This is a genomic window from Actinomadura sp. GTD37 (assembly GCF_041951365.1).
In the GTDB taxonomy this organism is placed as follows: Bacteria; Actinomycetota; Actinomycetes; order Streptosporangiales; family Streptosporangiaceae; genus Spirillospora.
In genome coordinates this window covers 1,677,889-1,735,559 of the sequence record NZ_JBGNUS010000001.1, presented here as the reverse complement: position 1 = coordinate 1,735,559, position 57,671 = coordinate 1,677,889, and the positions used below count along the sequence as shown (strand labels likewise).

The window sequence follows — 57,671 nt, the reverse complement described above, 5'->3', positions numbered from 1 at the left end:
CCTCGTCGGGGTCGGTGAACGTGTCGAGGGACCGTCCGGACGCGACGTCCCAGAGCCCGATGTCGCCGTCCCCGTCGTCGGCGGCGAGGGTCGTGCCGTCCGGGCTGAACTCCACCCTGAACTTGGACACGCCGTCGCGCTCCGCGAGCCGCGCGGTCCACTTGCCGGTGGCCACGTCCCACAACTCCAGGCCGCCGGCCTCCCCGACCGTGGCCAGGGTCTTGCCGTTCGGGCTGAAGGCCATCCCCCAGACGCCGCCGGGGACGTCGACGCCGGGCGGAAGGGGCTTCGGCGACGCGCTCGCGGTGCGGCCGTCCGGTGCGGACGGCCGCAGCGCCCAGACGCCCGCGGCGAGGCCCCCGACGACGAGCGATGCCGCCGCCGCCAGCGCGGCCGCCCGGACGCCGCGGGCCTGACGGACGTCACGGACCGGACGCCCCCACGGCGTCGTCACCGCTTCGGACGTCGGCGAGGCGATGGCCGCGAGCATGCCGCGCACGGCCCCGGCGGGCAGCCGCGCGTCCGGGTCCTTCCGGAGGAGCCCGCTCAGGACGCCCGTGAGCGGACCGGCGTGCACCGGCGGAGGGTGCTCCTCGGTCGCGACGGCGAGGTAGACGGCTCCGTGGTTGGGCCCGGCGAACGGCGCCCGGCCCTCGACGGCGGCGTACAGCGTGGCCCCCAGCGACCACAGGTCGGACCGGGGCGTCGCGGGCGTCCCCCGCACCTGCTCGGGCGCCATGTACGCCGGGGTGCCCAGGATCGCGCCCGTTCCGGTCAGGGTCGCGTCCCCCTCCAGCGCGGCGATCCCGAAGTCGGTCAGCACCGCGCGTTCGCCCTCCAGCAGGACGTTGGCGGGTTTCACGTCGCGGTGCACGATCCCCTGCCCGTGCGCGGCGGTCAGCGCGTCCAGCATCTGCAGCCCGATCGCGGCGACCTGCGGCACCGGCAGCCGTCCCCGCTCCCGCACGAGATCGGCGAGCGACCCGCCCCGGACGAGTTCCATCACGATCCACGGCCGGCCGTCCGCCCCGGCGACCTGCGCGTGGACCCGCACGACCCCCGGATGCGACAGCCGCGCCGCCGCCCGCGCCTCGCGCTCCATCCGCGCGTGCAGGACGCGGCGCTCGTCCTCGCCGATCTGGTCGGGCAGCCGCAGCTCCTTGACCGCGACCTCGCGCTGCCCCTGGACGTCCAGGGCCCGCCAGACGGACCCCATCCCGCCGCGTCCGAGCAGCCCCAGGATCCGATACCGCCCCGCAAGCAGCTGCCCGACGTCCTCGCCCACGCTCCAGAAGATAGCGCCGTAGATCATCGAGCCGTCTGCCGGAGACGAACCTGGAGGCTCTCGTTTATTTGACTCATTCCAGAAAAGATGCTTAGCTCCAGGTCATGCCGACCATCGACGCCGCCGCCCTCCTGCGGGAGGCCGACCTGCGGGTGACCCGCCAGCGGGTCGCCGTGCTGGCGGCGGTCGCGGCCGGCCCGCACTCCGACGCCGACACCGTCACGGCCGCCGCCCGGCGGGAGCTGGGCTCGGTCTCGACCCAGGCGGTCTACGACGTGCTGCGAGCGCTCACCGAGGCGGGCCTCGTCCGCCGCATCGAGCCGGCCGGCTCACCGGCCCGGTACGAGACCCGGGTGGGCGACGACCACCACCACCTGGTGTGCCGCGCCTGCGGCGCCATCGCCGACGTGCGGGGCGCGGCGGGCGAGGCCGCGTGCCTCGACGTCCAGGACCCGCGAGGGTTCGCGGTCGACGCGGCGGAAGTGACGTTCTGGGGCACCTGCCCCGACTGCCGCGCCCGCCGCGCATGACCGCCGAAGCAAGAACCGAAGAGGAGCGAACCGTGCCAGAGAACAACCAGAAGCCGCTGACCACCGTCGCGGGCGCGCCGGTGCCCGACAACCAGAACTCGCTGACCGCCGGGCCCCGCGGCCCGATGCTCTTGCAGGACGTCTGGTTCCTGGAGAAGCTGGCGCACTTCGACCGCGAGGTCATCCCGGAGCGCCGGATGCACGCGAAGGGGTCGGGCGCGTTCGGCACCTTCACGGTGACCAACGACATCACCCGGTACACCAGCGCCGGCATCTTCTCCGAGGTCGGCAAGAAGACCGAGATGTTCGCGCGCTTCTCCACCGTCGCCGGTGAGCGCGGCGCGGCGGACGCCGAGCGCGACATCCGCGGCTTCGCGCTGAAGTTCTACACCGACGAGGGCAACTGGGACCTCGTGGGCAACAACACGCCCGTGTTCTTCTTCCGCGACCCGCTGAAGTTCCCCGACCTCAACCACGCCGTGAAGCGCGACCCGCGCACCAACATGCGCGACCCCGAGAACAACTGGGACTTCTGGACGCACCTCCCCGAGGCCCTGCACCAGGTCACGATCGTGATGTCGGACCGCGGCATCCCCGCGTCGCTCCGCCACATGCACGGCTTCGGCTCGCACACCTACAGCTTCGTCAACGCCGAGGGCGAGCGGTTCTGGGTGAAGTTCCACCACCGCACCCAGCAGGGCATCAAGAACCTCACCGACGCCGAGGCCGAGGCGCTGATCGGCAAGGACCGCGAGTCCCACCAGCGCGACCTCTTCGACTCGATCGAGAACGGCGACTTCCCGAAGTGGAAGCTGTGCGTCCAGATCATGCCGGAGGCCGACGCCGCGACCTACCGGTACCACCCCTTCGACCTCACCAAGGTCTGGTCGAAGAAGGACTACCCGCTGATCGAGGTCGGCGAGTGGGAGCTGAACCGCAACCCCGAGAACTACTTCGCCGACGTGGAGCAGGCCGCGTTCACCCCGGCGAACGTCGTCCCCGGCATCGGCTTCTCGCCCGACAAGATGCTCCAGGGCCGGCTGTTCTCCTACGGTGACGCCCAGCGGTACCGCCTGGGAGTGAACCACCACCAGATCCCGGTGAACGCGCCGAGGAACCCGGTCAACTCCTACCACCGCGACGGCGCCATGCGCGTCGACGGCAACCAGGGCGCCACCCCGGGCATCGAGCCGAACTCCTACGGCCGCTGGCAGGAGCAGCCCGGTTACCGCGAGCCGGCCCAGGCCGTGGGCGCGGTCGCCGACCGGTTCGACTACCGCGAGGACGACGACAACTACTTCGAGCAGCCCGGCATCCTGTTCCGGAACATGTCCCCCGAGCAGCAGCAGGTGCTCTTCGAGAACACCGCGCGGGCGATCGACGGCGCGTCCCGGGCGACCGTCGAGCGGCACATCGCCAACTGCACCCAGGCCGACCCCGCCTACGGCGAGGGCGTCCGTAAGGCGATCGAGGCCCTGGCCGCCGGCCGCTGAGCACACCGGCCCGGCCCGGCGTGGCGCCCGCCACGCCGGGCCCGGACCGGACGGGAGGACACCCATGAGCAACGGCGCACTGACCGGGGAGCAGACCGAACGCGTCCTGGCGATCGCCGCTGACCTGGCGCGGGAGGGCGACACCGCCCAGCTCGCGGAGTTCGTCGACCACGGCCTGCCGGCCGACGCGGCGGACGCGTCCGGGAACACCCTGCTCATGCTCGCGGCCTACCACGGCCACGCCGGAACGGTGCGCGCGCTCCTGGCCCGCGGCGCCGACCCGGACCTGCGCAACGCCCGCGACCAGACCCCCATCGCCGGCGCCCTCTTCAAGGGCGAGGACGAGGTGGTGGCCGTCCTCCGCGACGCGGGCGCCGACCTGGACGCGGGCACCCCGACCGCCCGCGCCGCGGCGACCCTGTTCGGCCGCGAGCACCTTCTGGCCGGCTGATCGAAGGGGGCGGCGGCAGCACCCTCCTCGGGGTGCCGCGCCGCCCGAGCGAGGGTGACGCCGGGTCGAAGGTGACGTCGGGCTCATCGGCGCCGGACCTCTTGCATGGGACAGAGCGTCCCAGTAAATTCCGGAACCGGGGCGAGGCCGGCGCGGCGGCGGCCGCCCCGCAGGCGAGACGGGATCCGCCGCGACGAGGAGGGCTCGATGACGCTGTCCACTTCCACCGGAGCCGACCCGTTCGACCAGGCGTACCGGGACCTGCTGCGGACGCTGTCCGAGGGGTCGGTGCGCCGGCGCTTCGACCCCTTCCTCGACATCGACTGGGACGCGCCGGAGTTCGCCCTCGACCCGGACGACCCGCGCTGGGTGCTGTCGCCGGAGATCGACCCGCTGGGCGCGACCCGGTGGTACCGGGAACTGCCGCTGGAGCGGCGGATCGCGATCGGGAGATGGCGCATGGCCAACTCGATCAGGGTCGGGGCCGCGTTCGAGAGCATCCTGATCCGCGGAATGATGCAGTTCATCATGAAGCTGCCCAACGGGTCGGCCGAGTTCCGCTACTGCCTCCACGAGATGACCGAGGAGTGCAACCACATCCAGATGTTCCAGGAGCTCGTCAACCGGATCGGCGTCGACGTCCCCGGCATGCGGACGTGGTTCCGGAGGCTGTCGCCGCTGATCGGCGTGGCCGGCGGCTACGCGCACGTGGTCCTGTTCATCGGGATCCTCGCGGGCGAGGAGCCCATCGACCACTACCAGAAGGCGCTCATCCGCTCGGGCGAGGCCGTCCCGCCCGCGATGCTGCGCACGATGGAGATCCACATCGCCGAGGAGGCGCGGCACATCTCGTTCGCGGGCGACTTCCTCCGCGTGCGCGTCGCGCGGATGAACCCGGTGAGCCGGGCGGCGTGCGCGCTCGTGTTCCCCCTCGCGATGCGCTGGCTGGCCGGGGAGATCATGACGCCGCCGCGCTCGTTCGCCAAGGAGTTCGGCATCCCGCGCAAGGTCTTCAAAGAGGCGTTCTGGCGCAGCCCGCACTCCCGCGCGATCCTCGCCGGCTACTTCGGCGACATGCGCGGGCTCGCCGACGACCTCGGGTTGATGACGCCGCCCGCCAAGCGCCTGTGGAAGCTGCTGCACATCGATGGGAGGCCCTCGCGGTACCGGGGCGAGCCGCACCGCGAAGCGCGCGGGCTCGCCTGATGCCGCACGTCGTCACCCAGTCGTGCTGCGGCGACGCGTCCTGCGTCTACACGTGCCCGGTCAACTGCATCCATCCGACGCCGGACGAGCCGGACTTCGCGTCCGCGGAGATGCTCTACATCGACCCGGCCGCGTGCGTCGACTGCGGCGCGTGCGTCGCGGCGTGCCCGGTGGACGCGATCAAACCGCACACGAGGCTGGCCGAGGACGAACACGACTTCCTGTCGATCAACTCCGCGTTCTACGACGTCCCGCGGCCCCGGCCGCTGCTCGCGCCGGTGGTGCCGCCGCTGGAGGTCCGCGAACGGCCGCGCCCGCTGCGGGTCGCCGTCGTCGGCTCCGGCCCGGCCGCGATGTACGCGGCCGACGAGGTGCTCACCGTTCCGGGCGCGCGGGTCACCATGGTCGAACGGCTCCCGATGCCCTACGGGCTGGCGCGGACGGGCGTGGCGCCCGACCACCGGCGGACGCGGGGGGTGGCCGCGCAGTTCGACCGCATCCGCGAGCAGGACGGCCTCGACCTGTTCCTCAACGTCGAGGTCGGCAAGGACGTCACGCACGACGATCTCCTCGCCCACCACCACGCGGTCGTCTACGCGGTCGGCGCCTCGGCGGACCGCCCGCTCGACGTCCCGGGGGCCGGGCTGCCCGGCACGGCGTCCGCCACCGAGTTCGTCGCCTGGTACAACGGCCACCCCGACTTCGCCGACCGGACGTTCGACCTGTCGCACCCCCGCGCCGTGGTGATCGGCAACGGCAACGTCGCGCTCGACGTCGCCCGGATCCTCACCGTCGGCCCGGCCGCCCTCGCCGGCACCGACATCGCCCCCGCCGCGCTGGACGCGCTGCGCCGCAGCCGCGTCGAGGAGGTCGTGGTGGCCGGGCGGCGCGGGCCCGCGCAGTCGGCGTTCACGCTGCCCGAACTGGTCGGCCTCCGCTCGACGCCCGGCGTCAGCGTCACCGTCCCGCCGGACGACCTCGGCCCCGGCCCTGCCGACCCCAAGCTGGACGTGCTGCGCGGCCTCGCCCCCGGCACGGACGCGCCGCGCCGGATCCGGCTGCGCTACCTGCTGTCGCCGCTGCGGATCCTCGGGCGGGACCGCGCCGAGGGCGTCGAGTTCGGGCGCAACGCGCTCGCCGGGGACGGCGCCCGCGCCGAGCCGACCGGCCGGACGGAGACCGTGGACGCCGGGCTCGTGCTGTCGGCGATCGGCTACCGCGGGCTGCCCGTCCCGGGGCTGCCGTTCGACGACGCGACCGGCACCGTGCCGAACGAGCACGGCCGCGTCGTCGACCCGCGCACCGGCCGGGCCGTGCCGGGCGCGTTCGTCGCCGGCTGGATCAAGCGCGGCCCGACCGGTTTCATCGGCACGAACAAGTCGTGCGCGCTGGAGACCGTGCGGGCCCTGGTGGACGACTACAACGCGGGCGTCCTCGCCGAGCCCGGCACCGGCCGGGGCGAGCTCGCGGCACTGCTGGAGCGGCGGCCCGCGCTCACACCGTGACGCCGCGGGTCATCCGCTCGACGACCGTCCGGAGCTCGGTCGCGGGGTCGATGACGAGGCCCAGCGACCGCGCGGCGCCGTCCAGCATGAACCACGCGTAGGCGGTGAGGTCGGCCACGATCTCCGGACGGGTCCTGCCGGGCGCCGGGTCGCGCACCCACTGCGTCAGCATGCCCTCCACCATCGTCACGATGGCCAGCGGGAGCGACTCCAGGCCGCCGTCGTCGAGGTCGAACGACGCCAGGAAGGCGCCGATGACCTCGCGTGCCCGGAGCGCGATCCGCCCCCTGAGGCTGCTGACCGCGTCGACGCCCGCGTCGTCGTAGTGGGTCGGCCCCTGCCGCATGAAGTCGTGCAGGCGGGGGTGCTCCGACATCCACCCGGCGACCGTGTCGATGGACCTGCCGAGGATCTCCTCGACCGAACCGTGCGAGATGTCGAGCTTCGCCGACAGCACGCTCGCGAAGTCGTCGACGAGGTAGGACCTGATGCGGCGGTCCAGGTCGTCGCGGTCGCCGAACCGGCGGTACACGACGGACTTCGCGAGCCCGGCCCGCTCCGCGATCCGCTGCACCGGGATGCGCGTGCCGGGCGGGGTCTCTTCGAGGAGTTCCACGGCGGCGCGCAGGATCATCAGCTGGCGCGCGGAGTTGTGCTCCTCCCAGCGCGCCCGGTACCCGCTCCCCGAACCCGGCATCCGGCTCCCTCTCGCACTGGTCGACGCGCCCGACTCTACCGACCCGTACCGGCGCGCGGGTCAGAGCGCTCGCGGCGGACGAAGACAACCAGGCGATGTGATCTACGAAACTCTGTAGTGGCCGAGGTAGATTTTCGAGCGAACGGCGGGTAGTGTTCCTGACATCAACAAGAGACGAGTCAACGGGAAGCGGCAGAGGACGAACTGCCGTGAGGTACGGACGACATCGGCCGGGTTAGCCGGGGCCAGCGCAGTGGAAGGGGCTCCGGCGGCCGGCCGACCCGGTGGCCTGCGGGCCGCCGGGAGCGGCAGTACAGAGCACGAAGTAGTACGCACGGAAACACGCATTATCGGAAGTGATGTCGCAGAAAGGAGGGTTCGACGCCATCAGGATCGCCCGTCGCAGGCACGATTCACGCCGCGCGGGTACCGCAGCCCCACAGATAGGACGGTGGTCTCCGGTCACGCATCCGCGATCCCCGCGTACTCGCCCCGTTCTGGGCGGACGCGGAAGACCAGCCGGTCACGGCTGGTAGATGGTGTTGCAACTCTGGGCCCCGGCGCCGCAGTCTGGCGCCGGGGCCCCTGTCGTCGTCACTGCCGGCCCGAGGCAGTACGGAAGGTTTATGAAGGCGTCCCACCAAGACCAGCAGCACGCGCAGTCCACCGGCCAGGACGAGTCCGGCCGTCTGGAAGACAAGTTCGACGATGACGACTACCCGGCCTACAGCATGGGCCGCGCGGCGGAGATGCTGGGCGTCACCCCGGCGTTCCTGCGCAGCCTCGACACCGCCCGGCTGATCGTCCCGCAGCGCTCGGCCGGCGGGCACCGCCGCTACTCCCGCTACCAGCTGCGCCTCGCGCAGCGCGCCCGCGACCTGGTCGACGAGGGCACTCCGCTGGAGGCGGCCTGCCGCATCATCATCCTGGAAGACCAGCTCGCCGAAGCCCAGCGCATCAACGCCCGGCTGCGGCACGACCGCGCCGCGCCCCAGGACCCGTCATAAAGCCACCGCCCCAGTGGCGTGTCCGCGGCCGGAGGAATTCCGGCGCCGAAGAACGGGCCGCGCCGGCCCAGCGTGATCGGCCGTTCGAGCCCCGATCGAAAATCTTCCCACGATCTACGCATTAGCCCACATGGCCACTTGAATCCCGGAAACAGGGCCCAAGGCACCTCATCGCGAATGAGGCGAAAGGGGATGCGGCCGAGCGCGGCGCAAATGTACCTCAGGTTCCCTGAGGAGGGCCCATGGCAGTCAGGATTCTCGCTCCGCCACCGGAAGGCAGCGGCCTCGAACCGGTGCGCGGGCGGCCCGGTCTTCCGTTCATCGGGAACACCGTGCAGTTCATACGGCGGCCATTCGCGGTCACCCACGACCAGTACCGGGAGTTCGGCCCGGTCACGTGGGCCTGGCTGTTCGGCAGGCGGGCCGTGGTCGTCCACGGGCCGGAGGCCGCCGAGGCGGTCCTGGTCGACCGCGACGGGGCCTTCGCCCACGGGCCCGCCTGGCAGGAGTTCCTGGGCCCGTTCTTCCCCCGCGGCCTGCTGGCCCTGGACTCCGACGAGCATCTCCACCACCGGCGGATCATGCAGCGGGCGTTCACCCGCGACCGGCTGCGCTCGTACACCAGCGCGCTGGCGGCACTCACCACGAGCGACGTCGAGGCGTGGGAGCACGGCCGCGCCTTCCACATGTACGACCACATCAAGGTGCTCACGCTCGCCTCCGTCGTCGACGTCTTCATGGGCGTCCCGATAGAGCGGCCCGAAGCCGTCCAGGTCACCAGGGCCCTCAACGACGCCATGGGCGCCGGCGGGGCCGTCGTGCGGTTTCCGGTGCCGGGGCTGCGCTGGCACAGGGGCCTCCAGGCTCGCCGGATGCTGGAGGAGTACGTGCGCCGGCACCTGCCCGCCAAGCGGCGCGGCGGAGGCGACGACCTGTTCGCCATGCTCTGCCGGGCCGAGACCGACGACGGGCGCGCGTTCACCGACGAGGACGTCGTCGACCACATGGTCTTCATGCTGCAGGCGGCGCACGACGCCACCGCCACCACGCTCGCCACGGCGGCCTATCACCTCGGCGCGTCCCCGGAATGGCAGGACCGGCTGCGGGACGAGTCGCGGGCACTCGGCAAACCCGCGCTGGAGTTCGGCGACATGGACTCTCTCCCCTCGGCCGGCCTGGTGATGAAGGAGGCGCTCCGGCTGGTGACGTCGCCGTCCATGCTGCCCCGCCGGGCCGTCAAGGACACCCAGATCCTCGGCCGCCACATTCCGTCCGGATCACTGGTGCTGGTGCCGCTGCTCACCAATCACCACATGCCCGAGTACTGGACCGACCCGGAACGGTTCGATCCCGAGCGCTTCTCCGCGCCGCGTTGCGAGGACAAGGCGCACAAGTACGCCTGCGCGCCATTCGGCGGCGGCGCCCACAGGTGCATCGGCGCGCACTTCGCGGACGTGCACTTCAAAAGCATCCTGCACCAGATGCTGCTCAACCACCGCTGGAGCATCCCCGAGGGCCGCCAATGGCGGATACGCATGACCTCGCTGGTGCCGAAGAACGGGCTGCCCGTCCGACTCTCGGCCGTTTGACGGTTCCTGGGATCGAACTCCCGTCAGCCGTCCCGCCGGGATCCGCCGTAGATCATGTCCCCGAAGAACGGGTCGCGACGCCCCAGCACCGTCAGCCCCTGGGCCTCCAGTTCGTCGACGAACTCAGGGCCGGTGAAGCGGTTCTCGGTGGGATGGGCGCGATTGTGCCGCAGGTGCGGCCGTTGGAGCCCCTGCTTGGTGAGCTCCTCGAAGTAGAACGTGCCGCCCGGTTTCAGGACGCGGGCCACTTCCCGCACGGCCGCCTGCCAGTCGAGGACGTGGTGCAGGATGCCGAAGTTGACGACCGCGTCGTACTCCCCGTCCGCGGGCACCAGTGCGCCGAGGTCGGTGACGTCGGCGACTCCGACCCGCACGCGGCCGCTGTGCGGCACCAGCCGCCGCCGGGCCCGCCGCACCATCGCCGGATCCAGATCGACGGCGTCCACGTGCCCGGCTCCCCACTCTTCGAGCAGGAGCCGGGAGCCGTACCCGGACCCGCAGCCGATCTCCAGCACCCGGCTCCCCCCGGGGAGCGGGCCGCCGCAGCGCCCCATCAGCGGCAGCGCGAGCCGGCGTTGCATCGCCCGCCGCACGGGGCTGTTCATGAACACGGTTTCCACCTTGTCCATCGACTGTGCTCCTCTCTTGGACAGACCCTGCCGGGATCATGGACGCGCGTCGCCGGAGTTCGGGAAGGCGCCGGGGCGGAAGAGCAGGAACGTCACGGCGAGGCCGACGGCGAAGAGGCCCGCGGCCCACCAGTAGACGGTGCTGTACGCCTTCATCGCCGCGTGGACGCGGACGGCGGGGTCGGCGGGATCGCGGCCGGCGACGTAGCCGGCGACGGCCTGCGCGGCCGCGGTGGTGAGCACGGCGGGGCCGATCGAGCCGCCGACCTGCTGGGCGGCGTTGACGGTCGCGGACGCGACGCCGGAGTCGGCCGGGTCGATGCCGGCGGTGCCCAGGCTGATCGACGGCGCGATGACGAGGCCGAAGCCGACGCCCAGCAGGATGAGCGCCGGCAGGACGTGGGCCGGGTAGGTGCTGGCGAGATCGAGACGGGCCAGCAGGACGACGCCCGCGACGGCGATTCCCATGCCGACCGGCACGATCGGCTTGGGTCCGATCCGGACGAACGGCGCCGCGGCGGACAGCGAGGCGCTGACCATGGTCGCGGCGACCAGCGGCATGAACGCCAATCCCGTCCTGACGGGGCTGTAGCCGAGGCCCTGCTGGAGGTAGTACGTCAGGAAGAGGAAGATGCCGAACATGCCGGCCCCGACGATCAGGACGGCCAGGTAGGAGGCGGCGCGGTTCCGGTCGGTCAGGACGCGCAGCGGCAGCAGCGGCCGGGCGGCGCGGGTCTGCCAGCCCGCGAACGCGGCGAGCAGGACCGCGGCGCCGGCGAGGCAGCCCCAGGTGAGGACCGAGCCCCAGCCGCGGGATTCGGCGCCGGCGAAGCCGTAGACGAGGCCGAACAGCCCGGCGGAGGCGAGGACGGTGCCGAGGACGTCCAGCCTCGCACCGGGGTCGCGGGGAGTCCTGCGCAGCAGGAGGACGCCGCCGAGCAGCGGGATCGCGGCGAGCACCATGTTCACGTAGAGCGTCCAGCGCCAGTCCAGGTACTCGGTGAGGACGCCGCCGAGCAGCAGCCCGATCGCTCCGCCGCCGCCGCTGATGGCGCCGAAGATCCCGAACGCCCTGCCGCGCTCGGCCGAGTCGTCGAAGGTGGTGGTCAGCAGGGACAGCGCCGCGGGTGCGAGCAGGGCGCCGAACACGGCCTGGGCGGCGCGGGCGGCGACGAGGACCGCGAACGTGGGGGCGGCGCCCCCGGCGGTCGACATGACGGCGAACCCCGCGAGGCCCACCAGGAAGGTCGGCTTGCGGCCGAACAGGTCGGCGATCCGGCCGCCGAGGAGCAGCAGGCTCCCGAACGCCAGCGCGTAGGCGGTGATGATCCACTGCCGGTCGGCGTCGGAGAAGCCGAGGTCCGCCTGCGCGGAGGGCAGCGCGATGTTCACGATCGTGGCGTCCAGCACGACCATGAGCTGGGCGATGCCCACCACGGCCATGATCCCCCAGCGGCGCGGAGCATCGTTCGCGGAGCCGGGCGCACGAAGCTCGTCGGGCGTACCGGGCGCGTCGGCCGCCTCGACGACTACGAGGGTTGCGACGGCGGCCCCTTCGTCAGACGGCGTCAGGTCGATGCGGCCCAGTGGACGTCGCGGTCGGCGGCGGCGTCGAGGTGACATGAGGATGGTCCTGTTCTCGAACGGTGCGTCGCCGGGTGCGCGGTCGTCCCCGGCTCACGATGGGCATGGTCAGGTGTAGGCGCGGTGCAGGGCGGCCAAGGCTTCGCCGCAGAGTTTTCCCAGGTGGTCGGGAGTCGTCGGCGAGGAATCGGCGGTGAGCGACTTCTCGGCGAGGATGCAGACGGTCACCGAGGTCTCGTACTGGACGATCGCCACGATGAGGCGCTGGATCGGCGTCATCGCCGGGACCGCGAGCACGGTGCGCACGGGGTCGCCGAGGACGGACAGCCGCGGCGCCACCCGGAGCGTCGAGACGCACGCGCTGACGAGGCCGGGGTCGAGGAACCGGTAGATGAGCCTCCTCGCCACCGGGAAGGGAGTGCCCGCGAGCAGCCGTCCGCGGTCACGGTGCGTTCGGATCCGCTGCTCACTGGTCTGCTCCATGACCTGGCGCAGGTGCTCGCGGGGAGAGGAGCGGCCGCACGCCAGCGTCACCGGGAGCACGCCCACGGAGTTGCTCAGGGCTCCGGCGCGGTCGGCCGGCCGGAGGTTGACCGGGACCCAGATGGTGAGGTCCCGGCGGCGGTGCGGCTCCTGCCATTCCCGCGGGGTCCACATGCGGAACGCGCCGGTGATGGTCGCCAGGCACACCTGGTTGACAGTGGCCTGGGCGGCGCGGGCGACCTCCTGCAGCTGCTTGATGTCCAGGTCGACGACGCGGAAGACGCAGTCCCCGCTGACCGGTTGCTGGTTGGGCAGCCACGGGACGCGGCGGCGCAGCGGGATCCCCGGATCGGTCAGGATCGACTTGACCAGCCGCGAGGTGCGGGCCGCGGACTCCCGGGCGTCCGTGCGCCGTGCGCGCCCGCGAGCCGGGGCGCCGCCGCGCGGGACCGGGGCGCCGCCGCGCGGGACCGGGACGGACGGCAGGGGCAGCCGCCGGCGGCCGAACAGGGCTTCGAGCGTGGCGAACAGGGACGAGCCGTCCTGGAACATGTGGTGGGTCCGGTAGCACACCATGTACTCGCCGGGCGCGTAGCCGTGCAGGACGGTGAGGTCCCACAGCGGGCGGCCGTGAGACAGGTCCGGCAGATCGAGGACCGCGGCCATCGGATCGTCGCCGGGCTCCAGCACCCGTTCACCGACATGTTGCCGGACGTCGAAGCCAGGGCCCTGCCGCTTCCAGCACACTGTGGCCCGGTCCAGCCCGAACGCCAGGACGGGAGCCTGGTCCAGCCTGCTCCCGACATGGTCCCGCAGCGCGGCCAGGTCGGGAGCGGCTCCGTTCACCACCAGGATTCCGCCGGTGGCCAGGGATGTGTCCTCGTGTTCGTCCACGAACTTGAGGACTTTGTCGACGGCGGTGAGCGGTACCGTCCCGGGCGGCACACGGCGTGAGGATGGCAGTCGCATTCTTGTCCCCTTTCCTTGGCGACAGGCAGGTACGAGTAGCGGGCGGTCAGCGCACGCTCTCGCTGGCGGTCTCGGAGAACCGGGCGGTCAGTTGTGCTTTGTCGACCTTCCCGACGGCGGTGCGGGGAAGGATTTCGACCTGTTCCATCTGGTCGGGGTACTTGTAGGAGGCCAGCCCGCGGTCGCGCAGGAAGTTCCTGATGTCGCGCAGCGTCGGCGCCCTGTCCGCATAGGTGGGCCGGAGGGTGAGGACCGCGCAGCTCCGCTCCCCCGTGACCGGGTCGGGAAGGCCGACCACGGCGGCGTCGAGCACCGCCGGGTGCGTGAGGAGGTGCTTCTCCACCTCGGGCGCCGCGACCTTCTCGGCGCCCCGGTTGATCTGGTCCTTCTTGCGCCCCTCCACGACGACGTGCCCCGAGGGCAGGACGCGTACCAGGTCGCCGGTGCGGTAGAAGCCGTCGGCGGTGAAGGAACGGGCGTTGTGCTCGGCGGCGCGGTAGTAGCCGCGGAGCGTGTACGGGCCGCGGGTGAGGAGTTCTCCGATTCCGCCGGGAGCGACGTCGACGCCGTCGGCGTCCACCACGCGCAGTTCGTCGGCCGGCGACAGGGGCGAGCCCTGCGTTTCGTCCACCAGGTCGACCGGGTCGTCGAGCCGGGTGAAGCAGAGCAGCCCTTCGGCCATGCCGAAGACCTGCTGCACCTGGCATCCGAGCACGGCCCGCATCCGGGCGACATTCTCGGCGGGGAACCGGGCGCCGCCGATCTGGACGAGCGCCAGCGAGGAGAGGTCCTCGGACGAGTGGGGGGCCGCCTCCAGCCATTGGAACGCGATCGTCGGCACCAGTGCGGACATGGTCGCGCGTTCGCGGGCCAGGAGGGGGAACACGGCGCCGGGCGAGGCGGCGGACGACAGCACGGCGGTGCCGCCGCGCGCGAAGGCGCCCAGAATCCCCGGGCAGGCCAGCGCATAGTTGTGCGCCACCGGAAGGACGGCCAGGTAGACGGTGCCGGGCCCGAGACCGCAGACGTCGGCGCTCGCCTGGAGGTTGTAGAGGTAGTCGCGGTGGGTGCGCGGGATCAGTTTCGGCCGGCCGGTGGTCCCTCCCGACAGCAGGAGCACGGCGACGTCGGCCGGGCCCGGCCGAGCGGTCTGCTGGAGGTCTCCGGCGTCCTCTTGCAGGTCGCCGAGTGCCGTGAACTCCTCTGCGTCGCCGTCGATGACCACTTCGGAGACCGGCAGCGATCGGGCCAGCGTGCGGTAGTCGAAGGACCCGTCGCGGTCGGCGCTGATGTACGCGCGTGCTTCCGTGTGCTCGCACAGGTAGCGGATCTCGCTCTCGCGGTGCGCGGGCAGTGCCAGCGCCGGCACGACTCCCAGGCGCGTCAGCGCGAGGAAGGTCACGACGAAGCCCGCGCTGTTGGGCAACTGGACGACCGCGCGGTCGCCTCTGCGCAGCCCCAGGCGGTGGAAGCCCGCCGCCGTGCGGTCGGCGCGCCGGTCGAGCTCGGCATAGGTCAGCCGCTCGGCGCCCGCGACGAGCGCGATGTGGTCGGGGCGCCCGTCCAGCACGTCTCCGAGCAGCCGGTCGCCCCAGTAGCCCTCCGCCGTGTAGCGCGCTTCGGCGTCGGCGGGCCAGGGAGTGAAGCCGTCCATCAGGTCACCGTCCCGTCGTCGCGGGTTCGTCCCACCCGGTCTCCGACCGCGCAGGGCTCGGACCGCGGCCCAGGTCAGGGGCCGCCGAGGTACTTCTGAAGTGCACCATGTGACTTAGAGTACATGTGATATTACTCTCAGTGATGAGAGGGCCCGTCACACGAAGATCGGCCCTGGCCGCAGCGAGAAGGGAACCGCGTGATGGCCGAAGTACGGACCGCAGTGGCGGCGCTGATCGCCGAGAGCGCGGGGGTGGCCCCCGGGGAACTCGGCCCGGACACCACCTTCGAAGAACTGGGATTCGACTCACTGGCCATGACCAGGCTGCGCCACAACCTCAAGGAGCGGCTCGGCCTGTGGCTGGACGAGGTCGACCTCAACACGACCACGACCATGGCCGACCTGGCACTGCTCGCGCCTGAGGACGCCCAGCCCGCGTAGCGGGCCTTCCACGCCCGCTTGCCGACGGCCGCCGGCACCGCCCCGGCGCCCTGCCCGCGGGTCGACGATCGTCACGATGACCGACTCTGTGAGGACGACCATGTCAGATGAGCCGATCGCCATCGTCGGGATGGGGTGCCGCTTCGCTCCCGACATCGATACCCCGGAGAAGTTCTGGACGCTCCTGGCCGAGGGCCGCGACGGCATCGGCGAGGCCCCGCCCGAGCGCTGGCTGCCCTACGCCTCCGCCGACCCCGAGACCGCCGCCGCGGTGGCCCGCACGCTGCGCCCCGCGGCCTACCTCACCGACGTCGCCGGTTTCGACGCCGCCTTCTTCGGCATCTCGCCGCGCGAGGCGCTGTCGATCGACCCGCAGCAGCGGATGCTCCTGGAGACCTCCTGGGAGGCCCTGGAACGCGCCGGGATCCCGCCGCGGTCGCTGCGCGGCACCGACACCGGCGTCTTCATGGCCGGCAACTCCCACGACTACGGCGACCGGCTCATGGAGGACCTGCCCCGGCTGGACGCCTGGGCCCTCAACGGGACCTACATGTTCGGCCTGGCCAACCGGCTGTCCCACGTCCTGGACCTGCACGGGCCGAGCACGGCCGTCGACACCGCCTGCGCCGGGTCCCTCACCGCGCTGCACATGGCGTGCCAGCACCTGTGGCGGGAAGAGGTCGACCTGGCCATCACCGGCGGCGCCAACGTGATGGCCGCTCCCGGCATCCAGATCGTCCTGAACGCGGCCGGCGCGACCGCCCCCGACGGCCGCAGCAAGAGCTTCGACGCCGCCGCCGACGGATACGGGCGCGGTGAGGGCGTGGGCGTGGTGGTCCTCAAACGCCTCGCCGACGCGCAGCGCGACGGCGACCCGGTGCTGGCGCTCGTCCGCGGCGGAGGCGTCTTCCACGACGGGACCGGCGAGGACATGATGGCGCCCAACGGCGCCGCCCAGGAGCGCATGCTGCGCCAGGTGTACGCGCGGAGCGGCGTCTCCCCGTCCAGCGTCGGCTACATCGAGACGCACGGCACCGGCACGCCCGCGGGCGACCCGGTCGAGGCGCGCGCGCTGGCCGGGTTCTTCGGGACCGGCCGCCCGGCGGACCGGCCCTGCCTGATCGGCTCGGTCAAGCCGAACATCGGCCACCTGGAGGCCGCCGCCGGGATCGCCGGGGTGATCAAGGCGGTGCTGTGCCTGCGGAACCGGCAGATCGCGGCGAGCCTGCACAGCGAGCCGACCGATGCCCTGGACTGGGACCGGTGCGGCCTGAAGGTGGTGCCCGCGCTGACCCCGTGGCCCGACCAGGACGGGCCCGCGCGGGCCGCGGTGTCGAGTTTCGGCGTCGGCGGCACCATCGCGCACGTGATCGTGGAGCAGGCGCCGCCCTCCACCGGACCGGCCACCGGCGCCCCGTCCGCCGGAGCCTCGTCCACGGGCGCCCCGGCAACGGTGCGCGGCGCGGCCGATCAGGCGGTCACCGGCCCCTGGGTCTTCCCGCTCTCGGCGATGTCGGAGGCCGGCGTACACGCCCAGGCCGCCCGGCTCGCCGACTGGATCGCCGCCCATCCGGACGCCCCGGCGGCCTCCATCGGCCACACCCTCGCCCAGCGCCGGTCCCATCTCGCCTACCGCTCGGCGGTCGTGGCCGCCGGCACCGCGCAGCTCGCGGAGCGGCTGGCCGCCGCGCCGGCGCCGGTCCGGGCGCTCGACCGGGCCGACCCCGTGTGGGTGTTCTCCGGCCACGGCGCCCAATGGGACGGCATGGGCCGCGAACTGCTGGCCGACGAGCCGGTGTTCGCCGCCGCGATCGACGAGCTGGAGCCCGTGTACCAGGAGGAGATGGGGCTCTCGCCGCGCCAGGCCCTCATGGAAGGCGACTGGCGCTCCGCCGCCCGCGTGCAGGCCATCACCTTCGCCATGCAGGTCGCCCTGGCCGACCTGTGGCGGGCGCGGGGCCTGCGTCCCGGCGCCATCGTCGGGCATTCCGTCGGCGAGATCTCGGCCGCGGTGGTGGCCGGCGCGCTGAACCGGACGCAGGCCGCCCGGTTCGCCTGCCGCCGGGCGCAGGTGATCCGGCGCGCCGCCGGAAAGGGCGGCATGGCCATGGTCGCGCTGCCCTTCGAGCAGGCGAGCAAGCGCCTGACCGACCGCGCCGACCTGGTCGCGGCCGTCGACGCCGCCCCCGACTGGTCGGTGGTCTCCGGAAGCGGCGAGGCCCTGCGCGTCTTGGAGGCCGAGTGCGCCGAGGAAGGGATCACCGTCCGGCAGGTGGGCACGGACGTGCCGTTCCACAGCCCGTTCATGGACCCGCTGCTCGACGACGTCGCGGCCGCCGCCCGGGAGCTCGCCTGCGTGTCCCCCGCCGTGCCGCTGTACAGCTCGGTGACCGATGACCCGCGCTCGCCCGCCGCCCGGGACGCCGCCTACTGGCGGGCGATGCTGCAACGGCCCGTCCTCTTCACCGACGCGGTCGCGGCGGCCGCCGCCGACGGGCACCGGCTGTTCGTGGAGGTGTCGAGCCACCCCATCGTGAGCCATTCCATCAGCGAGATCCTCGAAGACCTGGAGGTCGAGGAGGGCGCGGTGGCCCACACCCTCCGCCGCGACCGCCCCGAACTCGAGACGCTGCTGGGCAACCTCGGCGAACTGCACTGCCGCGGCGCCCGGATCGACTGGTCCGCGCTGCACTCCCCCGCTCCGCCGCTGGACCTGCCCACCACGGCCTGGCAGCGGCGGCCCTTCTGGCCGGAGGCGACCGGCCGCGCGGCCCGGGGCGGCGGCCACGATCCAGCCGGCCACACGCTGCTCGGAGCGAAGACCACGGTGAACGGCGCCTCGCCGACCCGCCTGTGGCAGACCCACCTCGACTACGACCGCCGCCCCTACCCGGACAGCCACCCGGTGCACGACGTCGAGATCGTCCCGGCGGCCGTGCTGCTCAACACCTTCTTCACGGCGGGAGGCGCGGCGCTCGCGGACATCGACCTGCGGATCCCGGTCGCCGTCACCGCGCCCCGCGACGTCCAGGTGATCCAGCAGGACGACCACCTGCGGCTGTGCACCCGGCTGACCGAGGACGCGACCGGCGGCGACGAGGGCTGGATCACCCACACGACCGCGACCGTCGTCCCGTCCGAGGCCCCGCCGGCCTGGCCGGACGACCCCGCCGCGCTGCGGGCGAGGTGCGGCGACCAGTGGCCGTGGGAGCGGATCGAGGAGCTGTTCCGCCGCCGCGGAATCGGCGGATACGGCTTCAGCTGGGGCGTCGAGGAGCTGCGCCGGGGGGACGGCGAGCTCATCGCCACCCTCACCGCGCCGGCGGGTCCGAGCTGGGCGCCGCTGCTGGACGGCGCCCTGACCATGACCCCGCTGCTGCTGCCCGACGACGAGTCGCTCCGGATGCCCGCGCACATCACGGCGACCGGTGTCGAGGGCGAGCCGCCCCGCCGCGCCCTCGTCCACGCGCGCCTGGACGGCGACAGGATCGACGTGTCCATCGCCGATGAGAGCACCCGGGTCCTCGCCCGGATCACCGGCCTGCGCTTCGACCTGCTCGACGGCCCGCCCGGCGCGTTCGCCCCGCCGCAGCGGCTCGTCCACGAGCTCACCTGGGTCCCCCTAGAAAATGGAACGTTCCAAGAACTTCGTGAGCCGGTCGTGCTGATCGGCGACCACGCGGGTGACGGGGAGCGGCTGGCCCAGGCGGGCGTGGCCTGCCGGTACGCGGAGACCCCGCAGGAGGCGGCGGCACTGCGGCCGGGCACCGTGCTGCTGCCCGCGTCGCCGCCCGAACCCGGGGAGTCCCCGCCCGCCGCGGCCCGGCGCAACGCCATGGCCCTCGCCCGCGCCGCGCAGGAACTGCACGCGCTGCCCGACCCGGTGACGCTGTGGTCCCTCACCCGCGGCGTGCGCGACGGCCGCGAACTGGCGCACGCCTCCGTCCCCGGGATCGCCCGCATCATCGCCGGCGAGCACCCCGACATCTGGGGCGGCCTGATCGACATCGAGGGCGAGCCCACCGGCGAACGGCTCCTCAAGGTGCTCCGCACCGGCGCGGGCGAGGACGTCATCGCCCTGACGCCGGACGCCGACCTCACCGCCCGCCTGGCCTCGGTCCAGCGGACCCCGGACCGGCCCGCCGCCGTCTGCCGCCCCGACTCCACCTACCTGATCACCGGCGGGCTGGGCGCGCTCGGCCTGGAGGTCGCCCACTGGCTCGCCGGCCGCGGCGCCCGCCGGCTGGTCCTGGTCGGCCGCCGGGGGCTGCCGCCCCGTCCCGAGTGGGACGCCGTCGCCGACGCCGCCGTCCAGCGGCAGATCAACTCGGTGCGCGCGCTGGAGGCGCTCGGCGTGATGGTCCGCGTGGTCGCCTGCGACATCGCCGACGCCGACCAAGCCGCCGCCTCGCTCGACCACACGGCACTGGACATGCCGCCGGTCCGCGGCATCGTCCACGCCGCCGGCGTCGTCCGGGACACCCGGCTCATCGACCTCGGCGAGTCCGCGCTCGCCGAGGTCATGCGGCCCAAGGCGGACGGAGCGATGACCCTGCACCGCCTCTTCCCGCCGGGCAGCCTGGACTTCTTCGCCCTGTTCTCCTCAAGCGGGCAGTACGCCCGCATCACGGGCCAGGCCGCCTACGCCGCCGCCAACTCCTACCTCGACGCCCTGGCGGCCCACCGCCCGGACACGATCAGCCTGGGCTGGATGACGTGGCGGGACATGGGCATGTCGGAGTCCAACAGCGCCGGACTGGCCGAGGCCAACGCGCGCGGCCTCGACGCGCTCTCGGCGACGGAGGCGTTCGAGGCGTGGCGCCTGGCCGAACGCCTCGGCTCGTCCTACCTCGCCATCGCGCGCATCGTGCCCACGCCCGCGCCGCCGGTGGTCCTGAGCCGGTTGACCGTCACCGACGACGTCCCCGAAACGGCCGGCGCGACGGCCCGCTCGGAGGACCTGCCCACCGACGTCTGCGCCCAGATCGCCGCCGAACTGAGCATGGATCCCGCCGAGATCGACCAGCGGCGGCCGCTGGCCGAGATGGGGCTGGACTCGGTCATGACCGTCAGGCTCCGCGCACGGCTGACCCGCTCCTACGGCATCGAACTGCCCCCGACCCTGCTGTGGGAGCAGCCCACCGCCCGCGCACTGATCACCTATCTCCAGCAGCAGCTCGAACCCGAGGAGACCGGCTGACCGCCACCCGTGAACCCGGCGGAGGGGACTACCCGGAGTACGGCCGAGGAACGAGCGGGGACGAGGAGGCCAGCCAGGTCTCGACGGAGTTGGCCCCGCTCCATTCCTCGGCGTAGTCCCGCATCCGCTCGAAGCGCACGCCGGGATGCCCCGCCATGTAGCTGATCAGCGAATCCAGCATCATGATGCGCGAGCCGCGCCCGATCACCTCGGGGTGCATGCAGATGACGACGACACCGCCGGGCTCGTTCAGGTACGCATAGTCGAACTCGGCCTGCCAGACCTCGCGAACGGCCGACGGGGAATTGAGCGTGGTGCTGAACCCGCCGTAGAACTCGAAGTGGACGAAGTCGTCCATGTGCCAGGCGAACGGCATCTCGACCAGGTCGATGGTGGTGCCGAACGTGTACTCGTCGGTGGCGGACCACTTGTCGCCCTGGCGCAGGTAGTAGGGCTGGAAGTCCGATGCGCCGAAGTGAGAGTTGTAGAGGAAGTCGTTCTCGGCGAGGATGTCGATCGAGGTCGAGTTGTAGCTTCCGCGGGGCGCGCGGTAGCCGACCGGGCGCTCTCCCGTGACCTTCTCCAGCGCGTCGATCCCCTTGGCGAAGATCTCTCGCTGCGTGTCGTCGTCGAACTCGGCCGCGGCCTCGTGCGCCCACCCGTGATGGCCGATCTCATGGCCCCTGCGCTGGATGTCGCGCACGTGGTTCGGGTAGGCGAGCGCGGTGTGCCCCGGAACGAAGAACGTGGCCTTGATGCCGTGGCGGTCGAGGAGGTCGAGGACGCGGGGCACGGCCACGGCGGCGTACTCTCCCCGGGAGACATCGGCCGGATTCTGGGAACCCGCGACCCACCCGCTCAGCGCGTCGAAGTCGAAGGACAGGCAGACTGTCAGCCCGGAGGGCGCGTCGGGCACGCCGGCCTTGATGGTCTCAGCCACTTGCGGCCCCTATTCCCCTGCTTCTCCGACGGCGCTGATCGCAACACGGTACTCCGCCGGCACGCCCGCGCCCGGAGTGGGCGCATGCGAAAAGCCGCCGACCAGACGAGTCTGATCGGCGGCTTCACATGCCGTGGAGGTGGCGGGAATCGAACCCGCGTCCTTCGGTGAAGGGCCAGGGCTTCTCCGGGTGCAGCCTGCTCGGCGTTTTCTCAGCCCCGGCGCTCACGCAGGCGTGTCGCCGACGGGCTCAGTCGCTGTTTGTTTTCCCTACCGGCTCCGCGACCGGGTCGGTAGGTGGAGTCTCCTTACGATGCCAGACCCCGGCTCGGAGACGCTACCGGGCTGACAGAGTTCGCTCCTCGCTCAGGCGGCGAGGGCGAACTCAGACTGCTTCTTGTTGGCAGTTATTGGTTTGCTGTCACAGGATTAACGAGGTCACGACAGCAACCCTCGACCCGCTTCCCCTGGCTCGAACGACCGAAGTCGAAGCCGGTCACCCCCATGTTGAGTTGTCAAAACGGCCGTCCGCGGACGTCCGCACCTTGACGTTACTAGGTCAACGCGTGTGCGGGCAATGTGATTCCCGGCCGGACGACCGTGAACCCCGGTGGGCGCTGTGTCGCGCCCACCGGGGTCGACCGGCAGGGTCGGGCCGGTCCGGACGGCAGAGCCTCCCCCGAGACGAGGCTCTGGTCTCATCACGGCGACTGAGTCCGCAACCCCCCGAAGCGGTTTCTCAGTCACCCGTAAGGACGCCCGCGGGCGGGGGCATGGTTGCGTCCCGCCCGTAAAGAGATCCCAAAGCCCGCTCAGGGCCGGCCGGTGAGGAACCTGGCGGCGAGCTTGGGGGTGTTGACGGTGCCTTCGACGGCGATGGCGAAGGCGCGGTCGCCGCTGGAGCCGACGAACCAGGAGACGGTCTTGCCGTCGCCGCGGGTGGCCAGGGCGGCGACGCCGACGACGTCGCCGGAGACGCGGGCGCCGTGGGCGTTGCCGTGGGTGGCGGTACGGGTGAGGACCCGCTTGAGGCTGGCGACGGACTCGGGCTGGAGGCTCTGCGGCGGCGGCGCCTGGACGGTCGTCGCGAGGTCGTCGGCCTTGAAGACGTACGGGGGCCGCCACGTGGCGGTGTACGCGGCGGCGGCGACGAGCGCCATGCCGAGCGGGCTCACCTCGGTCTTGCCCTCGCCGACCATGGCGGCGGCCTTCTCCCCGTCGTTGGCGGGGGTGGGCAGCGAGCCGGTGAACGCGGGGACCGACAGCCCCCAGTCCTTGCCGACGCCGAACTGGGCGGCCTCCCGGACGAGGGCCTGCGCGTCCAGCTTGCCGCCGAGCTGCGCGAGGCTCGTCTTGCAGGACGCGGCGAACGCGTTGGTGAGGGTCGTGTCGCCGCGGGCCTGGTTGGTGAACGTCCTGCCGCCGACGGTGACGCTGCCGGGGCAGGTGGTCTCGGTGGTCGGGGTCAGCTTGGCCTGGGAGAACAGGGCCTCCGCGGAGACGATCCCGAATGTCAGCCCCGGCGGGTAGCGGCCCTCGAACGCGCGGTTCTCGCCGTTCGTCCCGTGGTTGGACACGGCCAGCACCTCGCCGGTGCTCGGCCGCACCGCCACCATGGACGCCGCGTACGGAAGCTCCTGGAGCGCGAAGTCGGCGCGCGCCTGGTAGGCCGGGTCGAGCGTGGTCTGGACCCCGGCCGGCCTCAGGCCGTCCCAGGACCGCAGCTCCTCGGTGTTCTTGCCGGTCTCGTCCTGCGCCACGACCCGGACGGTCGGCGTGCCGGCGAGGCGGCGCTGCTGGAGCAGCTGGATGCCGCTGACGCCGATCGTGTCGCCCGGCTGGTAGGGGGCGCCGACCTGCTGGAGCCGGTCGGCGGTGGCGGGGCCGAGGCTGCCGATCAGCTCGGGCGCGTACGCGGGGGCGATCGGCGCCGTGATCGGGAGGGCCTGGATGCCGGGGATCGTCCCGAGCCGCTGGATGAGCGCGTTGTGCTTGGGGACCTGCAGCGTCAGCAGCGGCAGGAACGCCTGCGGCGGGGCGGAGCGGACGCGGCCGAGGAGGCGCTCCGCGTCGAGCCGGCGGCCCCCGTCCATCTTGGTCTGCTTGGCGAGCTGGTCGAGGGTCTTCGCCGGGTCGGCGAGCTGGCCGGGGTTCACGCCAATGTTGTAGGCGCCGACCTCGCGCAGCACCGAGTGCCCCCGCGTGTCGGTGATCGCGGCGCGCTTCGGCACCTCGGTCACCACGGCGAGCCGCTGCCCCGGCTGGAGCTTGGTGTTGATGACGGACGGGCTCCAGACGATCTTCCACTTGCCGCCGACGCGCCGCAGGTGCATCAGCCCCGGGTACTCCCACGGCTGGCCGTTCTCACCGAGGTCGATCTTGACGGTGAAGCGCGCGTCGGCCTCGTCGCCCTTCTTGACGATCTGGTCGACGCCGCTGCCCTGCACCTCGGTGCCGAGGGACAGCCGCAGCGCGGCGGCGTCGAGCTGCTGCCGGACGCGGCCGAGGGCGTCGGCGACCTGCTCCTTGTCGGCGCCGATCGTCTGCCCGGCCGCCGCCTCGTAGTTGCCGACCTGCCAGGCGATCAGGAAGTCGCGGACGGCGGGCATCGCGGACGGCTCCGCCCGCGCGCCCGGCATCATCGTCGCGATGAGCAGGCCGCACACCGTGAGGGCGCCGCCGCCCAGGGCGATCGGCCGGAGCGGTATCCGGCGCCGTTTCCGGCGGCCTCGGTTCTTCATCGACACCCTTCACCGTCTCCTGAACCGGGCCGCCGCCGCCTTCTGCATCTCGCGGTCGGCTTCCCGCTTCGCGATGGCCTGGCGCTTGTCGTAGGACTTCTTACCACGGGCGAGGCCGATCTCGACCTTGGCCTTCCCGTCCTTGAAGTAGAGGGCGAGCGGGATCAGCGTCCAGCCCGGCTCCGCCGACTTGGCGATGATCTTCTGGATCTCGCGCTTGTGCAGCAGCAGCTTGCGGCGCCGGCGCGGCGCGTGGTTCGTCCAGGTGCCCTGCGTGTACTCGGGGATGTGGACGTGCTCCAGCCACACCTCGCCGTCCATCACGTGGGCGTAGCCGTCGACGAGGGAGGCGCGCCCGGCGCGGAGCGCCTTCACCTCGGTGCCCATCAGCACCATGCCCGCCTCCCACGTGTCGTCGATGTGGTAGTCGTAGCGGGCCCGCTTGTTCTGGGCGATGAGCTGGCGCCCGGTGTCCTTCTTGTCTTTCTTGCGCCCGGTGTCCCGTGCCACGTCATCAGTCCTTGTCCGGCCCTCGTCAGTCTTTGCCCGGCAGCGTCGCGGTCAGGCCCCGCAGTACCGTCCGGGCGCGCCGCTCGGCGGCGGCCGGCGGGCGGTCGGCGGACACCGCCACGTCAGGCTCGACCCCGACCCCGTCGAGGCTACGGCCGCCCGGGGTGCGGTAGCGACCGACCGTCAGTTCGATGACCGACCCGTCGGCGAGTTCGATCGGTTCCTGGACCGAGCCCTTCCCGTACGTACGCGATCCTACGATCACCGCGCGGTCGCGGTCGCGCAGGGAGCCCGCGACGATCTCCGCGGCACTCGCGGTGCCCGCGTCGACGAGGACCACGACCGGGGTCCGGTCGTCGCCGGGCGCGGTCACCGTGCGCCGCTGGACGGGCCTGCCGCGCGGCTCGTAGGTCACGACGGGGCCGCCGGACAGGAACGCCGACGCCGTCTCGACCGCCTCGTCCAGCAGCCCGCCGGGGTTGCCGCGCAGGTCGAGCAGGACGCCGGCGGGACGGCCGGACGGCGACCGCCCGGTCACCGCGGCGCGGACGTCCCGGCCCGTCCCGCGGGTGAACGCGCCGACGCGGATGAGGCGCGCGCGCTCCGGAAGATCGGTCACGGTGACGTTTCCTCCAGGGACCGGGGTGCGGACGAGATGGAACCGCTTGGTTCGACGCTCGCGCTGCACGGTGAGTTCGACGGCTTCGTCCGGACGTCCGCGCAGGGCCCGCGCCACTCGCGAGACGTCCCAGCCGTGGACGGACGCCGTTCCGACGGCGGTGACGACGTCCCCCGCCCGGACGCCCGCGCGCGCGGCCGGGGTGCCGGGCTGGACGCTGGCGACCACGACCGGGCCCTCGCCGCCCTCACCGTCTCCGCCGCCCTCGTCGCCTTCGCCGCCTTCGTCGCCCGAACCGCCGAGCCACAGCCCGACTCCGCTGTAGTGCCCGGTCAGCCGTCCTTCGACGTCGTCGTACTCGCTGGCCGGGTAGTAGTGCGCCCACTTGTCGCCGAGGCCGCGCACCATGCCCTCGATGGCGGCGCGGTCGAGTTCGCCGCGGCCGACCGGCTTCGCGGCGCGGCGGCCGATCTGCGCCGCGGCCTCGTCCAGGACGGACCCGCCGCCCGCGACGGCGGCGTGCCGGTCCGAGCCGGAGCCGCTCACGACCCCGGCGCCGTACGCGCAGACGATCGCCGCCGCGACGGCGGCCCCGCGCAGCGCCCTCCCCCGCCGCCCCCTCAACGGCGGCACGGGCTCAGCAGCGTGATGGGCCTGACCATGCGGCAAGTGTAGGGCGACGGGACGGGCCGGATCCGGCACTTGCCCCGGATCCGGGCACGAGGTCAGATCTTCAGGTATCTGCGCAACGTCAGGAACGAGGCGAGGGCGCAGAGCAGCATGCCGAAGCAGATCGACACGACCATGACGGCTATCACCGTGCTCCAGCCGAGCTGACTGACGAGTTGCACGTCTCCCGCGAGTCTGTCGATCAGCAGTGTCTTGCTGAACACCAGCAGGATGGAGGCGAAGACACCGCCGATCAGGCCGGCGATCGCGCCCTCCAGGATGAACGGCATCTGGATATAGGTGTTGGACGCGCCGACCAGCCGCATGATGCCCGTCTCACGGCGCCGGTTGAACGCCGACAACCGGACGGTGTTGCCGACCAGCATCACCGCCGCGATCACCTGGATCAACGCGATCGACAGCGCGGCCACCTGCAAGCCGTTCAGGATCCGGAAGAATCTCTTCAGGATCTCCTGCTCGTTGATGACCGTGTCGACGCCGGGTTGGCCGAGCATCGCCTGCGCGACCGCCTTGTACTCCTCCGGGTTCCTCAGCTTGACCCGGAACGAGTCGGGGATGTCGCCCTCGCGGGTGCTCTCCACGAAGCCGGGCGAGCCGGCGAAGCGGTCCTTGAACCGGTCGTACGCCTGCTGCTTGTTCTCGTACTCGACGTTGGAGACCTGCGACATCTTCTCCAGGTTCGCCTTGAGCGTCTGGCGTTGCTGGTCGGTGACGTCCTGCTTCTGGCAGCTGGGGTTGGAACTGGTCTTGGCACAGAGGAAGATCGACACTTCGATCTTGTCGTACCAGAAGTTCTTGGACGAGGCGACCTGCTCGCGCAGGAGTAGCCCGGTGCCGAAGAGCGCCATGGCGATGGCGACCGTGATGACGAGGGAGATGGTCATCGTCATGTTCCTGCGGAGACCGATCCAGATCTCCTGGAGAACGAACTGTACGCGCATGCCTCGCTGTCCTTGATCGCCTTGGGTCCGCCCGGAACCCGGGCGGCCTCATGAGGGAACGCGGCCCGAAGCGGGCGGTCCCCGCCTTCAGGCTGTCGTACGCCCCGGCGGGAATCGTTGGTTCAGATGGTCAGTACGCCTGGCCGTAGACGCCGCGGGACTGGTCGCGGACGACCCTGCCGTCCTCCAGCTCGACGACGCGCTTGCGGAACGCGTCGACGATAGCGGCGTCGTGGGTGGCCATGACGACGGTGGTGCCGGTCCGGTTGATGCGGTCCAGCACCTTCATGATGCCGATCGAGGTGGCGGGGTCGATGTTCCCCGTGGGCTCGTCCGCCAGCAGGATCATCGGCCGGTTGACGAACGCGCGCGCGATCGCGACGCGCTGCTGCTCGCCGCCGGACAGCTCGTCCGGCATCCGGTGGGCCTTGCCCTCCAGGCCGACGAGGTCGATGACCTCGGGGACGACCTTGCCGATGAAGCGCCGCGGCTTGCCGATCACCTCTAGGGCGAACGCGACGTTCTCGAAGACGTTCTTGTTGGGCAGGAGGCGGAAGTCCTGGAAGACGCAGCCGATCCTGCGGCGCAGGTGCGGCACCTTCCAGTTGGTGAGCCTGCTCAGGTCCTTGCCCGCCACGTGCACGTGACCCTGGGAAGGACGCTCCTCCTTCAGGACGAGGCGCAGGAAGGTCGACTTCCCCGAGCCCGACGGACCCACCAGGAACAGGAACTCGCCCTTCTCGATGGCGACGTTCACATGCTGCAGGGCCGGCCGGTTCTGGCTCGGGTAGACCTTGGTGACGTTGTCGAAATGGATCACGGCTGCATCACGGCGGTTCGCTGTAGGGGTTGGGGAGCGGCCCCGGCCGCGGCCACGGACGCGTCCGTGGGCGCCTGCCTGCGCCGCCCGGCTCCACGACCTGGTGGGACGCGGAGCCTTCGAGCAGTGTAGAGGGGACCGGGAACTACCTCGTCCCACTCGGCGCGGTAGGGGGCCCGGGGGGCGTCACTCAGCCCGATCGGTGTGTTCTGTCCGATCAGTGCCATGTGATCCGTCTCCTGACGTCCGGCCGTTTCCTGCCGTCCAGCTCCCGGACTTGCCGGAACGACCATACAGTCCGGCTACGCTGGATGATGGGGAAAGATGGCTAATAAGTGGACGGACACCGAAGAAGCGGACGCTTCCCCGCACGGACCCGCATGCCGATCTCGGAGATTGGGGCCCACGACATGAGCTGCGAACATCTCATCTGCGCCCGATGCTCGAACCCCGTGGTGGAGGGACGCTGCGCCACCTGCCGGGAGGCCCGGTCGGAACTGCACCGGCACGGCCCGTCCATCCCGCCCGCCGTCGTCCTCGCGGCCCTGGTGGCCCTGCTGTTCGCCGCGCTCGTCCTGCGCCGCGTCTACGGCTGAGGACCTACGGCTTCTTGAGCGGCGGCGTGGCCGCCTTCGTGACGGCGCCGTCGTCGGCGACCATGTGCGCCTTCGGCTGCGCCTTGCCCTTTTTGGCCTTCGGCGGGTCGTAGGCCGCGAAGTGCAGGGTCGAGGTGGTGTCGACCTCGTTGCCCTCGACCGTCCCGTCCAGGAGGTGCTCGGCGTCCTCGGGGATCTCCGGCGCGGGGGTGTCCGGGTCCTTGGCGACGAGCGAGGTGTTGCGGAACAGCGAGTAGACGACCAGCCCGCCGCCGTTCTCCGTCCGCAGCCCGAAGTAGGGGAACGGCGTCGCGGTGTAGACGACCTGGAGCGTCAGGTCCTTCTTCTTGGCCTTCTTCTTCGCCTGCTTGGCGTCCCGGTAGAACCCGGTCGTCACGGCGCTCGACTTCATCACCTTCGCGGCCACGCTGCCGCCGCCCTCCGCGGCGATCGTCGCCTGGATCCCGCCGACGTCGCGGGGACGGATCAGGACGGACGTGTCGTCGGTGCTCAGCGCCTCCGCGTAGCCGTCGTCGTCGATCGCGACCTCCGGCTCGTCGGCCTTCTCCTGCAAGAGCGTCGCGAGCGTGAGCTTCCAGCGGTCGGACGGCCCGCGCAAAACGAACGCCATCAGTGCCTTATGCCTGCTCTTCGGCCTGCCCAGGACGGAACGGTCGACCGACACGACGAACCACTGCGGGTAGGCGGCGTCCTTCAGCTTGGGCACGTACATCTCGGGCTTGCCGTAGGCGAAGCGCCGCACCGGGTCGCCGTCGTAGGCCGCCCTGCGGAACTCGGCGGCGGTGAGCTGGGACTGGCCGTCGGACGTCCAGGTCAGCGCGAGCCGCTCGTCGCCGGCGGCGCGGGCCACGTCCTCGTCGGTGACGTAGGTGCGGAACGCCTGCTCAGCGACCTGCGGGGTCAGCGGCACCGGGGCCGGCGGGGACGTCTCGGGCACGCTGACGGTGGGCCGCGCCTCCGTCTTGCCCTCGGCGCAGCCCGCCGCCGCGAGCGCCAGGATGAGCGGCACCGCGGCCGCGACCACCCGCAGGAAGCTGTGCAAAGACCCGTCCCCCGGACCGAACTCCGTGCCGGCCGTCGTCGGCCGACCTCCTCGGCCCGTGATTCTGCCATCCACATGGTATTGCCCCGGCGGCCAGGCGCCCCGGCGGCGCCGTGCCATGGCGCGATTAGCAGTGCCGGGACGGCGATAAGCTCGGACCGTGGCAGGCATCGAACCCGAAGAGCAGCTCAAAGAGCTCGGCGCAACGCTGACCAGCATCGAGAAGGTGCTGGACCTCGACGCCATGCGCCGCGACATCGCCGAGCTGCGCGAGCAGTCCGCCGACCCCGACCTGTGGAGCGACCAGGAGCGCGCCCAGTCGGTGACGCGCCGCCTGTCGCACCTCGAGAGCGAGCTGGGCCGGGTCGAGAGCCTGCGGCAGCGGCTCGACGACGCCGCCACGCTGTACGAGATGGCCAGCGAGATGGACGACGCCGACACGCGCGCGGAGGCCGACGACGAGCTCGCGTCGCTGCACAAGGCCGTCCAGCAGCTGGAGGTGCGCACGCTCATGTCGGGCGAGTACGACGCCCGGGAGGCGCTGGTCACCATCAACGCGCAGGCCGGCGGCGTCGACGCGGCCGACTGGGCCGAGCAGCTCCAGCGCATGTACCTGCGCTGGGCCGAGCGGCACGGCTACTCGACGGAGGTCTACGACACGTCCTACGCCGAAGAGGCCGGGATCAAGTCGACCACGTTCGCGGTCAAGGCCCCCTACGCCTACGGGACGCTGCGCGGCGAGCACGGCACGCACCGGCTGGTCCGGATCTCCCCGTTCGACAACCAGGGCCGCCGGCAGACGTCCTTCGCGGGCCTGGACGTCGTCCCCGTGGTGGAGCAGAGCGACCACGTCGACATCGACGAGAACGAGCTGCGGATCGACGTGTACCGGTCGTCCGGGCCGGGCGGCCAGGGCGTCAACACGACCGACTCGGCGGTGCGGATCACCCACCTCCCGAGCGGCATCGTCGTGTCCTGCCAGAACGAGCGCAGCCAGCTGCAGAACAAGGCCACGGCCATGAACGTCCTGCAGGCCAAGCTCCTGGAGCGCAAGCGCCAGGAGGAGGCCGAGGAGATGGCCAAGATCCGCGGCGTCGACCCCGGCAGCTGGGGCACGCAGATCCGCAACTACGTGCTGCACCCGTACCAGATCGTGAAGGACCTGCGCACCGGGGTCGAGGCGGGCAACCCCACGTCGGTGCTGGACGGCGACCTCGACGAGTTCATCGAGGCGGAGATCCGCTGGATGCGCCAGCAGGAGACGGCCTGATCGCGAACCCGCTCTTCGGGCGGAGTTCCGCATTCGCAGAGTGACTGCGCGGTCACTCTGCGAGGATGGCGCGTGGTTCGGATCACCGTCGCCATTCGGGGGGCCTCATGGCCGCACGCACTCCTGTTCCGATCGTCCCGCTGACCGGCTGCCTGCTCGCCGCGGCGCTGGCCGCCGGCTGCTCCGGCGGCACGTCCGCCGAGGCGGCCAAACCCAGGGGGGCGCCCGCGCTGACCAAGGCGCAGGCGCAGCGGGTGCTCGCGTCCTACACCGCGGCCGCGAACCGGGCGGGGTACCGGTTCAGCGGCCGGGCGCTGCGCGCGATCGAGGCCGACCCGCAGCTGTCGATGGACGTGGCCGCGCTGAAACTGCGGCGGGCCGTCCGGCAGCGTCCGCCGAAACTGGCGTTCACGAGCACCACGTTCTACATCCCGCGGCTGACCGGCTACCCGCACTGGTTCGCGGCCGACGCCGCCACGGGCCAGGGCGACCGGACGCTGCGGCACGCGCTGCTGTTCACGCAGGCCGAGGCGGGGGCGCCGTGGCTGCTGGCGGCCGACCCCTACCCGGCGGAACCGGCGCTGAGCAAGATCGCCCTCGACCCGGACGGCTTCGCCACCCCGGTCGACCCCGGCGCGAAGGACCTCGCGGTCGCGCCCGGAAGCCTGCCGCAGGCCCACGCCGCGCTGCTCACGGAGGGCCCGCGCGCGTCCGGCGCCGCCCACCTCGCGGACGGCGCGAAGACCAGCGAGACCTACAAGGCCCTCAAGCAGGGTGAGCACGCCCTCGCCGGACGCGGCGTCACGCTGTCGTCCCGGTTCTCCGCCGCGCCCTACAAGGTCTACGCGCTGCGCACCAAGGACCGCGGCGCGCTCGTCTGGTATGTCCTGAAGCAGAATGAGGCGTACTCCGCCACGAAACGGGGCAGGTTGGCGGTGAGCGGAGACCTTGTCGGGCTCGCCCCGGCCAGGACCGCCAGAACGCGCATGGACACCACCGTCCTCGTGCAGTACCTGGCGACCGTTCCGGCCAAGGGCCGCGCCACCGTCAGCGGCATGTACCGCAAGGCCGTCACCGCCCACGGCACCTGATCTCCGCCGGGTGCCGGGCGGTCCCGCGCTTCTGACCGCTGCAGCAGGACCGTCCAGCACCCGGCGGGTCTTTTCGTTTCGCACACGTCCCCGCAAGCCGGCACGCGGTGCGGCGGGGGACGCTCTACACTGTCGCGGGCAAGCCTGACAATTCGTCCGCCGAGGTGGGTCCGTGCGCGGTGTGCCCCACGTGGCCTTGGCCGCGCTCCTGCTCGCGGCGGCCGGGTGCTCCGGATCCGGCCCGGACGCCGGCGCCGCCCCGGAGGAACCGTCCGGCACGCCCGCGGTCACGGCCGAGGAGTCGCTCGACATCCTCAAGGACTGGACGAAGCGGCACAACAAGGCCATCACCGCCGGTGACGAACGGCAGTGGCGCGACACCGTGACGGGCGCGCTGGAGGCTCCGGTCAGCGCCCGCGTCCACACCTACGGCAAGCTGCCCGAGTCTGCCGGGATCGCCCTGTCGAACCCGGTCTTCTACGTCCCCCGCCTGGACGGCTTTCCCAAGTGGTTCGGGATCGCGGCGCTGGAACGGTCGGGAGGCGAGGAGCAGCAGGTCCTCGGCGTTTTCGTGCGGGGCAAGAAGTCGGACGACTGGCGCGCCGCGCATTGGCTCACGTTCCAGGGCAAACCGCCGCAGCTCGCCTATGACTCGCAGGGCTACGCGATGTTAGCTCCCGACCGCGGCCTGCCCGCCGCGCACGCGAAGTTCATGTCGAGTGGTGACGAGAGCGCGCTGGTACCCGACGACTACTCCAGGAACGCCCGCACGAGAAAGACCGGTGGCTGGACGGCCGAGCCGGGAAAGTTCACACCCGGCCCCGGCCCGTCCTACGCCCTGCGCACCCGGGACGGCGGTTCCCTCGTCTGGTACGGCCTCGAACAGGAGCGGAACCTTACCGGCGGCACCGAGGCCGCCCTCCCCGGAGAGGTCCGCGACTACCTGGCCAAGGACGACGCCAAGCCCGGCAAGACGCTCGACGCCACGTGGCAATGGCTGGCCATCGGCTACGCCCCCGCCTCCGGCCAGGCCCGCGTACTGGGCGAATCAGTTTCGCTGACCACCGCCCACTAGACGCGTCCCCAGGCCAGCCACAACACACCACTCGGCCCGAACCCCAGCCCCCGCCACAGGTCAAGCGGCCCCAGCTCGCAGCCACCGGTCGAGCGACCTCAACCCGCAGCCACGGATCGGGCGACCCCGGCCCCCGGTCACGGGTCGGGCGGCCGGAGGGCGCCCAGCGCCCGGAGGTCGCCCGACCCGCCGGACGAGAGGCCGTTTCGCGAGACGCGCCAGCGGCTCGCGAAACGGCCTCTCGTCCGTAACGGGGGTTCCAGGGGGTCGCCCCCCTGGGCTAACAACGCCCCCCTGGGCTATTCCGTCGGTAGCGAGCTCGCCGTCACCAGTGTGCGGATCGCGCCCAGGGCGACGGAGAGGGTGGCGAGGTCGAAGCTGTCGCTCTCCCAGATCTCGCTCAGCGTCTGCTGGGCGCGCTGGACGGCCGGTTTGTTCTTGTCCGCCCAGTGGATCATGCGTTCCTCGGGCTGGCCGCCGGGCTCGCTGGTGATCAGGACGTCGCGGGTGAGGGCCGCGTGCGCCGCGTACAGGTCGTCGCGGAGCGCGGAGCGGGCCATCGAGCGCCATTTGTCGTCGCGCGGCAGGGCGATGATGCGTTCTCTGAGCCGGGACAGCTGGAGCCGGTCCGCGAGGTCGAAGTAGACCTCGGCGACCTCCTCCACCGGGCGGCCCGTGTCGTGGGCGACGCCGACCAGGTCGAAGGTGGAGTAGGCCGGGACGAACGTGGCGCACTGCTCGGCGAGCTCGTCGGGGACGCCGAGTTCGGCGAAGCCGTCGCGGCGCTGCTCGTAGGCGGCGAGGTCCAGTCCGAGGAGGAGTTTGGACACGTGCGTGCCGAGCGTCTCCGCGCCGCCGCTGAAGAAGTCGATGCTCTCCCGGATGTCGAACGGGGGCCGCCGGTTGTGCAGCAGCCAGCGGGCGGCGCGCTCGGTGAGCTTGCGCGCCTCCAGCCGCATCGCGACCTGCGTGGACTCCTCGACCTGGCCGGAGAGGCCCTCCACCGCGGCCCAGAAGCGCGGCATCTGGAACACGTCGCGGGCGACGAGGTAGGCACGGGCGATGTCGGACGCGGACGCGCCCGTCTCCTCGTTCATGCGGAACACGAACGTGGAGCCGCTCGCGTTGACCAGGTCGTTCACCACGGCCGTGGTGATGATCTCGCGGCGCAGGGCGTGCCGGTCCATGTAGTCGCGGAACCGCTCGCGCAGCGGCGTGGGGAAGTAGTCGACCAGCCACGACTCCAGGTAGGGGTCGTCGACGAGGTCGGAGCCGACGATCTCGGCGTCCAGCGCGAGTTTGGCGTAGGCGAGCAGGACGGAGAACTCGGGGCCGGTGAGCCCGTGCCCGGACTGCCGCCGTTCCGCGAGGGCCTTGTCGTCGGGCAGGAACTCCAGGCGCCGCTTCAGCCGGCCGTCGCGTTCGAGTTTGCGCATGTACCGGGCGTGGACGTGCAGCATCGCGGGCGCCTGCGCGCGGGCGCCGGCGAGGACCACGTTCTGCGCGTAGTTGTCGCGCAGGACGAGCCGCCCGACCTCGTCGGTCATCTCGTACAGCAGGCCCTCGCGCTGCTTGCCGGTGAGTTCGCCGTCCCGCACGACCTGGTCGAGCAGGATCTTGATGTTGACCTCGTGGTCGGAGGTGTCGACGCCGGCGGAGTTGTCGATGAAGTCGGTGTTGATGATGCCGCCGCCGCGCGCGAACTCGATGCGGCCGAGCTGCGTCACGCCGAGGTTTCCGCCCTCGCCGACGACCTTGCAGCGCAGTTCGGCGCCGTCCACCCGGACGGGGTCGTTGGCCTTGTCGCCGACGTCGGCGTTGTTCTCGACGGACGACTTGACGTAGGTGCCGATGCCGCCGTTCCACAGCAGGTCGACGGGCGCCTTGAGGACGGCCCGGATCAGCTCGTACGGGGTGAGCGCCCTGACCCCGTCCTCGATGCCGAGCGCGGCCCGGATCTGCGGGGTGATCTGGATGGACTTGACGGTGCGGGGGAAGATGCCGCCGCCCTTGGAGATGAGCGAGGTGTCGTAGTCGGCCCAGCTGCTGCGGGGCAGTTCGAACAGGCGGCGGCGCTCGGCGAACGAGGCGGCGGCGTCCGGGTCGGGGTCGATGAAGACGTGCCGGTGGTCGAACGCGGCGACGAGCCGGATGTGCTCCGACAGCAGCATCCCGTTGCCGAACACGTCCCCGGACATGTCGCCGATGCCGACGACGCTGACGTCCTCGTTCTGGACGTCCTTGCCCAGTGCGCGGAAGTGGTACTTGACCGACTCCCAGGCGCCGCGGGCGGTGATGCCCATCGCCTTGTGGTCGTAGCCGACGGACCCGCCGGACGCGAACGCGTCGCCGAGCCAGAACCCGTAGTCGGCGGCGACGCCGTTGGCGATGTCGGAGAACGTCGCGGTGCCCTTGTCGGCGGCGACGACCATGTAGGTGTCGTCGCCGTCGTGGCGGACGACGTTCGGCGGCGGGACGACCTTGCCGTCCACGAGGTTGTCGGTCAGGTCGAGCAGGCCGGAGATGAAGTGCTTGTAGCAGGCGATGCCCGCCTTCTGCCACGCCTCGCGGTCGACGGACGGGTCGGGCAGCTGCTTGCCGACGAAGCCGCCCTTCGCGCCCGCCGGGACGATGACGGTGTTCTTCACCGCCTGCGCCTTGACCAGGCCCAGGATCTCGGTGCGGAAGTCCTCGCGGCGGTCGGACCAGCGGAGGCCGCCGCGCGCCACCGACCCGAACCGCAGGTGCACGCCCTCGACCTCCGGCGAGTACACGAAGATCTCGTACATGGGCCGCGGGAGCGGCAGGTCGGGGATGCGCTCCGGGTCGAACTTCATCGCCAGGTACGGCTTGCCCTGGTAGTGGTTCGTGCGCAGGGTCGCCTGGACGAGCGCCAGGTAGGCGCGGAGGATGCGGTCCTCGTCGAGGCTGGCGACCTCGTCGAGCTTGCCCTGGAGCTCCTCGGTGATGCCGGCGCTGCGCTCCTCCTCGCCGCCCTGCAGGGACGGGTCGAGGCGGCTCTCCCACAGCCGGACGATCAGCCGGGTGATGGAGGAGTTGCGCAGCAGCACCTGCTCGACGTACCGCTTGGAGAACGTCGAGCCGGTCTGCCGCAGGTACAGCGCGTAGGCGCGCAGGATCATCGCCTCGCGCCAGTTCAGCCCGACGTGCAGGACGAGGGCGTTGAACCCGTCGTTCTCGATCTCGCCGCGCCACAGCGCGGTGAACGCGTCCTGGAAGAGGTCCTTGGTGGCCTCTTCGGCGACGTCCGCCGGCGGAACGTACCGCAGCCCGAGGTCGTAGATCCAGAACCGGCGGCCGTCGGAGGTGCAGATCTCGTACGGGCGCTCGTCGATGACCTCGACGCCCATGTTCTGCAGCAGCGGCAGCACCCGGGACAGCGAGATCGGCTCGCCCAGCCGGTAGATCTTCAGCCGCCGCTCGCCGGGTTCGGCGCTGTACGGCTCGTACAGGTTGATCGAGGTGTCGGCGTCCTCGGCGAGGTCGTCGAGGCGGCGCAGGTCGGCGACGGCGGTGCGGGCGGGGAAGTCGGCCTTGTAGCCCTCGGGGAAAGCCTCGCCGAACGCGCGGCCGAGCGTCCCGGAACGTTCCTCGCCGCACTGCTCGACGACCGCGTCGGCGAGGTCGTCCTCCCAGGAGCGGGTGGCGTTGGCGAGCCGGTCCTCCAGCTCGCCGACGTCGACGTCCGGGAGCGGGCGGCCGCGCTCGCCGCGGACGACGACGTGCAGCCGCGCCAGCAGCGACTCGGTCACGTTGGCGCTGTAGTCGACGCTGACGCCCTCGAACGCCTGCCGGAGCAGGTCCTGGATGCGCAGCCGGACCTTGGTGGTGTAGCGGTCGCGCGGCAGGTAGACCATGCAGGACATGAAGCGCCCGTACAGGTCCTTGCGGAGGAACAGCTTCAGCTGGCGGCGCTCGCGGAGCCGCAGCACGCCGAGGGAGATCTTCAGCAGGTCGTCCACCGAGATCTGGAACAGCTCGTCGCGCGGGTAGCTCTCCAGCACCTCGATGAGGTCCTGGCCGTCGTAGCTGTCGGGGGTGAACCCGGCGCGCTCCAGCACCTCGTCCAGCTTGCGCTTGAGGACGGGCACGTGCGCGATCGACTCGCTGTAGGCGACGTGCGTGAACAGGCCGAGGAAGCGGCGTTCGCCGATGACCTCGCCGGCCTCGTCGAACTTCTTCACGCCGATGTAGTCGAGGTACAGGGGGCGGTGGACGGTGGAGCGCGAGTTCGCCTTCGTCAGCACCAGCAGGTGCTTCTCGGTGGCCCGCTCGCGGACCTCGGGCGGCAGCGCGGCGAAGCTGTCGGACTCGCGCTTGTCGCTGCGCAGGATGCCGAAGCCCGTGCCCGGCTCGGGACGCAGCGCCGTGCCGTCGCCGGTGAGCGTGTAGTCGCGGTAGCCGAGGAAGGTGAAGTGCCCGTCGGCCAGCCAGTCGAGCAGCTCGACGCCTTCGGCGAGCTCCTTGTCCGGCAGCGGGGGCAGCTTCTCCTGGATGGCGGCGGCGATCTCACCGGCGCGGGCGCGCATCCGCGGCTCGTCCTCGAAGGCGACCCGGACGTCCTGGAGGACGCGCACGAGGTCGTTCTCCAGCTTGTCCAGGACGGTGCGGTCGCTGGTGCGGTCGACCTCGATGTGGATCCACGACTCGTCGACGTCGGTGTCGCTGTCGAGCTTGTGGCGGAACGCCTTCATGTGGCCGGCGACGTCGCGGTCGACGCCGAGCAGCGGGTGGACGATCAGGTGCGTGGCCAGGTGGTGCCGGGTCAGCTCCATCGTCACCGAGTCGACGAGGAACGGCATGTCGTCGGTCACGACCTGCACGACCGTGTGGCCGGGGTCCCAGCCGTGCTCTTCCAGCGTCGGCGTGTAGACGCGCACCTTGGCGCGCCCCTGCGGGCGCTCCTCGCCGAGCGTCCGGTGCGCCATCGCCGGGCCGCAGATGTCGGCCGGGTCGCGGGCGATCAGGTCCTCGTGGGCGACCTGCCGGTAGTAGAGGCGGAGGTAGTCGAAGACCTCCTCCGCGTCCCCGCCGCGCGCCCCCGGGCGCTGCGCGCACGTCTCAGCGGCCCGCCGGAGCAGGTCGTCCTTCGCTTGATCGAGCATGCCGCTCATCAACAACTCCCCTTGAGACCCATCGCCACCTCGTTGTGGCGCCGCTCACTGCCACGAGCGTAGCCAGGAATCGCCGCAAAGCCGACCTGCTGTGCAGCAAGGCCAACGTGGCCTATGCCACCCTGCCAGGCACGCTCGCGCGACTCGCAGTCATTGTCGAACACCACGCCGTGACGAGGGCGGACACGCGGGTCAGGCCGCGCGAGCCGTGTCGCCGAGGCCGGCCCCGCCGCCGCTGAGGCCCGTCAACCGGTGACCTGGCCCTCGCCGCCCGCGGGGGGCGTCTCCGGCGGCGTCACGGGGGGCGTCTCCGGCGGCGTCACGGGGGGCGTGGTCCCGGGCTTGGTCGTCGACTTCGTGGGCGTCGGCTTGGTCGGCGTGTCCGTCGGCGTCGGCGAACCGGACGGCGTCGGGCTCTCGCTCGGGGACGGGCTGCCGGACGTTGACGGCGTGTAGGACGGCACCGTCGTCTGCACCGGCCGGCGGGTCGTCGGCAGCGACGTGCTCGGCACGCCGCGCGACGCGGGCGGCGCGCTCGGGTCGCTGACCTTCTGCCCGGCCTTGCCGTTGTCGCCGGTGCCGAGGACCAGCACGGAGGAGACCACCACGATCGCGACGAGCAGGGCGGCGGCCCCGGCCAGCGCGGCGGAGCGTCCCGAACCGGCCAGCGTGCTCCGCAGCCTGCCGCCGCGCTCGCCGACCACGACGAGGTCGGGCGGCAGCGTGCTGTCGGCGCCCCACCCGCCGGTGGGCGGCCGGTCGCGCTCGTCGCCGACCGGGCCGGTGCGGCCGGGTGCGTCCGCGCCGTGGGCGGCGGCCGCCGCCGCGGGCGCCGCCGCGTCGCCGAACACGTCGCCGAACGCGTCGTCCTGGCCTGCGTCGTCGAAGAGGGGGTCGTCGCCGAACGGCGGGCCGGGCGTGAACGGCCCGTCCTCGGCCTCGGCGGCCCGCACGGACCCGGCGGCGAGCATCGCCGTCTCGTCGGTGGCGCCGGACCGGGCCGCGGGACGTCCCGTGGCCGCGGCCTCCTCGTGCCCGAGCAGCCGCATCAGCACCTGCCGCGCGCCGGGCCGCCGCGCCGGGTCCTTCTCCAGGCAGTCGAGGACGAGCTTGCGCAGCGTCCCGCCGAGGTCGCCGAGGTCGGGCTCCTCGTGCAGGATCCGGTTGATCACGGCGGGGATGGTGTCCTGGCCGAACGGGGGCTCCCCGGTCGCCGCGAACACCAGCGTGGCCGCCCAGCAGAACACGTCGGCGGCCGTGCCGACCTCGTCGCCGCTGATCTGCTCGGGCGCCATGTAGGACGGCGTGCCGATCACCCGGCTGGTGAGCGTGGTGGCGCCGCTGATCGCGCGGGCGACGCCGAAGTCGATGACGCGCGGGCCGTCCGGGCCGATCAGCACGTTGTGCGGCTTGAAGTCGCGGTGGACGATCTTCGCCTGGTGGATCGCCGCGAGCGCCGTCGCGGTGCCGACCGCGAGCCGGTCCAGGGCGGCGCCGCCGAGCGGGCCCTCGGCCAGGACCTGCTGGTTCAGCGACGGGCCGCGCACGTACTCGCTGACGATGTAGGGCCGGTCGCCGTCGACGTCGGCGTCGATCACCTGGGCCGTGCAGAACGGCGCGACCCGCTTGGCGACCTCCAGCTCGCGCAGGAACCGGGCCCGCGCCTTGTCGTCGGACGTCAGCTCGGAGTGCAGCAGCTTGATCGCGACCTGCCGGCCGTCCTCGGCGGCGCCGAGGAACACCGTTCCCTGGCCGCCCTCGCCCACCCGGCCGATCAGGGCGTACGACCCCAGCCGGTCCGGATCACCGGACCGCAGCGCCCCAACCTCCATGCGTGGAACCGTCCCTCTCTTGGATCGACGGGCCGCGTGTACCGGGCCCGGATCACCCCTCTGACTGTGTGACGCCTGAGACCCGGGGGAAGTTCACCCGATCCTGCGACCTTACGGCGCGGTCTGACCGATGAACCACCCTAATGCCGTCACTTCCCTCAGCGGCGCCTCCGGGCCACGTGTCACACAAGCGAGACTGAATCCATGACAACGCTCGACGGCCGGCGGGTCTACACGCGCGCCGATCTCATGGCGGAGCACGGGATCGGGCGCAGCACGCTGGAGAAGTGGTACCGCGAACGCGCGTCCAACGGCCATCCGGAACCGGCCGGGACGGTCGGCTCGCAGCTCGTCTGGGACGCGGGGGCGTGGGACGCCTGGTACGCCGCGCGCGGCTCCCGCGCCGTCCCGCCGGGCCTCGTGACGCGCGACGAACTGGCGGCGCGGCACGGCGTCAGCCGCCACCGGCTCAAGCAGCTGTGGGCCGACCGCGCCGCCAACGGCCATCCCGGCGTCGCCCACCGCGAGGGCAAGGCCCTGTACTGGGACGAGGACGCCTGGACGGCCTGGTACCGCGCCCTGGAGGAACGCCCTCCGGAGGAGGGGCCCGACGACCTCGTCACGCTGGCGGACGCGGCCCGCATCCTGGGGCTGGCCCAGACGAGCGTCACCGTCTACCCCCGGCGCCCGCCCGCGGGCTGGCCGGAACCGGCCCGGGTCGAGCCGCTGGGCGGCGGCCGGGTCCGCCGCCTCTACCGCCGCCGCGACATCCTCGCCTACGCCGCGCGGGCTAGGGCGTGAAGTGGGTGAGGACCTCGGGGTTGGCCATGGAGTCGCGGTTGGCGGCCTTGTCGACCGGGGTGCCCTGGAGGATCTTGCGGACGGGGACCTCCAGCTTCTTGCCGGACAGCGTGCGCGGGATGCCGGGGACGGCCGTGATCTCGTCGGGGACGTGCCGGGGCGACAGCGCGGAGCGGATCTCCCGCCGCAGGTTGCCCACCAGCTCGTCGGTCAGCTCCGCGCCCTCGGCGAGCTGGACGTACAGGAGCAGCCGGCCCTCCTGGCCGAGGCGGCCGGTGTCGATCACGAGGCTGTCGGCGATCTCGTCGAACGCCTCGACGACGCGGTAGAAGTCGGACGTGCCCATGCGGACGCCGCCGCGGTTGAGGGTGGAGTCGGAGCGTCCGTAGATGACGCAGCCGCCGTCCGGCAGGATCTTGATCCAGTCGCCGTGCCGCCACACCCCGGGGTACATGTCGAAGTAGGACTCGCGGTAGCGGTCGCCGCTCTCGTCGTTCCAGAAGGAGACGGGCATCGAGGGCATCGGCTCGGTGAGGACGAGTTCGCCGACCTCGTCCTCGACGGGCTCGCCGTTCTCGTCGAACGCCTCGACCTTGGCGCCGAGGCCGCGGCACTGGATGACGCCGGCGCGCAGCGGGAGGAGGGGCGAGGGGCCGACGAAGCCGGTGCAGATGTCGGTGCCGCCGGAGAAGGAGCCGAGCAGGAGGTCGCCGCCGACGTTCTCGTACACCCAGGCGAAGCCCTCGGGCGGGAGCGGTGAGCCGGTGGAGCCGATGCCGCGCAGGCCGGACAGGTCGAGGTCCCGCCCGGGACGGCTCCCCTCCTTGGCCGACGCCATGATGTAGGGCGCGCCGACGCCCATGTAGGTGACGCCGTTGTCGGCGGCCAGGGACCACAGGTCGAGCGGGGCGCCGTCGTACATGACGACGGTGGAGCCCACCAGGAGGCCGCTGATGAGGTAGTTCCACATCATCCAGCCGGTGGTGGTGAACCAGAAGAAGACGTCCTCGGGGCCGAGGTCCTGGTGGAACGACAGGGCCTTGAGGTGTTCGAGCACCACGCCGCCGTGCCCGTGCACGATCGGCTTGGGCAGGCCCGTCGTGCCGGACGAGTAGACGACCCACAGCGGATGGTCGAACGGGACGTCCTCGAATTCGAGCGTGTCGCTGCCGGCACGGGGCAGCTCGCCGTAGTGCATGCCCACCCGCAGCCCTTCGGGGGTCGTGGCGGGGTCGAGGTAGGGGACCAGGACCGTGGCGGCCAGGCTCGGCAGCGCGGCCTCGATCTCCTTGACGGTCTCCCGCCGGTCGAACCGCTTGCCGTTGTAGGCGTAGCCGTCCACGGCGAGGAGGACCTTCGGTTCGATCTGCGCGAACCGGTCGATCACCGAGGACGACCCGAAGTCGGGGGAGCACGACGACCAGATCGCGCCGAGCGACGCCGTCGCCAGGAAGCAGATGAGCGCCTCGGGGATGTTCGGGACGTAGGCGGCGACCCGGTCGCCCCTGCCGACGCCCAGGTCGGCCAGGCCCGCGCGGATTTCCGCCACGTGCAGCGCCAGCTCCCGGTATGTCAGCACCCGGTGCCCGCCCGCCTCCGACCGGAAGACGACCGCGGTCTCGTCGGGCGTCTCGCCGGCCCGCCGCAGCGCGTTGGCGGCGTAGTTGACGGTCGCGCCGGGGAACCACTCCAGGCCGTCCACCGGCGTGGGCCCGCCCGACCGGACGGGGCCGTCGCCGCGCTCGCCGACGACCTGGAAGTACGACCAGATCGCGTCCCAGAACGCGTCGACCTCCGTCACCGACCAGCGCCAGAGGTCGTCGTAGGACTCCGCGCGGACGCCCCGCTCCCACAGCCAGTGGATGAATCGGGTCACCCGCGCGTCGGCGACGACCTCCTCCGACGGCTCCCACAGCGCCGAACCCTCGGAAACCCCACCGGCCATCTTCGCTCCCCTCCCCGCCGCGCGACGGCGCGCGCGGCCCTCCCAATATCGGCCCGGCCGCGCACGGCGCGCAACCTGCCCGGCCCGCCCGCCCTACCCGCGCGGACCCCGCCCCATCCCAGGTCAGGGGCGGCGTCGGGGGCAATCCCGCGGACCCACACAATGCCAGGCCCGCGCATCCTCCCGCGCGACACCCCCCGTCCGGGTCAGAGGCGGGTCAGGTCGGCCACGGCGGCGACCACGGCGCCGGTGTCGGCGAGCGTCGCGAGGACGGTCTCGGCGCCGGCGGCGCGGAGTTCGGCCTCGGTGGCGCTGCCGGTGGCGACGGCGACGATCGGGGAGCCGGCGATGTGGGCGGCCTGCACGTCGCGCGGCGAGTCGGCGACGTAGACGGTCGCGGACTCGGAGTAGGACGTGCCGTGCCGCTCGCCGGCGCGGGTGCGGGCCAGTTCGAGGAGGGCGGCCTTGCTGTAGACGCCGTTCTCGTAGCCGCCCGCGTCCAGGTCGAGGCGTGCGGCGAGGCCCAGCTCGGCGACCTTGAGCACGGCGTTCGGCCGGATCGAGCCGGTCAGCACGGACTGGACGACGCCGGGCACGTGGGCGAGCGCCTCGACGGCCTCGCCGGCGCCCGCCAGCACCCGGCCGTGGGCGCGCAGGTCGGCGCGGCGGGACGCGAACGCCTCGGCGAGCGCGTCGAAGAACGCGGGCAGGTGGTCGTCGGTGGTGACGACGTCGTTGAACGCGAGCGTCTCGAAGACGATCTCGGACTCGGTGCGGCCGGGGGTGGCGGGGAGCCGGACGAGCGGGCGCCCGATGGTCCGCTGGAACGCCTCGGCGTAGGCGTCCCGGGTGACCCGCCCGACGTCGACCAGCGTGTGATCGATGTTCCACAGCACCAGACGGTTCAGCGTCGACATCCCGTTCCCATGCGCGGTCGAAGGGGCGTGCACGGGCGCCGTTCCGGCGCCCGTCGGCGGTCAGCGACCTTATCGTCCGGCCTCCGCGCCCCCACCGCAACCGCCCGCCGGGTCAGCTGTGCGCTACTAGGGCCCCATATGCGGGTAGCGGTAGTCGGTGGGCGGGACGAAGGTCTCCTTGATGGAGCGGGCGCTCGTCCATCGGGTGAGGTTGAAGACGGACCCGGCCTTGTCGTTGGTGCCGGACGCGCGGGCGCCGCCGAACGGCTGCTGCCCGACGACGGAGCCGGTCGGCTTGTCGTTGATGTAGAAGTTGCCGGCCGCGAACCGGAGCTTCTCGGTGGCCGCGGCGACGGCGGCGCGGTCGTCGGCGATGATCGCGCCGGTGAGGCCGTACTCGGAGACGCCCTCCATCTGGGTGAGGACGGCGTCGTAGTCGCGGTCGTCGTAGACGTGCACCCCGAGGATCGGGCCGAAGTACTCGGTCGTGAAGATCTCGTCGGCCGGGTCGGACGACTCCAGGACCGTGGGCCGGACGAAGTAGCCGCGCGAGTCGTCCAGCTCGCCGCCGGCGAGGATCGTCATGGAGCCGAGGCCGCGGGCGCGTTCGATGGCCGCGCGGTGCTTGGCGAAGGCGCGGGCGTCGATGACGGCCCCCATGAAGGCGGACAGGTCCTCGGCGACGTTGCCCATGGTCAGGGCGTCGGTCTCGGCGCAGAACTCGTCGCGCATGCGCTCCCAGACGGAGCGCGGGACGTAGGCGCGGGACGCGGCCGAGCACTTCTGGCCCTGGTACTCGAACGCGCCGCGCACGAGCGCCGTCTTCAGCACGGCCGGGTCGGCGGACGGGTGCGCGACGACGAAGTCCTTGCCGCCCGTCTCGCCGACGATGCGCGGGTAGCCGCGGTAGGCCGCGATGTTCTCGCCGACGCCGCGCCAGAGGTTCTGGAACGTGGCGACCGAGCCGGTGAAGTGCAGGCCGGCGAGGTCGGGGTGGCGCAGCGCCACGTTGGAGACGGCGCGGCCGTTGCCGGTGACCATGTTGATCACGCCGGGCGGGAGGCCGGCGGCCTCCAGCAGGCGCAGGGTGAAGTGCGCGGCGAGCTGCTGGGTCGGGGACGGCTTCCACACGACGACGTTGCCCATCAGCGCGGGCGCGGTCGGCAGGTTCCCGGCGATGGCGCTGAAGTTGAACGGGGTGATGGCGAGGACGAACCCCTCCAGCGGCCGGTACTCCAGCCGGTTCCACACGCCCGGCGGCGACAGCGGCTGCTGCTCGTGGATCCGCTGCGCGTACCCGACGTTGAAGCGCCAGAAGTCGATCAGCTCGCAGGCGGCGTCGATCTCGGCCTGCTGCACCGACTTGGACTGGCCGAGGATCGTCGCGGCGTTCAGCGTGGCCCGCCACGGCCCGGCGAGGAGGTCGGCGGCGCGCAGGAAGACGGCGGCGCGGTCCTCGAAGGCCATGGCGCGCCACGCGGGGGCCGCCTCGCGCGCCGCCATGACGGCCTCGGTCACGTCCGGCTCGGTGGCGTCGCCCATCCGGCCGAGGACGTGCGCGTGGTTGTGCGGCTCCACGACGTCGATCGGCGTGCCCGCGCCCATGCGGTGCTCGCCCGCGATCGTCATCGTCAGCTCGGTCTGCGTCCCGCCGAGCTCCTTGATACGGGCCTCCAGCGCGGCGCGCTCGGCGCTGCCCGGCGCGTAGCCCCTCACCGGCTCGTTCGCCGGTACCGGCACGTTGGTGACGGCGTCCATCTGACGGCTCCCTGCGATCCGACGGCGTTGTCGATACGCCGGGGACCTACCCGTCCAGGCGCGGACGAAATACCCGGGGATCAGTCAAGGAGGTGCGGGAGCTCCTGGGTGGCGTACCAGAGGAGTTCGTGGCCTTCGGCGCCGTCCACGGTGAAGCGGGCGTCGTCGTCGCCCGCGTCGGCGGCGGCGAGGGCCGCCGCGGCCGCGGCGACGTCGGGGACGGCGTCCGGGTCGTCCACGTGACCGGCGGCGATCTTCTTCCACGGGACGGCGGCGGACAGCTCCACGAGGGCGCGGTCGCCGTTGCCGCTCCCGGCGCCGAAGGCGCTCCGGGACGCGTGGGGGGTCGTCCCCCCTCGGATGGCAGGGGAGGCGTCACCGCGGGGCCGGGCGACCGCGTCGTCGGGCGCCTCGGCGGCCAGCACGACCCGGCGCCGCGGGGCGGACGGGTCGGCGGCGAGGAGCCGGAGCGAGGCGCGGGCGGCGGCGGACAGCGCCGCGTACTCCAGCTCCTCGAGGTCGCCGTCGGCGTACCACTCGCGGAGCGCGGGCGTGACGGCGTAGGCGGTGAGCGGCGCGGGGCCGATCTCCCGCGCGGCGTGGACGCCCGCGAGGAGCGTGAGCGTGGACGGCAGGTAGACGCGCATGACGGTGAGCAGTCTGCCAGACCGTCAGGGCAGGAGGTCCAGCTCGCGCAGTTCGGCGATCGTGGCGCTGGCGTCCGTGTGGTGGATGCCGCGGATGCCGAGGGCCTCGGCGGCGCGGATGTTGTGCTCGATGTCGTCGATGAAGACGCATTCGGACGCGGCCAGGCCGAGCAGGTCGAGGGCGTGCCGGAAGATCCGCTCGTCGGGCTTGCGCATGCCGACCTCGGCGGAGATCACGACGGCGTCGAAGAGGCCGGCGAACAGGTCGCGCGGGTACTCGTTGCCCCACGAGTTGGACAGCAGCGCGGTGCGGGTCCCGGCGGCGCGGGCGGCGCGCAGCGCGTCGTACATCGGCTCGACCGGGCTGAACGCGCCGAACATCCGGGCGATGAGCCCGGCCGCGGCGACGGGGCCGCCGTCCACGGTGCGGAGTTCGGCGGCGAGGCGGCGCTCGAACTCGTCCACCGCGAGGGAGCCGTCCTCCAGCCCGTGGATCGGGTTCGTCCCGGCGCCGTCGTAGGCCTGCTTCACCCAGGCGCGCATGACGTTCTTGTAGTGCTCGGCGTCGATGCGGTCGGCGGCGAGCCAGACGGCGATGGCGTCGGCGAGGGGGGACGTGAGGACGCCGCCCCAGTCGGTGATGACGGCTTTGACGGGTCGCTGCGAGGGCACGGCCCGATGGTAGGCGATCCCGGACCCGTTGACCGAATCCCGTTCTGCCAGAATGCCGACCATGGACTTCGAACTCAGCCCGAAGGCACGCGAGTACCAGGAACGCCTCCAGGAGTTCATGGACGGGTTCGTCTACCCGGCGGAGCCGGTGTACGCGGCCTGGCGGGCGGAGAACGACCCGCACGCGCTGCCGCCGGTCGTCGAGGAGCTGAAGGCGGAGGCGCGCGGGCGCGGCCTGTGGAACCTGTTCCTGCCGGACGTGTCCGGGCTGACGAACCTGGAGTACGCGACGCTCGCCGAGCTGACCGGCCGCTCCCCCGACCTCGCGCCGGAGGCCGTGAACTGCGCCGCGCCCGACACGGGCAACATGGAAGTCCTGCACATGTTCGGCACGGACGAGCAGAAGCGGCGGTGGCTCGACCCGCTGCTGAACGGCGAGATCCGCAGCGCGTTCGCGATGACCGAGCCCGAGGTGGCGAGCTCCGACGCCACCAACATCACGACCTCGATCGTCCGGGACGGCGACGAGTACGTGGTGAACGGCCGCAAGTGGTTCATCACCGGCGCCGCCGACGAGCGCTGCAAGATCTTCATCGTGATGGGCAAGACGGACCCGGACGGGCCCGTCCACCGGCAGCAGTCGCAGCTGCTCGTCCCCCGCGACGCCCCGGGCCTGAAGATCGTCCGGCATCTGCCCGTCTTCGGCTACCAGGACCAGCACGGCCACTCGGAGATCGTGTTCGAGGACGTCCGGGTGCCGGTGTCCAACCTGATCGCCGGCGAGGGCGACGGGTTCATGATCGCGCAGGCCCGGCTCGGGCCCGGCCGCATCCACCACGCCATGCGGGCGCTCGGCATGGCGGAGCGGGCGCTGGAGCTGATGTGCCGCCGCGCCGCCGACCGGATCGCGTTCGGCGGCCCGCTGGCGCGGCAGGGCGTGGTCCGCCAGCAGATCGCCGAGTCGCGGATGGCGATCGAGCAGGCCCGGCTGCTCACCCTGAAGACCGCCTGGCTGATCGACCGGTACGGGTCGAAGGGCGCCCGCTCCGAGATCGCCGCGATCAAGGTGATCGTGCCGCGGATCACCCACGAGGTGCTCGACCGCGCGATCCAGGTGCACGGCGGCGCCGGCGTGTCCGACGACACGCCGCTCGCCGCCATGTACGCCTGGGTCCGCGCGATGCGGATCTTCGACGGCCCGGACGAGGTGCACGTGCGCACCGTCGCCCGCCAGGAACTGCGCCGCTACGAGAGCTGAGCGCGTGCGGGCGCGCGTCCGCGACCATGCGACCGGTACGGGGAAGATCGCATGATCACGGAACTCCCCGCCGGGCGTCTCCCCGCCGGTCCGTCTCCCCTGGTCCGCCGGCCCCGTGCCGGACGGTCTCCTATGTACTCGCCCCCTGCCCCCTGTCTCCCCGTCGTCCTCGTCCCCGCGCCGGATCCGGCTCGGGCGGATGCCCCCGGCCGGGCCCTCAGGCCGAGCGCAGCCGCTGGAGCGCCTCGCGGACGCCGCCGTCCGCCTCCTCCAGCACCGTCGTCGCCCGCGCCGCGGGCACTTCGCCGAGCAGCGAGACCAGCGCGACGCGGGTGTTCCCCCCCGCCTCGGTGAGCGCGTTCTCGCAGGTGCGGGCGTCCATGCCCGTCGCCTCGGTGAGGATGCGCACCAGCCGGGTGCGCAGCTTGGAGTTCAGCGCGTTCACGCTGACCATCAGGTTGGAGTAGGTGCGCCCCATCCTGATCATCAGCGTGGTGGAGAAGGAGTTGAGCACGAGCTTGGTCGCCGTGCCCGCCTTCATCCGGGTGGACCCGCTGATCACCTCGGGCCCCGTGGCGAGGCCGATGTGGACCTCCACCTCGGCCCCGTAGGGGGTGTGCGGGTTGCAGCTGATCAGCGCCGTGCGGGCCCCCGCCGCGGCGGCGGCGCGCAGCGCCCCCACCACGTACGGGGTGCGGCCGCTCGCCGCGATGCCGACGGCGACGTCGCCGGACCGGACGTCACGGGCGTCCCGGCGGCCGAGGTCGACGTCGTCCTCGACGTCGGAGATCGCCTGGGACAGCGCGCCCGGCCCGCCGGCGTGGTGGGCGACCACCCGGCCCCAGATGCCGAACGTCGGCGGCAGCTCGGCGGCGTCGATCACCGCGAGCCGGCCGGACGTCCCGGCGCCGAAGTAGTGCACGCGGCCGCCCCCGCGCAGGGACTCGACCGCGAGGTCCACCAGCCGGGCGACCTCGGGCAGGACGGAGGCGACGACCCTCGGCACGGTCGCGTCCTCGGAGTTGATCAGGCGCAGCACCTCCATGGTCGGCAGCGTGTCGACGTCGAGGGTCCGGGGGTTCCGGCCCTCCGTGGGGAGCTCGCAATCGATCACCGACGCCTCCGGTCGGGTCGCACGGTCCGCCCGCGGACCGCCTCGAACGTGGCCTCCAGGGCCTTTCGGGTGGACCCGTAGGTGCGCTGCGCCACTCCGACGAAGAGGCAGTCGACCACGGTGAGCTGCGCCAGCCGGCTGGCGGTGGCGCCGGAGCGGAAGGTCGTCTCCCGGGCGGCCGTCGTCAGGATCAGGTCGGCCACCTCCGCTATCGGGGACTTGGGGAAATTGGTGAGCGCCACCGTCGTGGCGCCCCGGGTCTTCGCGACCTCCAGCGCGTCGATGGTCTCCACCGTCGCGCCGGTGTGCGAGATGCCGATCGCCACGTCGCCGTTGCCGAGGACGGCGGCGCTGGTGAGCATGATGTGCGCGTCCGCCCAGGCCGAGCACACCCGGCCGATGCGGTGCAGCTTCTGCTGGAAGTCGGCCGCGACGAACGCGCTGGCGCCGACGCCGTAGACGTCGACGCGGTCGGCGGCGACGACGGCGTCGACGACCTGCTCCAGCATCTTGATGTCGAGTTGCGCGGCGGTCTCCTCGACGGCCCGCGCGTCGGCGAAGGTCACCTTCTCCACGATCTGCTCAAGCGAGTCGTCGGGGCTGATGTCGCTGCCGATGACGCGGCCGCCCGAGGCGCTCTGCGCGCGCCCGGCCTCGGTGGCGAGGGTGAGCCGCAGCTCCGGGTACCCGTGGAACCCGATGGCGCGGCAGAACCTGATGACGGTGGTCTCGGACGTGCCGCAGTTCTGGGCGAGTTCGGTGATGGTGGAGTTGGCGACCCCTTCGGGGTCGTCGATGACGCGCTGCGCCACTCGTCGTTCGGCGGGGGGCAGCGAGGGGAGCAGCGAGCGGACCCGCACCACGGTGCTCAGCGGCGTCGCGTCCCTTCCGGACGCCGCCGATTCCGGTGGTGCGCCGTGCTCCCCCGTGATCCCCCGCTCGGGGCCCTGGTCAGGGCCGATGGGTTTCCTCATGGAGGAAATTTTCTTACGCACAGGATGTCACGTCAACGGTAGAAAAGGCTACGGTCGCCATGTGTTGACCCATTTGGCCGGTCCTTACGTGGTCGGTATCGACGCGGGTGGCACGAAGACCCGCTGCGTCGTGCTGACGCTAGGGGGTGCCCTGGCCGGTTCCGGCACCGGCCCAGGGGCCAACCCCAACTCCGGAGGCGACACCGCGGGAGCGCTGACCAGCGCCCTGCTGGAGGCGCTCGGAGACCTGGACCGAACCCACATCCTCACCGGCGTCTTCGGCATCGCCGGTGCCGGCTCGGCCGGCCGGCCCGCCGCCGTCACGGCGGCGCGGCAGGCATGGCAGGCCGCCGGCCTGCGCGGCTCGCCCGCGGTGGTGACCGATATCGCGGTGGCGTTCGCCGCCGGAACCAGCGAGCCCAAGGGCATCGTGGTGTTCTCCGGCACGGGCGCCGGCGCGGCGGTCATCAACGACGGGACGATCGTGCAGCGCGCGGACGGCTACGGCTGGCTCGTCGGGGACGAGGGTTCGGCGGTCTGGCTCGGGAAGGAGGCCGTCCGCGCGGCGCTCGCCGCCTACGACGGCCGCGGCTCCCCGACGCTGCTCACCGATTCGGTCCCCCGGGCGCTGCTCGGCGCCACCGTGATCGCGGAGATCGACTCGGAACGGCGAAGACCGCACCGTCCGAGGGCGCTGGCCATGGCCGGCACCCCCCTGGCGTCCCAGGCTCCGCCGCCGCCGGGCGCCGCCGCGCTGCCGCAGGCCGCCTCGCTCGGCTCCGCGGGGACGCCGCCCGGCGGGGGCGGGACGGGCACCGCCGTCCTGCTCCACGACTCCCGCCACCCGCCGTCCGTCCCCTATCCGGCCCCCGGCGGCGGGGCCGGGCCGCCTGGCCAGCACGGTCCGCCCGGCCACGCGGGGCATACCGGACCGCCGGGCTCCCTGGGGCCGCCGGGACCCCCGGCGGCCCCAGCCCCGCCCGGGCACCCCGAACCGCCCGGGATCCCGCCCGACCCCCGGCTCGCCCAGGCGATCATCAAGGAGGTCTACGGCCGCCCGCCCGCGGCCCTCGGCCGGCTCGGCCCGGTGGTCGCCGCCGCCGCGGCCGCCGGCGATCCCGTGGCCAGGCGCATCACCGAGGAGGCCGCGCAGTGGCTGCTGCGCGACGTCGACGCGGTGCGCCCGGCCCTCTCCGACCCCCGCGCACCGGTCGTCATGCACGGCTCGGTGCTCCGTGAAGGCCCCGTCGCCGAGGCCGTCCGCACCGGGCTGCGCGACCGCTTCGCCGAGGCGCCGCGCTCCGCCGGCGACGGAGCCGTCGGCGCGGCCGGGCTGGCGCTGCGCCGGCTCGGCCACCCCCTGCCCGGCTGAGCCCGCCCGCCCACGCGGCGGAAGGCCCGCCCGGCCCCCGGCCCGGCTGCTCCCGACCCAGCCCCGCCGGTCGCCAGATGGACGGCATCGTGGCCGTCCGGTTCATCGCGATGGACCCCACAGATCCGCGATCGCTCCGCGAGTCCGGGGTCCATCGCGGTCGGCTGTGGCCACGGTGGCGGCAGAGGCCCGCCGGGCGCCCGCGCCGCCGGCTGATCGAGTCGACAGCGCGACGGGGAGCGGCTAGCGTCGCGGGCGTCCGATGCGACCGAGGAACCGAGACCACGTCGGGGGGCCTGGTCAGGTGCGTGCTTCACGTCCTCTCGCGATCGCGGCGGCGGCCCTGCTGATCGGCGGGGTCGCGGGCTGCGGCGGCGGCGGGAGCGGCAAGAGCGGGCGGACGCCGTCCGCCGGATCCGGCACGCCGTCCGGGTCGCCGGGCGCGCGGACGACGCCGCCGGACGCCTGGATCCCCGGCCGGGTCGCCAAGATGAGCGTGCCGGAGAAGGTCGGCCAGTTGTTCGTGCCGGCCTTCGCCAGCCGCGCCGACGCCCTCGCGAAGATCCGCAAGTACCACGTCGGCGGGCTGATCTACTTCCCGGAGAACTTCGGCTCACCGGCCCGGACGGCCGCGCAGTCGAACGCGCTACAGAAGGCCGCGAAGATCCCGCTGCTGCTCGGCGTCGACGAAGAGCAGGGCATCGTGTCGCGCACCCCGTTCATCACCCGGTTCCCCGGCAACATGGCGCTCGGCGCGACCCGGAACCCGGCCGACGCCCGCGCGGCCGCCCGCGTCACCGGCGCCGAGCTGCGCGCGGTCGGCGTCAACCTCGACTACGCGCCCGACGCCGACGTCAACGTGAACGCGCGCAACCCGGTGATCGGGCTGCGCTCGTTCGGGTCCGACCCGGCGCTCGCGTCCACGATGGTGACCGGCGCGGTCGGCGGCTACCAGGACGCCGGGGTCGCCGCCACCGCCAAGCACTTCCCCGGGCACGGCGACACCGCCGTCGACAGCCACTCCGGCCTGCCGGTGATCAAGCACGCGCCGCGCGACTGGGAGCGGCTCGACGCGCCCCCGTTCCGGGCGGCGATCGCGGCGGGCGTCGACGTCGTCATGACCGCGCACATCGTCGTCCCGAAACTCGACCCGTCGGGCGACCCGTCCACGCTCTCGAAGGCCGTGCTGACCGGGCTGCTGCGCGGGAAGCTCGGCTACCAGGGCGTCATCAGCACCGACTCGCTGCAGATGGCGGGCGTGCGGGAGAAGTACGGCGACGCGGCCGTCCCGGTCCGGGCGATCAACGCGGGCGCCGACCAGCTGCTGATGCCGCCGAGCCTGCCGCGCGCCTACAACGCGGTGGTGCGGGCCGTCCGGTCCGGGAAGATCAGCGAGCGGCGGCTGGACGAGTCGGTCACCCGGATCCTGCGGCTCAAGCAGCGGCGCGGGCTGTTCCAGGGCACGACCGCCGACCCGGCCGAGGCGAGCGCGGCCATCGGCACGCCCGCGCACCGCGCCGCGGCCCGGCGGGTCGCCGAGCACGCGGTCACCCTCGTCCGCAACAAGGGCGGCGTGCTGCCGCTCAAGGGCAGGAAGGTCGCGGTCGCCGGGCCGGGCGCCGCCCGGCTGGGGGCCGCGCTGCGCCGCCAGGGCGTCGCGACCGTCCCCGCCGGATCCGCGGACGTCACCGTGCTGACCACCGAGAACGCGGGTCCGGCGACCGCGTCCCGGGTCCGGGCGCTCGGCCCGAAACCGGTCGTCGTCGCCGCGCTCGGCCGCCCCTACGACCTCGACGCGGCCGGCGGCGCGGCGGCGGCGCTCGCCGCCTACTCCTCCGGCGCGGTCTCCGTCGACGCGCTGGCCAGGGTGCTGAGCGGCGCGGTGAACCCGGCGGGCAGGCTGCCGGTGCCGGCGGGCGGGCGGCCGGTCGGCTACGGCCTGGGCTACCGGTAGCGCTCACCAGCTCACCGGTAGCGCGCTCACCGGCGGCCGGACGTCGGGTGGCCGGGGCCGCGATGGACGCGGAGGCCGCTTCCCTGGGAAGATCAGGCCGCCTTCTTCCCCCTGGGAGGTCCCTGTGCGCGTCCGTCGGCCGCTCGCCGCCGTCCTGATCGTCCTCCCGCTGCTGGGCGCCTGCGGCGGGAAGGACGAGATCACCATGCCGCCGCTCACCCCCGAGCCCGGCGACTCCCACCTCGTCGACACGACGGCGACGGAGTCCGGCGCGGAGAGCTTCCCGGCGCGGCTGGCGCTCTACAAGTACCTGCGCGGCATCGCGGCCGGGAATGCCAGGGTCTGCGCCTACCTGACGCCCGACTACCAGCGGGTCGCGTTCGGCGCGCCCGGCGCGTGCCGGTACGGCTTCGCGCACGCCCGCGCGAAGCTGCGCCCGCAGGACGTCGCGGCGCTGCGCGGCGTGACGGTCCCCTCCTGCGAGCCGGGGCCCGGCGACGGCGACTACACGGTCCGGTTCGAGGACCTGGACTGGAAGGGCGAGCCCGCCCGTCCGGGCGGGCTCCTCGCGGCGACCTTCACCCTCCGCAAGTCCGGCGCCTACTGGCAGATCACGACCTGACCGTCACAGGCCGGGCCGTCACAGGCCGAGGCCGGCGAGTCCCGGGAGCTCGGCGCGGGCCGCCTCGCGGGCCTGCTCGGACGTCCGGGCGCCGCGCGCGGCCGCCGCCGCCCGCCGGCACTGCTCCAGCGTGTGCCGGGCGAGGGCGGCCCGCACCAGCGGCAGGGACGGGGCGCTCATCGACAGCGACGTCGCCCCGAGGCCGACCAGCACGCACGCCAGCGCCGGGTCGCCCGCCGCCTCGCCGCAGACGCCGCACGGGATCCCCGCACCGGCCGCGGGGGCGACCAGGTCGAGGACGGCGGGCTGCCACGGGTCCTGGAGGCGGGCCAGGCCGCCCACCTGCCGGTCGGCCGCGCACGCGTACTGGGTGAGGTCGTTGGTGCCGATGCTGAAGAACTCGACCTCTTCCGCGAGGTCGCGGGCGCGGAGCGCGGCGGCGGGCACCTCGATCATGACGCCCGGGTGCTCGACGCCCGCGTCCCGGCACTGCTCCGCGAACCACGCCGCCTCCCCGGCGTCCGTCACCATCGGAGCCATGACCTGCAGCTTCGCGGGGAGGCCGGCGGCGGCGCGGGCGAGGGCGGCGAGCTGCGCGGACAGCACGTCCGGGTGCCGGAGCGACATCCGCACCCCGCGCTCGCCGAGCGCCGGGTTCGGCTCCTCGCCGGGCGCGGGCAGGAACGCGAGCGGCTTGTCGGCCCCGGCGTCGAGCGTCCGGACGACCACGCGCCCCGCCGGGAACGCCTCCAGCACCTTCCGGTACGCCTCCTCCTGCTCCGCGCCGGACGGCGGGTCCGCGCGGTCCAGGAACAGGAACTCGGTGCGGTACAGGCCGACGCCCTCCGCGCCGTTCGCCAGCGCCGCGTCCAGGTCCTTCGGGCCGCCGATGTTCGCCAGCAGCGGCACGGCGTAGCCGTCCTCGGTGGCGCCCGGCCCGGTGAACTCCGCCAGCGCGGACACGCGGGCCGCGGCCGCCGCGCGGGCCGCCCGCACGTCCTCGGCGGACGGGTCGAGCCGCACCGTCCCGGCGGCGCCGTCGACGAGCACGCGGGCCCCGTCGGCGAGGGACGTCGCGCCGGGCAGCGCCACGACGGCGGGCACCCCCATCGTCCGGGCGATGATCGCGGTGTGGCTGGTCGGCCCGCCCTCCTCGGTCACGAACGCGACGACCCGCGCCGGGTCGAGGACGGCCGTGTCCGCCGGCGCGAGGTCGCGCGCGACGAGCACGAACGGCTCGTCCGACTCCGGGACGCCGGGCATCGACAGGCCGAGCAGCCGGGCGACCGCGCGGTCGCGGATGTCGTCCAGGTCGGTGACCCGGGCGGCCAGGTACTCGCCCGCCCCGGCGAGCATCTCCCGGTAGACGCCGAACGCCTCGAAGACCGCGCGGGCCGCCGGCACGCCCTCGCCGGTCTTCGCGCGGACGCCGTCGGCGAGCCCCGGGTCGCGGGCCATCAGCGCCTGCGCGCCCAGCACGTCCCGGCCGTCGGTGTTGCCGGCCGCGGCGGCGCGCTCCCCGCGCTCCTCCAGGTCGGCGGCGACGGCCTCCAGCGCGGCGAGCGCCGCGCCGCTCTCGGCGGCGGCGTCGCCGCCGTGCCGGTCACCGGCGGGCGGCTCGGGGATGTCCCCGGCGAGCTTCCGCACCGGCCCCGCCCCGACCCCCGGGCTGACGCCCGCGCCCTGCAGTACGTCCGGCACCGTTCAGGCCCCCTCGGGCTCCGGCGTGGACAGCAGTCTCTCCAGGTCGTCGAGCAGCGCGTCGGCGCCGTCGCCGTCCGCGGACAGGACGATCTCCTCGCCGTGCCGCGCGTCCAGCCCCAGCACCGCGAGGATGCTCTTGGCGTTCACCGGGTCGCCGCCGCGCTTGGCCACCGTCACGTCCATCGGGGCCTTGGCCGCGGTCTGGACGAACAGCGCGGCCGGCCGCGCGTGCAGCCCCACCCTGGACTCGATCTTGACGTTGCGCTCGGTCACCGCACACTCCTCCTCAGTTGCGTCCCCGGTCCGGCACCCGAAGGGCCGGGCCGGGGACGACGTCCACTTCCAGAAAATCGGCCACCACGTGGTCGGCCCCGGCGAGCGCGCCCGCCGGCTGCGTGGTGACGACGCCCACGCACGTCATGCCCGCGGACTTCACGGCCGCGACGCCCGCCGGGGCGTCCTCGAACCCGACCGCCTCCTCCGGCGGGACGTCCAGGTCGCGCGCGGCGGCCAGGTACCCCTCCGGATGCGGCTTGCCGGTGGCGACGTCCCCTGCGGTCACCACCAGGTCCAGCAGGTGGCGGACGCCCAGCTCGTCCAGCAGCCGCTCGGCGTACGGGCGCTGGCCCGACGTCACCACCGCCAGCGGCACGCCCGCGCCGGCCAGCGACCGGACGAGGCCGACGGCGCCGGCGACGGGCGCGACCGCCGGCATCCCCGGCAGCGACTCGTAGGAGATCGCCTGCTCGAACAGCTCCTCGACCGTCCGGCCGGGGAACAGGTGCGCGAGGCCGGCCAGCACCTCCAGCCCGCGCCGCCCCGCGAACGAGGCGATCAGCGCGTCGTCGTGGGCCACGCCGTGCGCGGCGAACAGCCGGGACCACATCACGCGGTTGCGCGGCTCGGTGTCGACGAGGGTGCCGTCGAGGTCGAACACCGCCGCGCCGAGCCCGATCACCGCCATGCGGCCGGCTCCGTGCTCAGTTCCATGTGAAGAGCTCGGCCCCCTTCGTCACCTCGCCCGACTCGATCACGTCGGCCAGGGCGTCGGCGCCCGCGTCCAGCGCGACGACCGCGCAGATCGGCGAGCGGCCGCCCGCCTCGATCACGGCGGGGTTCCAGCCGACGACCGGCTGCCCGGCGGTGACCTCGTCGCCCTCGGCGGCGAGGAGGTCGAACCCCTCGCCCTTCAGCTTGACGGTGTCGATGCCGAGGTGGACGAGGACGCCGTGGCCCTCCGCGTCCACCACCACGTAGGCGTGCGGATGCAGTTTGACGATCTTGCCGGTGACGGGGGCGATGGCGTGGCCGGGGCCGCGCTCGGGGTCGACCGCCGTGCCCGGGCCGACCATGGCCTGGGCGAAGACCGGGTCCGGGACGCCGGCGAGGCCGACGACCCGGCCGGTGACCGGGGACAGTACTCGGGTCATGTGGAGGGGCCTTTCCCGGGTCAGTCGAGGATGTCCTCGATGTCGCTGGCGATGGTGTCGGCCTCGGGACCCACGACGACCTGCACGACGGTGCCGCTGCGCATGACGCCGAACGCGCCCGCCTTCTTCAGCCCCGCCTCGTCGACCTTGCCGGCGTCGGAGACCTCCGTGCGCAGCCGGGTCGCGCACGGCTCGATCTCGATGATGTTGTCGGCGCCGCCCAGCGCCGCGATGATGGCCTCGGCCTTGTCCATGTGCGTCTCTTCTCTGTCGGGGCGGGTGTCGGGGTCGGTCAGTCCGTCTGGGTGACCTTGTGCAGGCCCCGGGGGACGTCGGGGTCGATGCCGAGCCGGCGGGCCAGGTTCTCGACCATGATCTGCCCGGGCACGATGAGGCCGAGCGGCGCCACCCATTCGGGCAGGCCGGGGCCGGGCAGCGCGGCCGAGCACGCCGCGGC

46 protein-coding genes and 1 other RNA gene (2 of these 47 only partly in view) are annotated in these 57,671 nt (G+C 72.8%); 18 read left to right on the top strand and 29 right to left on the bottom strand.

From position 1 onward, the window contains the following. Positions 1-1,285, bottom strand: the 5' portion of a protein-coding gene (locus tag ACA511_RS08335) for a WD40 repeat domain-containing serine/threonine protein kinase (RefSeq protein WP_375023471.1). Its footprint begins 620 nt before the window's first position; 1,285 of the gene's 1,905 nt are visible here — the first part of the coding sequence; the start codon lies at positions 1,283-1,285; its stop codon lies off the left edge, out of view. Positions 1,286-1,389: 104 nt separating this feature from the next. Here ACA511_RS08335 and ACA511_RS08330 point away from each other — a divergent pair, with 104 nt between their 5' ends. The 5 genes from ACA511_RS08330 (at position 1,390) to ACA511_RS08310 (ending at position 6,470) form a co-directional block, all read left to right on the top strand. Next, positions 1,390-1,815 (top strand): Fur family transcriptional regulator, encoded by a 426-nt coding sequence (locus tag ACA511_RS08330; protein WP_375023470.1) that lies wholly within the window; start codon positions 1,390-1,392, stop codon positions 1,813-1,815. Beyond that, positions 1,812-3,308 (top strand): catalase, encoded by a 1,497-nt coding sequence (locus ACA511_RS08325; protein WP_375023469.1) that lies wholly within the window; start codon positions 1,812-1,814, stop codon positions 3,306-3,308. Before ACA511_RS08330 ends, ACA511_RS08325 begins: the two co-directional genes overlap by 4 nt. A 64-nt stretch (positions 3,309-3,372) precedes the next feature. After that, entirely contained in the window at positions 3,373-3,759 is a 387-nt protein-coding gene (locus ACA511_RS08320; RefSeq protein ID WP_375023468.1) for an ankyrin repeat domain-containing protein, read from the top strand. 207 nt (positions 3,760-3,966) lie between these two features. Further along, positions 3,967-4,965, top strand: a complete 999-nt coding sequence (locus tag ACA511_RS08315; protein ID WP_375023467.1) for a diiron oxygenase — start codon at positions 3,967-3,969, stop codon at positions 4,963-4,965. After that, positions 4,965-6,470, top strand: coding sequence for an FAD-dependent oxidoreductase (locus tag ACA511_RS08310; RefSeq protein ID WP_375023466.1), 1,506 nt, complete (start codon positions 4,965-4,967; stop codon positions 6,468-6,470). The genes ACA511_RS08315 and ACA511_RS08310 overlap by 1 nt, the downstream gene beginning before the upstream one ends. On the opposite strand, the gene ACA511_RS08305 is transcribed toward ACA511_RS08310, so the two are convergent. Beyond that, a complete protein-coding gene (locus ACA511_RS08305; protein ID WP_375023465.1) occupies positions 6,460-7,167 on the bottom strand; it encodes a TetR family transcriptional regulator in 708 nt (235 codons plus the stop codon). The genes ACA511_RS08310 and ACA511_RS08305 overlap by 11 nt on opposite strands. A 731-nt stretch (positions 7,168-7,898) precedes the next feature. Here ACA511_RS08305 and ACA511_RS08300 point away from each other — a divergent pair. Continuing rightward, positions 7,899-8,174 carry a MerR family transcriptional regulator gene (locus ACA511_RS08300; RefSeq protein WP_375024711.1) on the top strand — a complete coding sequence of 92 codons (276 nt, stop codon included), beginning with the start codon at positions 7,899-7,901 and terminating at the stop codon, positions 8,172-8,174. 242 nt (positions 8,175-8,416) lie between these two features. Continuing rightward, positions 8,417-9,763, top strand: a complete 1,347-nt coding sequence (locus ACA511_RS08295; protein WP_375023464.1) for a cytochrome P450 — start codon at positions 8,417-8,419, stop codon at positions 9,761-9,763. 23 nt (positions 9,764-9,786) lie between these two features. Here the strand turns inward: ACA511_RS08295 and ACA511_RS08290 are convergent, their stop codons facing one another. The 4 genes from ACA511_RS08290 to ACA511_RS08275 form a co-directional block, all read right to left on the bottom strand. Continuing rightward, positions 9,787-10,392 carry a class I SAM-dependent methyltransferase gene (locus tag ACA511_RS08290; protein ID WP_375023463.1) on the bottom strand — a complete coding sequence of 202 codons (606 nt, stop codon included), beginning with the start codon at positions 10,390-10,392 and terminating at the stop codon, positions 9,787-9,789. A gap of 36 nt (positions 10,393-10,428) precedes the next feature. Then, the gene (locus ACA511_RS08285; protein ID WP_375023462.1) at positions 10,429-11,835 is read right to left on the bottom strand and encodes an MFS transporter; all 1,407 of its coding nucleotides are present in this window, start codon (positions 11,833-11,835) and stop codon (positions 10,429-10,431) included. A gap of 249 nt (positions 11,836-12,084) precedes the next feature. Continuing rightward, entirely contained in the window at positions 12,085-13,404 is a 1,320-nt protein-coding gene (locus tag ACA511_RS08280; RefSeq protein ID WP_375023461.1) for a wax ester/triacylglycerol synthase domain-containing protein, read from the bottom strand. A gap of 70 nt (positions 13,405-13,474) precedes the next feature. After that, positions 13,475-15,082, bottom strand: a complete 1,608-nt coding sequence (locus ACA511_RS08275) for a (2,3-dihydroxybenzoyl)adenylate synthase (protein ID WP_375023459.1) — start codon at positions 15,080-15,082, stop codon at positions 13,475-13,477. A 201-nt stretch (positions 15,083-15,283) separates the two neighbouring features. Between ACA511_RS08275 and ACA511_RS08270 the strand changes: the two genes are divergently transcribed. Both ACA511_RS08270 and ACA511_RS08265 read left to right on the top strand, forming a co-directional pair. Next, positions 15,284-15,523, top strand: coding sequence for an acyl carrier protein (locus ACA511_RS08270; RefSeq protein WP_375023458.1), 240 nt, complete (start codon positions 15,284-15,286; stop codon positions 15,521-15,523). Between the two features lie 76 nt (positions 15,524-15,599). Then, positions 15,600-20,723, top strand: coding sequence for a beta-ketoacyl synthase N-terminal-like domain-containing protein (locus tag ACA511_RS08265; RefSeq protein ID WP_375023457.1), 5,124 nt, complete (start codon positions 15,600-15,602; stop codon positions 20,721-20,723). A 28-nt stretch (positions 20,724-20,751) separates the two neighbouring features. Here ACA511_RS08265 and ACA511_RS08260 read toward each other — a convergent pair whose 3' ends face one another. The 7 genes from ACA511_RS08260 to ftsE form a co-directional block, all read right to left on the bottom strand. After that, positions 20,752-21,663: a polysaccharide deacetylase gene (locus ACA511_RS08260; protein WP_375023456.1), complete on the bottom strand. Its 912-nt coding sequence runs from the start codon at positions 21,661-21,663 to the stop codon at positions 20,752-20,754. 131 nt (positions 21,664-21,794) lie between these two features. After that, positions 21,795-22,167, bottom strand: a transfer-messenger RNA (tmRNA) gene (gene ssrA / locus ACA511_RS08255). Positions 22,168-22,475: 308 nt separating this feature from the next. Continuing rightward, entirely contained in the window at positions 22,476-24,404 is a 1,929-nt protein-coding gene (locus ACA511_RS08250; protein ID WP_375023455.1) for a penicillin-binding transpeptidase domain-containing protein, read from the bottom strand. Between the two features lie 9 nt (positions 24,405-24,413). Further along, the gene (smpB, locus tag ACA511_RS08245) at positions 24,414-24,914 is read right to left on the bottom strand and encodes an SsrA-binding protein SmpB (protein ID WP_375023453.1); all 501 of its coding nucleotides are present in this window, start codon (positions 24,912-24,914) and stop codon (positions 24,414-24,416) included. A gap of 25 nt (positions 24,915-24,939) precedes the next feature. After that, positions 24,940-26,166 (bottom strand): S41 family peptidase, encoded by a 1,227-nt coding sequence (locus ACA511_RS08240; protein WP_375023452.1) that lies wholly within the window; start codon positions 26,164-26,166, stop codon positions 24,940-24,942. A 92-nt stretch (positions 26,167-26,258) separates the two neighbouring features. Continuing rightward, positions 26,259-27,164: a permease-like cell division protein FtsX gene (gene ftsX / locus ACA511_RS08235; protein WP_375023451.1), complete on the bottom strand. Its 906-nt coding sequence runs from the start codon at positions 27,162-27,164 to the stop codon at positions 26,259-26,261. A 130-nt stretch (positions 27,165-27,294) separates the two neighbouring features. Next, positions 27,295-27,984: a cell division ATP-binding protein FtsE gene (ftsE, locus tag ACA511_RS08230; RefSeq protein WP_067637726.1), complete on the bottom strand. Its 690-nt coding sequence runs from the start codon at positions 27,982-27,984 to the stop codon at positions 27,295-27,297. 410 nt (positions 27,985-28,394) lie between these two features. Between ftsE and ACA511_RS08225 the strand changes: the two genes are divergently transcribed. After that, positions 28,395-28,580, top strand: a complete 186-nt coding sequence (locus ACA511_RS08225) for a hypothetical protein (RefSeq protein WP_375023450.1) — start codon at positions 28,395-28,397, stop codon at positions 28,578-28,580. Positions 28,581-28,584: 4 nt separating this feature from the next. Here ACA511_RS08225 and ACA511_RS08220 read toward each other — a convergent pair whose 3' ends face one another. Continuing rightward, a complete protein-coding gene (locus tag ACA511_RS08220) occupies positions 28,585-29,643 on the bottom strand; it encodes a hypothetical protein (RefSeq protein ID WP_375023449.1) in 1,059 nt (352 codons plus the stop codon). 160 nt (positions 29,644-29,803) lie between these two features. Here ACA511_RS08220 and prfB point away from each other — a divergent pair, with 160 nt between their 5' ends. From prfB to ACA511_RS08205, 3 genes are all read left to right on the top strand, one after another. Then, complete coding sequence (gene prfB, locus ACA511_RS08215) at positions 29,804-30,913, top strand: peptide chain release factor 2 (RefSeq protein ID WP_375023448.1); 1,110 nt, start codon at positions 29,804-29,806, stop codon at positions 30,911-30,913. A 107-nt stretch (positions 30,914-31,020) separates the two neighbouring features. Beyond that, a complete protein-coding gene (locus ACA511_RS08210; RefSeq protein WP_375023447.1) occupies positions 31,021-32,004 on the top strand; it encodes a hypothetical protein in 984 nt (327 codons plus the stop codon). Between the two features lie 172 nt (positions 32,005-32,176). Beyond that, the gene (locus ACA511_RS08205) at positions 32,177-33,079 is read left to right on the top strand and encodes a hypothetical protein (protein ID WP_375023446.1); all 903 of its coding nucleotides are present in this window, start codon (positions 32,177-32,179) and stop codon (positions 33,077-33,079) included. 299 nt (positions 33,080-33,378) lie between these two features. On the opposite strand, the gene ACA511_RS08200 is transcribed toward ACA511_RS08205, so the two are convergent. Together ACA511_RS08200 and ACA511_RS08195 are read right to left on the bottom strand one after the other, a co-directional pair. Beyond that, positions 33,379-38,214, bottom strand: a complete 4,836-nt coding sequence (locus ACA511_RS08200) for an NAD-glutamate dehydrogenase (protein ID WP_375023445.1) — start codon at positions 38,212-38,214, stop codon at positions 33,379-33,381. A 245-nt stretch (positions 38,215-38,459) separates the two neighbouring features. Then, positions 38,460-40,046 carry a serine/threonine-protein kinase gene (locus ACA511_RS08195; protein ID WP_375023444.1) on the bottom strand — a complete coding sequence of 529 codons (1,587 nt, stop codon included), beginning with the start codon at positions 40,044-40,046 and terminating at the stop codon, positions 38,460-38,462. A gap of 204 nt (positions 40,047-40,250) precedes the next feature. Between ACA511_RS08195 and ACA511_RS08190 the strand changes: the two genes are divergently transcribed. Next, positions 40,251-40,847, top strand: a complete 597-nt coding sequence (locus ACA511_RS08190; protein WP_375023443.1) for a hypothetical protein — start codon at positions 40,251-40,253, stop codon at positions 40,845-40,847. On the opposite strand, the gene ACA511_RS08185 is transcribed toward ACA511_RS08190, so the two are convergent. From ACA511_RS08185 to ACA511_RS08165, 5 genes are all read right to left on the bottom strand, one after another. Then, positions 40,837-42,792 carry an acetoacetate--CoA ligase gene (locus tag ACA511_RS08185; RefSeq protein ID WP_375023442.1) on the bottom strand — a complete coding sequence of 652 codons (1,956 nt, stop codon included), beginning with the start codon at positions 42,790-42,792 and terminating at the stop codon, positions 40,837-40,839. The genes ACA511_RS08190 and ACA511_RS08185 overlap by 11 nt on opposite strands. Positions 42,793-42,998: 206 nt before the next feature. Beyond that, a complete protein-coding gene (locus ACA511_RS08180; RefSeq protein ID WP_375023441.1) occupies positions 42,999-43,709 on the bottom strand; it encodes an HAD family hydrolase in 711 nt (236 codons plus the stop codon). A 126-nt stretch (positions 43,710-43,835) separates the two neighbouring features. After that, positions 43,836-45,467: an L-glutamate gamma-semialdehyde dehydrogenase gene (pruA, locus tag ACA511_RS08175; RefSeq protein WP_375023440.1), complete on the bottom strand. Its 1,632-nt coding sequence runs from the start codon at positions 45,465-45,467 to the stop codon at positions 43,836-43,838. An 80-nt stretch (positions 45,468-45,547) separates the two neighbouring features. Continuing rightward, positions 45,548-46,114, bottom strand: coding sequence for a hypothetical protein (locus ACA511_RS08170; protein WP_375023439.1), 567 nt, complete (start codon positions 46,112-46,114; stop codon positions 45,548-45,550). Positions 46,115-46,138: 24 nt separating this feature from the next. After that, the gene (locus ACA511_RS08165) at positions 46,139-46,786 is read right to left on the bottom strand and encodes an HAD family hydrolase (protein WP_375023438.1); all 648 of its coding nucleotides are present in this window, start codon (positions 46,784-46,786) and stop codon (positions 46,139-46,141) included. Between the two features lie 61 nt (positions 46,787-46,847). Here ACA511_RS08165 and ACA511_RS08160 point away from each other — a divergent pair, with 61 nt between their 5' ends. Continuing rightward, on the top strand, positions 46,848-48,044 hold the full coding sequence (locus ACA511_RS08160) for an acyl-CoA dehydrogenase family protein (RefSeq protein ID WP_375023437.1): 1,197 nt from the start codon (positions 46,848-46,850) through the stop codon (positions 48,042-48,044). Positions 48,045-48,261: 217 nt separating this feature from the next. Here the strand turns inward: ACA511_RS08160 and ACA511_RS08155 are convergent, their stop codons facing one another. Together ACA511_RS08155 and ACA511_RS08150 are read right to left on the bottom strand one after the other, a co-directional pair. Then, complete coding sequence (locus ACA511_RS08155; RefSeq protein ID WP_375023436.1) at positions 48,262-49,158, bottom strand: N-acetylmuramic acid 6-phosphate etherase; 897 nt, start codon at positions 49,156-49,158, stop codon at positions 48,262-48,264. Beyond that, positions 49,155-50,132: a MurR/RpiR family transcriptional regulator gene (locus ACA511_RS08150; protein WP_375023435.1), complete on the bottom strand. Its 978-nt coding sequence runs from the start codon at positions 50,130-50,132 to the stop codon at positions 49,155-49,157. The genes ACA511_RS08155 and ACA511_RS08150 overlap by 4 nt, the downstream gene beginning before the upstream one ends. A gap of 88 nt (positions 50,133-50,220) precedes the next feature. Here ACA511_RS08150 and ACA511_RS08145 point away from each other — a divergent pair, with 88 nt between their 5' ends. The 3 genes from ACA511_RS08145 (at position 50,221) to ACA511_RS08135 (ending at position 54,080) form a co-directional block, all read left to right on the top strand. Continuing rightward, positions 50,221-51,504, top strand: a complete 1,284-nt coding sequence (locus tag ACA511_RS08145) for an N-acetylglucosamine kinase (RefSeq protein ID WP_375023434.1) — start codon at positions 50,221-50,223, stop codon at positions 51,502-51,504. Positions 51,505-51,808: 304 nt separating this feature from the next. Beyond that, the gene (locus tag ACA511_RS08140) at positions 51,809-53,458 is read left to right on the top strand and encodes a glycoside hydrolase family 3 protein (RefSeq protein ID WP_375023433.1); all 1,650 of its coding nucleotides are present in this window, start codon (positions 51,809-51,811) and stop codon (positions 53,456-53,458) included. 124 nt (positions 53,459-53,582) lie between these two features. Beyond that, the gene (locus ACA511_RS08135; RefSeq protein WP_375023432.1) at positions 53,583-54,080 is read left to right on the top strand and encodes a hypothetical protein; all 498 of its coding nucleotides are present in this window, start codon (positions 53,583-53,585) and stop codon (positions 54,078-54,080) included. A gap of 18 nt (positions 54,081-54,098) precedes the next feature. On the opposite strand, the gene ptsP is transcribed toward ACA511_RS08135, so the two are convergent. The 6 genes in view from ptsP to ACA511_RS08105 are tightly spaced (at most 20 nt apart) and all read right to left on the bottom strand, a layout consistent with a single transcriptional unit that may run on beyond the window. Next, the gene (ptsP, locus tag ACA511_RS08130) at positions 54,099-55,781 is read right to left on the bottom strand and encodes a phosphoenolpyruvate--protein phosphotransferase (protein ID WP_375023431.1); all 1,683 of its coding nucleotides are present in this window, start codon (positions 55,779-55,781) and stop codon (positions 54,099-54,101) included. Between the two features lie 3 nt (positions 55,782-55,784). Then, a complete protein-coding gene (locus tag ACA511_RS08125; protein WP_375023430.1) occupies positions 55,785-56,057 on the bottom strand; it encodes an HPr family phosphocarrier protein in 273 nt (90 codons plus the stop codon). 13 nt (positions 56,058-56,070) lie between these two features. Beyond that, the gene (locus ACA511_RS08120) at positions 56,071-56,748 is read right to left on the bottom strand and encodes an HAD family hydrolase (protein WP_375023429.1); all 678 of its coding nucleotides are present in this window, start codon (positions 56,746-56,748) and stop codon (positions 56,071-56,073) included. Positions 56,749-56,764: 16 nt separating this feature from the next. Further along, positions 56,765-57,214 carry a PTS glucose transporter subunit IIA gene (locus tag ACA511_RS08115; protein ID WP_375023428.1) on the bottom strand — a complete coding sequence of 150 codons (450 nt, stop codon included), beginning with the start codon at positions 57,212-57,214 and terminating at the stop codon, positions 56,765-56,767. 20 nt (positions 57,215-57,234) lie between these two features. Next, positions 57,235-57,510 carry a glucose PTS transporter subunit EIIB gene (locus ACA511_RS08110; RefSeq protein ID WP_375024710.1) on the bottom strand — a complete coding sequence of 92 codons (276 nt, stop codon included), beginning with the start codon at positions 57,508-57,510 and terminating at the stop codon, positions 57,235-57,237. Next, a protein-coding gene (locus ACA511_RS08105; protein WP_375023427.1) for an SIS domain-containing protein crosses the window boundary here: on the bottom strand, positions 57,507-57,671 show its 3' end. The gene runs 876 nt beyond the window's last position; only the last 165 of its 1,041 coding nucleotides appear in the window; its start codon lies off the right edge, out of view — the gene reads right to left on this strand; the stop codon is at positions 57,507-57,509. The genes ACA511_RS08110 and ACA511_RS08105 overlap by 4 nt, the downstream gene beginning before the upstream one ends.

Bases quoted from the DNA above. Each gene is read 5' to 3' on its own strand.
- ACA511_RS08330 (WP_375023470.1), top strand. From the start codon at position 1,390: ATGCCGACCATCGACGCCGCCGCCCTCCTGCGGGAGGCCGACCTGCGG.
- ACA511_RS08325 (WP_375023469.1), top strand. From the start codon at position 1,812: ATGACCGCCGAAGCAAGAACCGAAGAGGAGCGAACCGTGCCAGAGAAC.
- ACA511_RS08320 (WP_375023468.1), top strand. From the start codon at position 3,373: ATGAGCAACGGCGCACTGACCGGGGAGCAGACCGAACGCGTCCTGGCG.
- ACA511_RS08315 (WP_375023467.1), top strand. From the start codon at position 3,967: ATGACGCTGTCCACTTCCACCGGAGCCGACCCGTTCGACCAGGCGTAC.
- ACA511_RS08310 (WP_375023466.1), top strand. From the start codon at position 4,965: ATGCCGCACGTCGTCACCCAGTCGTGCTGCGGCGACGCGTCCTGCGTC.
- ACA511_RS08305 (WP_375023465.1), bottom strand. From the start codon at position 7,167: ATGCCGGGTTCGGGGAGCGGGTACCGGGCGCGCTGGGAGGAGCACAAC.
- ACA511_RS08300 (WP_375024711.1), top strand. From the start codon at position 7,899: ATGGGCCGCGCGGCGGAGATGCTGGGCGTCACCCCGGCGTTCCTGCGC.
- ACA511_RS08295 (WP_375023464.1), top strand. From the start codon at position 8,417: ATGGCAGTCAGGATTCTCGCTCCGCCACCGGAAGGCAGCGGCCTCGAA.
- ACA511_RS08290 (WP_375023463.1), bottom strand. From the start codon at position 10,392: ATGGACAAGGTGGAAACCGTGTTCATGAACAGCCCCGTGCGGCGGGCG.
- ACA511_RS08285 (WP_375023462.1), bottom strand. From the start codon at position 11,835: ATGGCCGTGGTGGGCATCGCCCAGCTCATGGTCGTGCTGGACGCCACG.
- ACA511_RS08275 (WP_375023459.1), bottom strand. From the start codon at position 15,082: ATGGACGGCTTCACTCCCTGGCCCGCCGACGCCGAAGCGCGCTACACG.
- ACA511_RS08270 (WP_375023458.1), top strand. From the start codon at position 15,284: ATGGCCGAAGTACGGACCGCAGTGGCGGCGCTGATCGCCGAGAGCGCG.
- ACA511_RS08265 (WP_375023457.1), top strand. From the start codon at position 15,600: ATGACCGACTCTGTGAGGACGACCATGTCAGATGAGCCGATCGCCATC.
- ACA511_RS08250 (WP_375023455.1), bottom strand. From the start codon at position 24,404: ATGAAGAACCGAGGCCGCCGGAAACGGCGCCGGATACCGCTCCGGCCG.
- ftsX (WP_375023451.1), bottom strand. From the start codon at position 27,164: ATGCGCGTACAGTTCGTTCTCCAGGAGATCTGGATCGGTCTCCGCAGG.
- ACA511_RS08225 (WP_375023450.1), top strand. From the start codon at position 28,395: ATGAGCTGCGAACATCTCATCTGCGCCCGATGCTCGAACCCCGTGGTG.
- ACA511_RS08210 (WP_375023447.1), top strand. From the start codon at position 31,021: ATGGCCGCACGCACTCCTGTTCCGATCGTCCCGCTGACCGGCTGCCTG.
- ACA511_RS08200 (WP_375023445.1), bottom strand. From the start codon at position 38,214: ATGAGCGGCATGCTCGATCAAGCGAAGGACGACCTGCTCCGGCGGGCC.
- ACA511_RS08195 (WP_375023444.1), bottom strand. From the start codon at position 40,046: ATGGAGGTTGGGGCGCTGCGGTCCGGTGATCCGGACCGGCTGGGGTCG.
- ACA511_RS08190 (WP_375023443.1), top strand. From the start codon at position 40,251: ATGACAACGCTCGACGGCCGGCGGGTCTACACGCGCGCCGATCTCATG.
- ACA511_RS08185 (WP_375023442.1), bottom strand. From the start codon at position 42,792: ATGGCCGGTGGGGTTTCCGAGGGTTCGGCGCTGTGGGAGCCGTCGGAG.
- ACA511_RS08180 (WP_375023441.1), bottom strand. From the start codon at position 43,709: ATGTCGACGCTGAACCGTCTGGTGCTGTGGAACATCGATCACACGCTG.
- pruA (WP_375023440.1), bottom strand. From the start codon at position 45,467: ATGGACGCCGTCACCAACGTGCCGGTACCGGCGAACGAGCCGGTGAGG.
- ACA511_RS08170 (WP_375023439.1), bottom strand. From the start codon at position 46,114: ATGCGCGTCTACCTGCCGTCCACGCTCACGCTCCTCGCGGGCGTCCAC.
- ACA511_RS08160 (WP_375023437.1), top strand. From the start codon at position 46,848: ATGGACTTCGAACTCAGCCCGAAGGCACGCGAGTACCAGGAACGCCTC.
- ACA511_RS08150 (WP_375023435.1), bottom strand. From the start codon at position 50,132: ATGAGGAAACCCATCGGCCCTGACCAGGGCCCCGAGCGGGGGATCACG.
- ACA511_RS08120 (WP_375023429.1), bottom strand. From the start codon at position 56,748: ATGGCGGTGATCGGGCTCGGCGCGGCGGTGTTCGACCTCGACGGCACC.
- ACA511_RS08115 (WP_375023428.1), bottom strand. From the start codon at position 57,214: ATGACCCGAGTACTGTCCCCGGTCACCGGCCGGGTCGTCGGCCTCGCC.